General features: G+C 66.0%; 50 protein-coding genes, 4 tRNA genes and 1 pseudogene. 12 read left to right on the top strand and 43 right to left on the bottom strand.

What is annotated here, in order from left to right; translation table 11 throughout:
- Positions 1–3: 3 nt before the first annotated feature.
- The 13 genes from QMZ26_RS17735 to QMZ26_RS17675 form a co-directional block, all read right to left on the bottom strand.
- Positions 4–79 (bottom strand) — tRNA-Gly (locus QMZ26_RS17735).
- A gap of 415 nt (positions 80–494) precedes the next feature.
- On the bottom strand, positions 495–1,121 hold the full coding sequence (pgsA, locus tag QMZ26_RS17730; protein ID WP_079221387.1) for a CDP-diacylglycerol--glycerol-3-phosphate 3-phosphatidyltransferase: 627 nt from the start codon (positions 1,119–1,121) through the stop codon (positions 495–497).
- A gap of 17 nt (positions 1,122–1,138) precedes the next feature.
- Complete coding sequence (gene uvrC, locus QMZ26_RS17725) at positions 1,139–2,983, bottom strand: excinuclease ABC subunit UvrC (RefSeq protein WP_283222216.1); 1,845 nt, start codon at positions 2,981–2,983, stop codon at positions 1,139–1,141.
- Entirely contained in the window at positions 2,980–4,392 is a 1,413-nt protein-coding gene (locus tag QMZ26_RS17720) for a hypothetical protein (RefSeq protein ID WP_283222215.1), read from the bottom strand. The genes uvrC and QMZ26_RS17720 overlap by 4 nt, the downstream gene beginning before the upstream one ends.
- Complete coding sequence (locus QMZ26_RS17715; RefSeq protein WP_283222214.1) at positions 4,389–4,877, bottom strand: low molecular weight protein-tyrosine-phosphatase; 489 nt, start codon at positions 4,875–4,877, stop codon at positions 4,389–4,391. The genes QMZ26_RS17720 and QMZ26_RS17715 overlap by 4 nt, the downstream gene beginning before the upstream one ends.
- A complete protein-coding gene (kdsB, locus tag QMZ26_RS17710) occupies positions 4,874–5,647 on the bottom strand; it encodes a 3-deoxy-manno-octulosonate cytidylyltransferase (RefSeq protein WP_079221383.1) in 774 nt (257 codons plus the stop codon). Before kdsB ends, QMZ26_RS17715 begins: the two co-directional genes overlap by 4 nt.
- A 75-nt stretch (positions 5,648–5,722) precedes the next feature.
- Positions 5,723–6,742, bottom strand: coding sequence for a tetraacyldisaccharide 4'-kinase (lpxK, locus tag QMZ26_RS17705; RefSeq protein ID WP_283222213.1), 1,020 nt, complete (start codon positions 6,740–6,742; stop codon positions 5,723–5,725).
- Complete coding sequence (gene msbA / locus QMZ26_RS17700; protein ID WP_079221381.1) at positions 6,742–8,490, bottom strand: lipid A export permease/ATP-binding protein MsbA; 1,749 nt, start codon at positions 8,488–8,490, stop codon at positions 6,742–6,744. Before msbA ends, lpxK begins: the two co-directional genes overlap by 1 nt.
- Entirely contained in the window at positions 8,487–8,909 is a 423-nt protein-coding gene (locus QMZ26_RS17695; RefSeq protein ID WP_108759598.1) for a biopolymer transporter ExbD, read from the bottom strand. The genes msbA and QMZ26_RS17695 overlap by 4 nt, the downstream gene beginning before the upstream one ends.
- A gap of 3 nt (positions 8,910–8,912) precedes the next feature.
- Positions 8,913–9,575, bottom strand: a complete 663-nt coding sequence (locus tag QMZ26_RS17690) for a MotA/TolQ/ExbB proton channel family protein (protein ID WP_108746355.1) — start codon at positions 9,573–9,575, stop codon at positions 8,913–8,915.
- 3 nt (positions 9,576–9,578) lie between these two features.
- Complete coding sequence (locus tag QMZ26_RS17685) at positions 9,579–11,966, bottom strand: DNA internalization-related competence protein ComEC/Rec2 (protein ID WP_283222212.1); 2,388 nt, start codon at positions 11,964–11,966, stop codon at positions 9,579–9,581.
- Between the two features lie 68 nt (positions 11,967–12,034).
- Positions 12,035–13,378 carry a HAMP domain-containing sensor histidine kinase gene (locus QMZ26_RS17680; protein ID WP_283222211.1) on the bottom strand — a complete coding sequence of 448 codons (1,344 nt, stop codon included), beginning with the start codon at positions 13,376–13,378 and terminating at the stop codon, positions 12,035–12,037.
- A 1-nt stretch (position 13,379) separates the two neighbouring features.
- Positions 13,380–14,051, bottom strand: a complete 672-nt coding sequence (locus tag QMZ26_RS17675; protein ID WP_079221376.1) for a response regulator transcription factor — start codon at positions 14,049–14,051, stop codon at positions 13,380–13,382.
- Between the two features lie 143 nt (positions 14,052–14,194).
- Here QMZ26_RS17675 and QMZ26_RS17670 point away from each other — a divergent pair, with 143 nt between their 5' ends.
- From QMZ26_RS17670 to QMZ26_RS17655, 4 genes are all read left to right on the top strand, one after another.
- Positions 14,195–14,962: a MipA/OmpV family protein gene (locus QMZ26_RS17670; protein ID WP_079221375.1), complete on the top strand. Its 768-nt coding sequence runs from the start codon at positions 14,195–14,197 to the stop codon at positions 14,960–14,962.
- 32 nt (positions 14,963–14,994) lie between these two features.
- Positions 14,995–15,282 carry a hypothetical protein gene (locus tag QMZ26_RS17665; protein ID WP_079221374.1) on the top strand — a complete coding sequence of 96 codons (288 nt, stop codon included), beginning with the start codon at positions 14,995–14,997 and terminating at the stop codon, positions 15,280–15,282.
- Between the two features lie 179 nt (positions 15,283–15,461).
- The gene (locus QMZ26_RS17660; RefSeq protein ID WP_108759604.1) at positions 15,462–15,728 is read left to right on the top strand and encodes a hypothetical protein; all 267 of its coding nucleotides are present in this window, start codon (positions 15,462–15,464) and stop codon (positions 15,726–15,728) included.
- Positions 15,729–15,797: 69 nt separating this feature from the next.
- Positions 15,798–16,277 carry a hypothetical protein gene (locus QMZ26_RS17655; protein ID WP_283222210.1) on the top strand — a complete coding sequence of 160 codons (480 nt, stop codon included), beginning with the start codon at positions 15,798–15,800 and terminating at the stop codon, positions 16,275–16,277.
- A gap of 86 nt (positions 16,278–16,363) precedes the next feature.
- Here QMZ26_RS17655 and QMZ26_RS17650 read toward each other — a convergent pair.
- The 3 genes from QMZ26_RS17650 to uvrB form a co-directional block, all read right to left on the bottom strand.
- Positions 16,364–16,438: transfer RNA gene (locus tag QMZ26_RS17650), tRNA-Val, on the bottom strand.
- Positions 16,439–16,537: 99 nt separating this feature from the next.
- A tRNA-Val gene (locus QMZ26_RS17645) sits at positions 16,538–16,612 on the bottom strand.
- 104 nt (positions 16,613–16,716) lie between these two features.
- Positions 16,717–18,738: an excinuclease ABC subunit UvrB gene (gene uvrB / locus QMZ26_RS17640; protein WP_200732018.1), complete on the bottom strand. Its 2,022-nt coding sequence runs from the start codon at positions 18,736–18,738 to the stop codon at positions 16,717–16,719.
- Between the two features lie 153 nt (positions 18,739–18,891).
- Here uvrB and QMZ26_RS17635 point away from each other — a divergent pair, with 153 nt between their 5' ends.
- A complete protein-coding gene (locus QMZ26_RS17635) occupies positions 18,892–19,440 on the top strand; it encodes a GspH/FimT family pseudopilin (RefSeq protein WP_283222209.1) in 549 nt (182 codons plus the stop codon).
- Between the two features lie 60 nt (positions 19,441–19,500).
- On the opposite strand, the gene QMZ26_RS17630 is transcribed toward QMZ26_RS17635, so the two are convergent.
- The 11 genes from QMZ26_RS17630 to grxD all read right to left on the bottom strand — a co-directional run bounded on the left by QMZ26_RS17630 (position 19,501) and on the right by grxD (position 33,009).
- Positions 19,501–19,577 (bottom strand) — tRNA-Asn (locus tag QMZ26_RS17630).
- A gap of 72 nt (positions 19,578–19,649) precedes the next feature.
- The gene (locus QMZ26_RS17625; protein WP_283222208.1) at positions 19,650–20,072 is read right to left on the bottom strand and encodes a type IV pilin protein; all 423 of its coding nucleotides are present in this window, start codon (positions 20,070–20,072) and stop codon (positions 19,650–19,652) included.
- A gap of 15 nt (positions 20,073–20,087) precedes the next feature.
- Positions 20,088–23,891, bottom strand: coding sequence for a PilC/PilY family type IV pilus protein (locus QMZ26_RS17620; protein ID WP_283222207.1), 3,804 nt, complete (start codon positions 23,889–23,891; stop codon positions 20,088–20,090).
- A gap of 11 nt (positions 23,892–23,902) precedes the next feature.
- On the bottom strand, positions 23,903–24,421 hold the full coding sequence (locus QMZ26_RS17615; RefSeq protein ID WP_283222206.1) for a PilX N-terminal domain-containing pilus assembly protein: 519 nt from the start codon (positions 24,419–24,421) through the stop codon (positions 23,903–23,905).
- Positions 24,422–24,424: 3 nt separating this feature from the next.
- Complete coding sequence (locus tag QMZ26_RS17610) at positions 24,425–25,597, bottom strand: PilW family protein (protein WP_283222205.1); 1,173 nt, start codon at positions 25,595–25,597, stop codon at positions 24,425–24,427.
- Complete coding sequence (gene pilV, locus QMZ26_RS17605) at positions 25,594–26,094, bottom strand: type IV pilus modification protein PilV (RefSeq protein ID WP_283222204.1); 501 nt, start codon at positions 26,092–26,094, stop codon at positions 25,594–25,596. Before pilV ends, QMZ26_RS17610 begins: the two co-directional genes overlap by 4 nt.
- Positions 26,091–26,606 carry a GspH/FimT family pseudopilin gene (locus tag QMZ26_RS17600; RefSeq protein ID WP_283222203.1) on the bottom strand — a complete coding sequence of 172 codons (516 nt, stop codon included), beginning with the start codon at positions 26,604–26,606 and terminating at the stop codon, positions 26,091–26,093. The genes pilV and QMZ26_RS17600 overlap by 4 nt, the downstream gene beginning before the upstream one ends.
- Before the next feature lie 196 nt (positions 26,607–26,802).
- Positions 26,803–28,191 (bottom strand): nucleotide 5'-monophosphate nucleosidase PpnN, encoded by a 1,389-nt coding sequence (gene ppnN, locus QMZ26_RS17595; protein WP_079221363.1) that lies wholly within the window; start codon positions 28,189–28,191, stop codon positions 26,803–26,805.
- Between the two features lie 252 nt (positions 28,192–28,443).
- Positions 28,444–31,686, bottom strand: a complete 3,243-nt coding sequence (locus QMZ26_RS17590; RefSeq protein WP_108746349.1) for a TonB-dependent receptor — start codon at positions 31,684–31,686, stop codon at positions 28,444–28,446.
- A gap of 229 nt (positions 31,687–31,915) precedes the next feature.
- On the bottom strand, positions 31,916–32,692 hold the full coding sequence (locus QMZ26_RS17585; RefSeq protein ID WP_079221361.1) for an SDR family NAD(P)-dependent oxidoreductase: 777 nt from the start codon (positions 32,690–32,692) through the stop codon (positions 31,916–31,918).
- A complete protein-coding gene (gene grxD, locus QMZ26_RS17580; protein WP_079221360.1) occupies positions 32,689–33,009 on the bottom strand; it encodes a Grx4 family monothiol glutaredoxin in 321 nt (106 codons plus the stop codon). The genes QMZ26_RS17585 and grxD overlap by 4 nt, the downstream gene beginning before the upstream one ends.
- A 119-nt stretch (positions 33,010–33,128) precedes the next feature.
- Between grxD and QMZ26_RS17575 the strand changes: the two genes are divergently transcribed.
- Entirely contained in the window at positions 33,129–33,707 is a 579-nt protein-coding gene (locus QMZ26_RS17575) for a superoxide dismutase (protein ID WP_108759613.1), read from the top strand.
- 98 nt (positions 33,708–33,805) lie between these two features.
- Here QMZ26_RS17575 and QMZ26_RS17570 read toward each other — a convergent pair whose 3' ends face one another.
- Together QMZ26_RS17570 and purE are read right to left on the bottom strand one after the other, a co-directional pair.
- Positions 33,806–34,954 (bottom strand): 5-(carboxyamino)imidazole ribonucleotide synthase, encoded by a 1,149-nt coding sequence (locus QMZ26_RS17570; protein ID WP_283222202.1) that lies wholly within the window; start codon positions 34,952–34,954, stop codon positions 33,806–33,808.
- Positions 34,951–35,454 carry a 5-(carboxyamino)imidazole ribonucleotide mutase gene (gene purE / locus QMZ26_RS17565; RefSeq protein WP_079221357.1) on the bottom strand — a complete coding sequence of 168 codons (504 nt, stop codon included), beginning with the start codon at positions 35,452–35,454 and terminating at the stop codon, positions 34,951–34,953. The genes QMZ26_RS17570 and purE overlap by 4 nt, the downstream gene beginning before the upstream one ends.
- A 58-nt stretch (positions 35,455–35,512) precedes the next feature.
- Between purE and QMZ26_RS17560 the strand changes: the two genes are divergently transcribed.
- From QMZ26_RS17560 to QMZ26_RS17545, 4 genes are all read left to right on the top strand, one after another.
- Positions 35,513–35,782: a Trm112 family protein gene (locus QMZ26_RS17560; RefSeq protein ID WP_283222201.1), complete on the top strand. Its 270-nt coding sequence runs from the start codon at positions 35,513–35,515 to the stop codon at positions 35,780–35,782.
- On the top strand, positions 35,779–36,630 hold the full coding sequence (nadC, locus tag QMZ26_RS17555) for a carboxylating nicotinate-nucleotide diphosphorylase (protein WP_283222200.1): 852 nt from the start codon (positions 35,779–35,781) through the stop codon (positions 36,628–36,630). Before QMZ26_RS17560 ends, nadC begins: the two co-directional genes overlap by 4 nt.
- Before the next feature lie 116 nt (positions 36,631–36,746).
- Entirely contained in the window at positions 36,747–37,685 is a 939-nt protein-coding gene (locus tag QMZ26_RS17550) for a DUF2272 domain-containing protein (protein WP_283222199.1), read from the top strand.
- A gap of 68 nt (positions 37,686–37,753) precedes the next feature.
- Positions 37,754–38,104, top strand: coding sequence for a DUF3301 domain-containing protein (locus tag QMZ26_RS17545; RefSeq protein ID WP_283222198.1), 351 nt, complete (start codon positions 37,754–37,756; stop codon positions 38,102–38,104).
- A gap of 148 nt (positions 38,105–38,252) precedes the next feature.
- On the opposite strand, the gene QMZ26_RS17540 is transcribed toward QMZ26_RS17545, so the two are convergent.
- From QMZ26_RS17540 to QMZ26_RS17510, 7 genes are all read right to left on the bottom strand, one after another.
- The gene (locus QMZ26_RS17540; RefSeq protein WP_108759618.1) at positions 38,253–38,720 is read right to left on the bottom strand and encodes a ClpXP protease specificity-enhancing factor; all 468 of its coding nucleotides are present in this window, start codon (positions 38,718–38,720) and stop codon (positions 38,253–38,255) included.
- Between the two features lie 85 nt (positions 38,721–38,805).
- A complete protein-coding gene (locus QMZ26_RS17535) occupies positions 38,806–39,441 on the bottom strand; it encodes a glutathione S-transferase N-terminal domain-containing protein (RefSeq protein WP_108759619.1) in 636 nt (211 codons plus the stop codon).
- Positions 39,442–39,575: 134 nt separating this feature from the next.
- On the bottom strand, positions 39,576–40,325 hold the full coding sequence (locus QMZ26_RS17530) for a cytochrome c1 (RefSeq protein WP_283222197.1): 750 nt from the start codon (positions 40,323–40,325) through the stop codon (positions 39,576–39,578).
- Positions 40,318–41,577 (bottom strand): cytochrome bc complex cytochrome b subunit, encoded by a 1,260-nt coding sequence (locus QMZ26_RS17525; RefSeq protein ID WP_079221349.1) that lies wholly within the window; start codon positions 41,575–41,577, stop codon positions 40,318–40,320. The genes QMZ26_RS17530 and QMZ26_RS17525 overlap by 8 nt, the downstream gene beginning before the upstream one ends.
- The gene (gene petA / locus QMZ26_RS17520) at positions 41,577–42,197 is read right to left on the bottom strand and encodes a ubiquinol-cytochrome c reductase iron-sulfur subunit (RefSeq protein WP_004151998.1); all 621 of its coding nucleotides are present in this window, start codon (positions 42,195–42,197) and stop codon (positions 41,577–41,579) included. The genes QMZ26_RS17525 and petA overlap by 1 nt, the downstream gene beginning before the upstream one ends.
- Positions 42,198–42,388: 191 nt before the next feature.
- The gene (locus tag QMZ26_RS17515; RefSeq protein WP_283222196.1) at positions 42,389–43,333 is read right to left on the bottom strand and encodes a lytic transglycosylase domain-containing protein; all 945 of its coding nucleotides are present in this window, start codon (positions 43,331–43,333) and stop codon (positions 42,389–42,391) included.
- Positions 43,334–43,379: 46 nt separating this feature from the next.
- Positions 43,380–44,348, bottom strand: a complete 969-nt coding sequence (locus tag QMZ26_RS17510) for a WYL domain-containing protein (protein ID WP_108759623.1) — start codon at positions 44,346–44,348, stop codon at positions 43,380–43,382.
- Between the two features lie 81 nt (positions 44,349–44,429).
- Here QMZ26_RS17510 and QMZ26_RS17505 point away from each other — a divergent pair, with 81 nt between their 5' ends.
- Complete coding sequence (locus QMZ26_RS17505; RefSeq protein ID WP_283222195.1) at positions 44,430–45,050, top strand: glutathione S-transferase family protein; 621 nt, start codon at positions 44,430–44,432, stop codon at positions 45,048–45,050.
- Between the two features lie 342 nt (positions 45,051–45,392).
- On the top strand, positions 45,393–46,808 hold the full coding sequence (gene miaB / locus QMZ26_RS17500) for a tRNA (N6-isopentenyl adenosine(37)-C2)-methylthiotransferase MiaB (RefSeq protein ID WP_200732005.1): 1,416 nt from the start codon (positions 45,393–45,395) through the stop codon (positions 46,806–46,808).
- A 183-nt stretch (positions 46,809–46,991) separates the two neighbouring features.
- Here miaB and QMZ26_RS17495 read toward each other — a convergent pair whose 3' ends face one another.
- From QMZ26_RS17495 to QMZ26_RS17465, 7 genes and pseudogenes are all read right to left on the bottom strand, one after another.
- Positions 46,992–48,581 carry a hypothetical protein gene (locus tag QMZ26_RS17495; RefSeq protein WP_283222194.1) on the bottom strand — a complete coding sequence of 530 codons (1,590 nt, stop codon included), beginning with the start codon at positions 48,579–48,581 and terminating at the stop codon, positions 46,992–46,994.
- A gap of 40 nt (positions 48,582–48,621) precedes the next feature.
- On the bottom strand, positions 48,622–50,175 hold the full coding sequence (locus QMZ26_RS17490) for a hypothetical protein (protein WP_283222193.1): 1,554 nt from the start codon (positions 50,173–50,175) through the stop codon (positions 48,622–48,624).
- Between the two features lie 114 nt (positions 50,176–50,289).
- The gene (locus QMZ26_RS17485) at positions 50,290–50,430 is read right to left on the bottom strand and encodes a hypothetical protein (RefSeq protein ID WP_283222192.1); all 141 of its coding nucleotides are present in this window, start codon (positions 50,428–50,430) and stop codon (positions 50,290–50,292) included.
- An 80-nt stretch (positions 50,431–50,510) separates the two neighbouring features.
- A pseudogene (locus QMZ26_RS17480) lies at positions 50,511–50,972 on the bottom strand (hypothetical protein); the annotation flags it as partial.
- Between the two features lie 269 nt (positions 50,973–51,241).
- Entirely contained in the window at positions 51,242–52,795 is a 1,554-nt protein-coding gene (locus QMZ26_RS17475; RefSeq protein ID WP_283222191.1) for a hypothetical protein, read from the bottom strand.
- Positions 52,792–53,382: a hypothetical protein gene (locus QMZ26_RS17470; RefSeq protein ID WP_283222190.1), complete on the bottom strand. Its 591-nt coding sequence runs from the start codon at positions 53,380–53,382 to the stop codon at positions 52,792–52,794. Before QMZ26_RS17470 ends, QMZ26_RS17475 begins: the two co-directional genes overlap by 4 nt.
- The coding region (locus tag QMZ26_RS17465) for a phospholipase D-like domain-containing protein (protein WP_283222189.1) at positions 53,354–54,025 on the bottom strand (672 nt) is incomplete at its 5' end. The genes QMZ26_RS17470 and QMZ26_RS17465, both read right to left, overlap by 29 nt.

The following is a 54,025-nucleotide window of genomic DNA, read 5'->3' as shown; positions in this document are numbered from 1 at the left end:
ATCTGGAGCGGGAAACGAGACTCGAACTCGCGACCTCAACCTTGGCAAGGTTGCGCTCTACCAACTGAGCTATTCCCGCTTGGGAGGCGAAATTCTACCTGTTCTGGGAATGGCGTCAAGCGGTTTTTTTCGGGGGATTTCGCAGCGCTTCGGCATGGCGTATCCACGCATGGCGTGGATCTACTACGGCGCGCGATGTGTCGGTGCATCATCGGTAGATCCACGCCATGCGTGGATGGAGGCATCCCGCCCCGGTAGATCCACGCCATGCGTGGATGGGGGCATCCCACCCCGGTAGATCCACGCCATGCGTGGATGGAGGCATCCCACCCCCGTAGATCCACGCCATGCGTGGATGGAGGGCATCCCACCCCGGTAGATCCACGCCATGCGTGGATGGGGGCATCCCACCCCGGTAGATCCACGCCATGCGTGGATGGGCGCGACCGTGGGGTCAGAGCCCTTTCCTGCGGAAAGGGATCCGACCCCGGAGCTCAGTTGCCCAGCTTCTTCTGCCGCGAACGCTCGCGCGCGGCACGCTCGTCTTCGCGCAGGCTCGGCCAGGCGGCATGCAGGTACTGCAGGCCCGACCACAGGGTCAGCACCGCGGCGATGGCCAGGGTCCAGTCGCCGATATGGAACACCGGCGGGCCCATCCAGATGTCGTTGACCGGCACGTTCGGCGCCACCGAATACAGCAGGCACAGCAGCGCGACCATCTGCGCGGTGGTCTTCACCTTGCCGATCATCGCCACGCGCACCTTGGCGCGCTGGCCCAGCTCGGCCATCCACTCGCGCAGCGCCGACACCGCGATTTCGCGGCCGACGATCACCGCCGCCCAGAACGCCATCCACGGCGTCGGGTGGCCCTGCACGATCAGGAACAGCGCCACGGCCACCATCAGCTTGTCCGCCACCGGATCGAGGAAGGCGCCGAACGCCGATTCCAGCTTGTACCGCCGCGCGATCCAGCCATCGAGCCAGTCGGTGATGGCGGCCAGGCCGAAGATCGCCGCGGATGCGAAATTGGTCCAGGTGTAGGGCAGGTAGAACACCAGCACCAGCACCGGGATCATCACGATCCGCAACAACGTCAGCCAGGTGGGCAGGGTCAACTTCATGCGGCTTGCTTCTCTCTCTACTCGGCCGGGTCAGGCGTGGCCAACCCGTGCAGGTTAGCGTAGATGCGTGCGGCGAGGGCATCATTGATGCCTTCGACCTTGGCGATTTCCGCCTCACCGGCGGCTTTCAGGCCGACCAGACCGCCGAAATGCTTGAGCAGGCTGGCACGCCGGCGCGGGCCGATGCCGGGGATGTCTTCCAGCTTGCTGGTCATGCGGGCCTTCTGCCGGCGGCCGCGGTGGCCGGTGATGGCGAAGCGGTGGGCTTCGTCGCGCACCTGCTGGATGAACTGCAGCGCAGGATTGGCCGCGCCCGGGCGCAGCTCGCAGCCATCGGGCATCACCAGCGCTTCGTGGCCGGCACGGCGCTCCACGCCCTTGGCCACGCCCACCAGCAGCACCCCCTCCACGCCCAGGTCGGCCAGGGCGGCCTGTGCCTGGGCCAGCTGGCCGGCGCCACCGTCGATCAGCAGCACGTCGGGCAGCACGCCCTGCTCTTCCACCGCGCGGCGGAAACGGCGGTCGATGGCTTGGTGCATGGCCGCGTAATCATCGCCGGGCTCGATACCGCTGATGTTGAAGCGGCGGTATTGCGCACGCACCGGGCCGGCGGCATCGAACACCACGCACGAGGCCACGGTGGCTTCGCCCATGGTGTGGCTGATATCGAAGCACTCCACCCGCTTGACCGGCTCGGCCAGGCCCAGCATCTCGCGCAGGGCCTCGCTGCGCGCGTGCTGCGCGTTGCGGCTGTTCAGTTCGGTGGCCAGGGTCAGCTGCGCGTTGCGGCTGGCCAGCTCCAGGTAGCCGGCGCGCTCGCCACGCACGTTCCACTTCAGCTGCACCTTGCGTTCGGCCGAGGCAGAGAGTGCGGCCACCAGCAGGTCGGCGTCGGGAATCTGCCGATCCAGCAGGATCTCGCGCGGCGGCTCGAATTCGATGTAGTACTGCGACACGAACGCGGCCAGCACCTCTTCCGGGCTGTCCTCGCCATTGGTGCGCGGGAAGAACGGGCGGGTGCCGAGGTTGCGTCCATCGCGGAAGGCCAGCAGCAGCACGCAGGCCTGCGTGCCCTGCATGGCCACGGCCAGCACGTCCAGGTCGGCGGCGCGGCCATCCACGTACTGGCGGGTCTGCATGCTGCGCAGCGAAGCGATGAGATCACGCAGGCGCGCGGCCTGCTCGAACTCCAGCGCCTCGCTGGCGCCCTGCATCTGCTCGCCCAGCTCGCGGGTCAGCTCGTCGCTCTTGCCTTCCAGGAACAGCGTGGCGCGGCGCACCGATTCGGCGTATTCCTGTGCCGGTACCAGGTCCACGCAGGGCGCGCTGCAGCGGCCGATCTGGTACTGCAGGCAGGGCCGCGAGCGATTGCGGAAAACGCTGTCCTCGCAGCTGCGCAGCTTGAACAGCTTGTGCATCAGGTTCAGCGTCTCGCGCACCGCGGTAACGCCCGGGTACGGCCCGAAGTAGCGGCCGGGAATGGCGCGCGGGCCGCGGTGCAGGGCGATGCGCGGCCAGTCCTCACGGGTCAGCAGCACATGCGGATAGGTCTTGTCGTCGCGCAGGGACACGTTGTAGCGCGGCGACAGCGATTTGATCAGCTGGTTTTCCAGCAGCAGCGCTTCGCCTTCCGAGCGCGTGACGGTCACGTCCATGCGCGCGATCTGCGAAAGCATCGACATGATGCGCGCGTTCTTCGGGCTGCCGTTGAAGTAGCTGCCGACGCGGTTGCGCAGCGCGCGCGCCTTGCCCACGTACAGCAGGGTGTCGTCAGCCGCATACATGCGGTAGACGCCGGGTGCGGTGCTCAACTGGGCCGCGAAGGCCTTGCCGTCGAAGGCCGGGGCGGTGACGTCGGTCATTCGCTGATCGGCACTTCGCTGAGCACGCCGCTGTCCGGGTCGAAACGCAGCACGGCGTGCGCGTCGGTCTCGGCAATCCACACCGCACCGGCACCCACTGCCAGTCCCGCCGGGCCATGCAGGCGGCGCGGCAGGGGCTGGGTGACCAGATCACCGCCGCCCAGGCGCAGGGTGCGCAGGCGCCCGTTGCCGGTGTCGGCGATCCACAGCACGGGTGCGTCCGGGCTCAACGCGATGGCCTGTGGGTACTGCAGGCTGGCCTGCCCGCGCGGGCCGTCTTCGGCGCCAAAACGCCAGGTGCCCTGCCCGACCAGGGTCTGCACGAGATCGCCACGCAGCTGCACCGCACGGATCGAGGACCCCAGCGCATCGGCCACGTACAGCACCTGCTGCACCACCGCCAGTCCGGTCGGCTGGGCGAAGGCGGCCATGTGCCCGCTGCCGTCGCGCTCGTCGATGGCGCCGCTGCCTGCACGCCATTGCAGGCTGCGCAGGCCCAGGTGGAAGCTCCACAGCCGGTTGTCGCCGGCCATGGCGATATGCAGCTGGTTGTCGGCGATGGCCAGGCCGACCGGATGGTCCAGCGCCACCTGCCGCGGCTGCGCCACCGGGCCCTCGACGGGCGTGCCGGGGCGGCCATTGCCGCACAGCGTATCGACCTGGCCGGTCGCCAGGTTGATCCGCCGCACCGCGTGGTTGCCGGTGTCGGCCACGTACAGCGACTCGCGCTCAAGCACCAGCCCCTGCGGGCGGTGGAACGCGGCTTCGGCCAGGTTGCCGTCCATGAAATCGGCGGTGCCCAGCCCGAACTGGCGCAGCACGCGCCCGCCGTGGCTGCATTCCAGGATGCGATGGCGGCCACTGTCGGCGATGTACAGGCGATCACGGTTGACCGCCAGGCCCGCCGGAAAACGCAACGGATGAGGCAGTTCGGGATGCAGTTCGCTGCCGCCCCGCGACGGCGCCGGCGGCGCGCCTTCGCAGAGATCGTTCAAGGCGCGCTCCAGCTCACCCGGCGCACCCAGGCCGACCAGGCGCTGCTGCTCGCGGCCCTGCGCGTCAAGCAGGATGACGGTCGGCCAGGACGTCACACCGAAGCGGCGCCAGCCGTCCCAGTCGGCATCCAGCAGTGCCGGCATCGACAGGCCCTGCCTGCGCAACAGCTTCAAAGCGGCGCCGGCGTCGCGCTCGAAATCAAAGCGCGGCACGTTCAGTACCAGTGGCTGCAGGCGTCCGGGGTTGCGCGACAGCCATTGGCCGAACTCGGCCAGCCGCTGCATGCTCCACGCCGATGCGGCATTGACGAACAGCAGCGCGACCGGCCGGCCGCGCAGTTCGGTCAGGGTGCAGGGGGCGGCATTGAGCCAGGTGGCAAACTCGGGCAGGTCCTGGACAGGCTGTGCGTTCATGGCCTGATTATGCCGGAGTCGGCGTCATGCAACAGTCGTGCCACGGCACGCTGCGCCGCCTGGTCGACCATCGCCCAGACCTGCTCGAAATGGTCCTTGCCACCGGTATACGGATCAGGGATCGCCTGCGCGCTCTGCCCGCCCGACCATGGCAGGTACAGCGACAGGCGCCCGCGCTGGGCGGCCGTGGCCAGCCGCGCGGCGTCGCGCAGGTTGGCCTCGTCGGCGCAGAGGATCCAGTCGAAGCGCTCAAAATCCCCGGGCTGGAGCTGGCGGGCCTGCAGCCCGGCGATGTCCACGCCATGGCCGGCCGCGCAGGCGATGGCGCGCCGGTCAGGCGGCTCACCCACATGCCAGTCGCCGGTGCCGGCCGAATCGACCTGCACCCGGCCGGCCAGCGGCGAGGCCTGCAGGCGGGCACGCAGCGCGCCCTCGGCCATCGGCGAGCGGCAGATGTTGCCCAGGCAGACGACCAGCAGGTTCATCGCGCAGCCATGGACTGCAGCAGGGCCTCGGCACGGGCGAGGTCTTCGGGCGTGTCGATGCCCGGCGGGAAGGCTTCGGGCGAGATCGCCACGCTGATCGGAAAACCGGCTTCCAGCACGCGCAGCTGTTCCAGCGCCTCGACCTGCTCGAGCTGGCCCGGCGGCATCGCCGCGAACTGCTGCAGGAAGCCGGCGCGATAGCCATAGATGCCGATATGCCGCAGCCAGCGATGACCTTCCGGCAAGGCCTCGCGGCTGCGCGCGAAGCCATCGCGATGCCAGGCGATCGGCGCGCGGCTGAAATACATCGCCTCGTTGCGTACGTTGCGCACCAGCTTGACCACGTTCGGGTCGAACAGAGTGTGGGCATCCTCGACGGTCGTGGCCAGGGTCGACATCGGCGCATCGCCTTCGACCAGCGCCTCGGCCACCGCACGGATGCCGGCCGCCGGGGCGAATGGCTCATCGCCCTGCAGGTTGACCACCACCGTTTCGTCGCACCAGCCAGCGATGCGCGCGCACTCGGCCAGGCGGTCGGTACCGGACGCGTGGCTGACCGCGGTCATCGCCACGTTCACCTCGGCCAGGCCATCCAGCGCATCGGCGATGCGCGTGTCATCGGTAGCCACCCAGACTTCGCGGGCACCGGCCAGCAGCGCGCGGCGCGCCACGTGCAGCACCAGCGGCTCGCCGCCCAGCAGGCGGAGCGGTTTGCCCGGCAGCCGCGAGGCAGCGTAGCGGGCCGGGATGGCGACGACGAATTCAGTCATGCGGGCGGTACTCGGCAGGCGCGATACAGCAGGAATGCGGCCGGCGGCAGGCGATTGCAAGCGCCGCGCGGCCGCTCAGTTCGGGCGCAGCTTGTCCAGGCGGTCGGTCAGCGCCACCCAGAAGGCGGCCGGCAGCTCGGCGCGCAGCGGCACCGCGTAGTGCCAGTCATTGCCGAAGGCGCGGCACTTCACCGCATCCTTTTCGGTCATCAGTACCGGCAACTGGCTGCCGAAGGACAGGTCCTGCGGCTGGTAGACCTGGTGGTCGGCGAAGGCATGCGGCACCACGCCGATGCCGCGCGCGCGCAGCATGTCGAAGAAGCGCTGCGGGTTGGCGATGCCGGCCACGGCATGCACGCGCTGGCCGGCGAAGTACGCCAGCGGTCGCGGCCGGCCACCGGGCAGCGGCTGCGCGCTGTCGATGTGCAGGCCCATCGGCCACTGGCCGAAGCCGCAGGCCTGGGCGGCGGTGGCTTCATCGGCCTGGCCGAGGTTGACCACGCGGAAATCACATTCGTCGGCGCGGCTGACCGGCTCGCGCAGCGGCCCTGCGGGGATCATCCGGCCATTGCCGTAGCGACGCTGCGCATCGATGACTTCGATCTCGATGTCGCGCTGCAGGCGGTAGTGCTGCAGGCCATCATCGCAGACGATGACATCGCAGCCGGCCGCGATCAGCGCCTTGCCGGCAGCCACGCGGTCGCTGTCCACGCGCACCGGTACGCCGGTCTTCCACGCGATCAGCACCGGCTCGTCACCGCCCAGCGCGGTCGGCGTATCGGCCTCGACCCAGCGCGCCTTGTCCGCCTCTTCACGGCCGTAGCCGCGGCTGGCCACGCCCGGCTTCCAGCCGGCCGCGCGCAGGCGCTCGACCAGGGCGATGGTCAGCGGCGTCTTGCCGGTGCCACCGGCGGTGATGTTGCCGACCACGATGACCGGCACCGGCAGCGCATGGCGCTTGAACCAGCCCCGGCGGTACAGGCGCCGGCGCAGGGCGGCCACGCCGGCGTAGACCGGCGCCAGCAGCCGCATCGGCAATGGAACCGGGCTGCCGTCGTACCAGTACGGCGGGGTCTGGGTACCCTTGCCTGCCATCAGTCCTGCCTTTCGCGGAACTGCATGCTGTGCAGGTGCTGGTACAGGCCACCCATTTCCAGCAGTTCCTTGTGGGTGCCACGCTCGACGATGCGGCCATGGTCCATCACCAGCACCTGGTCGGCGTGTTCGATCGTGGACAGGCGGTGGGCGATCACCAGGGTGGTGCGCTCGGGCATCAGGCGCTGCAGGGCGTCCTGCACCAGGCGTTCGGATTCGTTGTCCAGCGCCGCGGTGGCCTCATCCAGGATCAGGATCGGCGCATCGCGCAGGATCGCGCGGGCGATCGCCAGGCGCTGGCGCTGGCCACCGGACAGCAGCGCACCGTTCTCGCCCACCGGGGTCTGCAGCTGCTGCGGCATGCGTGCGATGAACTCCCAGGCATTGGCCGCCTCGGCCGCCGCACGGATCTGCTCCTCGGTCGCTTCCATGCCATAGGCGATGTTGGCGGCGATGGTGTCGTCGAACAGCATGACCTTCTGCCCGACCATGGCCACCTGGCGGCGCAGGTCAGCCAGGGCGTAGTCGTCCAGGGCCACGCCATCCAGGGTGATGAGGCCGCCGCTGGGCTCATAGAAGCGCGGCACCAGGCGGATCAGGCTGGTCTTGCCGCTGCCGGAACGACCGACGATGGCGGTGACCGTACCGGGTTTCGCGACGAAGCTGATGTCATCCAGGGCGATGCCACTGTCGGCGCGGTAGCGCAGCATGACGTGCTCGAAGGCCAGCTCACCGCGGGCGCGCTGCAGCGGCGTGCGGCCGGCGTCGCGCTCGACCGGCATGTCGATGATGCCGAACAGGCGCTCGGCGGCGGCCACGCCACGCGAGATCGAGGTCTGCACGCTGGTCAGGCGGCGCAGCGACGGAATGATGGCCATCATCGAGGTCATCAGGCCCATGAACTGGCCAGCGTTGAGCTTGCCGGCCAGCGCTTCGCGGGTGGACACCCAGACGATGACCGCCAGCGCCAGCGCAGCGAGGAACTGGACCACGCTGGAGGCAGCCGCGCGCGTCACTTCGACCTTCATGTTCAGCGCCAGCATGCGGTTGGCCAGGCGCGAATAGCGGCTGATCTCGTGCTGCTGGGTGCCGTGCACCTTCACTTCCTGCTGCGCGGCCAGCGACTGCTCGGCGGTCTGCGCCATGGTGCCCATGCCATCCTGGATGCCGCGGCTGATGCGCCGGTAGCGCTTCCCCACGTAGGACACGATGGCGCCGATCAGCGGCACCACCAGCAGCATGGCCAGGGTCACCTTGACGCTCATCTGCAGCATCACCACCAGCATGGCGATGATGGTCAGGGTGTCGGCCACCATGGTCTTCAGTGCATCCGCACTGGCCTGGGTGACCTGCTCGGTATCGAAGTTCAGGCGGCTGACCATCACCGGCGTCGCTTCGGTATCGAAGTGCGAGGACGGCAGGTGCAGGTACTTGTCCAGGACCTGCTCGCGCAGGTCACGCACCACGCTGCGGCCGGTCTTGGCCAGCGTGTAGTCGCTGACCCAGGTGGCCAGGCTGCGCATCAGGAACAGGCCGAGGATGGTCAGCGGCAGCACCACGGCGGCGCGCGGCTGCGGGTCGACGAAGCCGTCGTTGACCAGCGGCTCCATCAGCTTGGTGAAGTGGTAGCCGGCCAGGGCCTCGACCACCATCGCGATGACGGCGGCCACCATGAACACCCAGTAGGCCCGGGTGTAGCCAAGCAGGCGTTTGTAGATCGGCCACACCGGCGCGTGATTGGAACTCATGGACGCACCTCTGGCGCTGTTGCGATTGCGATACGGCGGAAGCCGAGCTGGCCCAGCGCATCCTGCGCGGTGACCACGGCCTGGTAGGGAGTGCGCGCGTCGGCGCGCAGCAGCACGGTCTGCTGGCGGTCGCTGCCGGCCACCGACGCGATGGTCTGCTTGACCGATTCCACGTCGGTGCGCAGCACTTCCTGGTCGTTGACGAAGTAGCGGCCATCGGCGTTGATCAGCACGCTGAGCGAACGCGGCGCCTCGCTGGTCTGCTGGTCGCTGGCGGTCGGCAGCTGCACCTGCAGCGTCGAGCGCGCGTCGAACGTGGTGGTGACCACGAAGAAGATGATCAGTACCAGGATGACGTCGATCAGCGGAACCAGATCGATATGCGGCTCATCCTGGGATCGGTCGTTGCCGATGCGCATCGATCAGGCCTTGGCCGTGGCAGGGGCGGCGGCGCGCGGGGCCGGTGCCGGGTTCATCACCCCCGGGCGACCGTCCAGCGTGTCCAGCAATGCGCTGGCTTCCTGCTCCATCTCCACCACGTAGCCGTGGATCCGGCCCTTGAAGAAGCGGTGGAACATCAGCGCCGGGATGGCCACGATCATGCCGGTGGCAGTACACACCAGGGCCTTGCCGATGCCACCGGCCAGCTGGTTCACGTCGCCCACGCCGTGGTCGAGGATGCCCAGGAACATCTGGATCATGCCGATGACCGTGCCCAGCAGGCCGAGCAGCGGGCCCGCCGAGGCAATGGTGCCCAGCGCATTGAGGAAGCGCTCCATGCGGTGGACCAGGTGGCGCCCGGTGTCCTCGATGCGCTCGCGGATCTGGTCACGCGGGCGGTTGCGGGCTTCCAGCGCGGCGGCCAGCAGCGCGCCCAGCGGCGAATTGGCCCGCAGGGTCTGCAGGTGCGCCGGGTCGAGCTTGCCGCGTGCGGCCCAGTTGCGCACTTCCTGGCCGAGGCCAGGCGGCAGCACCTCATTGCGCCGCAGGGACCAGAAACGCTCCAGGACGATCGCCAAAGCCAGTACGCCCAACAGCAGCAGCGGCACCATCGGCCAGCCACCGGCCTTGACCAGTTCCCACACGTTTCAACCCTCCGGCCCAACGGCCGCTTGTTCGATCGGCGATAGGATAGCAGCCGACCGCGCCCGCCCAGCGGCATCCCACCACCGGGCCGCGTGGATACGCTGTTCACGCACCTGCAGCCCTTGTGCGCCAAGCCATGCGCGGATGGCGCCGGACTCGGCCGTGTTCAGCACCTCCGCCCCCACCGCCTGCCAGCGCAGCACTACGTCACGTTTCGGGTGGCCGAAGCGGTTCTGGTGGCCGGCCGAAACCACCGCCAGCCGGGGCTTCACCGCCGCCACCCAGGCCGCCGTCGAGCTGCCGCCACTGCCATGGTGCGGCACCAGCACCACATCGGCGCGCAGTGCCGCAGGTCCGGCCTGCAGCAGCTGCTGCTCGGCCTGGCGGCCGATGTCACCGGGCAGCAGGACCACCCCGTGCGCACTGGCCACCCGCAGCACGCAGCTGGCTTCGTTGTCATGCTCGCTGCCAGCGGGCGGCGGGTGCAGCACCTGGAAGTCCACCCCATCCCACTGCCAGCGCAGGCCCTGGGCACAGGGCCGGGCGCCCTCGACCGGGCTGCCCGGCGGGGCCAGCACCTGCAGGTCCGGCAGCGCGCCGCGCAGGGCCGGCAGAGCGCCAGCGTGATCAAGATGATCGTGGCTGAGCAGCAGCTGCACCGGCGGTGCCTGCCCCAGTGCGCGCACGGCCGGCAGCAGGACGCGCTCCTGGCCCTGGCCGACGGGTGGCCCGGCGTCGTACCAGAGCGCATGCGTGGCCGTGCGCAGCAGGACCGCCGCGCCCTGCCCCACGTCGTGCACCAGCAGTTCCATTTCGCCGTGCCGCGGCCCGGGCACGGCCGGCCACAACAGGGGCAGGCACAGCAGCGCGCCCGCCAGGCCCCCTCCAGCGCCGCGCGGCAGCAACCACCAGAACACCCCCGCCAGGGCCGCCGGCAGCGCCCAGCCGGGGGCCTGCGGCAGCCACCACATCGCCTTCGGGTGCTGCGCCACGGGCTGCAGCAGCCCCCAACTGAGATCGAACAGCCAGGCCGCCGCGCGCCACGGCCACGCGCCCGCCCCGTCATGCAGCGCCTGCAGGCCGGTGCCGAGCAGGGCCAGCGGCACCACCAGCAGGCTCCACCAGGGAATGACCGGCAGGTTCAGCAGTGGCCCCAGCCACGAGGTGCCGCCGAACAGCACCACCGCCAGGGGCAGCAACGCCACGCTGGCCACGCCCTGCCCGGCCAGCGCCGCGCGCAGCATGCCGCCGATGCCAGCCGGCGGGCGCTGCGGCAGGCACCACAACAGCCACAGCACACCGCCGAAACTCAGCCAGAACCCTGCCGAAAGCACCGCCAGCGGTGCCGGCAGCAGCATCACCGCCGCCGCCAATGACAGCGCGGGCGCCGTGCCCAATGGCCGCCGGCTGGCGCGCGCCAGCGCCACGGCAGCGATCATCAGCGCGGTTCGCACGGTGGGCAGCTCGCTGCCCGCCAGCAGCGTATAGCCCGCAGCGGCCAATGCGGCGGCGCAGGCGGCGGCCTGTGGGCGCGGCCAGGCACGTGCCAGCGCCGGGCACAGCCACCACAGGCCCGCGCACAGCAGGGCGGCAAAGCCAGCCACCAGACCGACATGGAAGCCGGAGATCGCGATCAGATGGGTCAGGCCCAGCGCGCGCAGCTGCTCCCAGTCGGTATCGGTCAGGCCACGGGTATCGCCCAGCGCCAGGGCCTGCACGAATCGCGCCGAGGGACTGCCCACCTGCACGGCGATGGCGGCGCTGCAGCGCTCGCGCCATGCGGCCAGGCCGTGCGCGGCACGCAGCTGGCGCGCGCGTCCAGGCGCACGCACGCTGGCGCTGCCGGCCAGGCCCTGCAGCAGCGCGTGGCGCTCGCCATCGAAGCCGCCGGGATTGATCCGCGAGCGCGGCGGCCGCACGCGCAGCGGCAGCTCCCAATGCGCGCCGGCACGCAGCGTGCGGCGCAGCGGATCGACGGCCCCCGTACGGCGCGGATCATGCCAGCTGACCTGCAGGCGCCGCCCCTGCAGCGCTGGCACTCCTTCGGCCTCGGCCACATCGAACAGGAAACGGCTGTGGTCGCTGCGCACCTGCGGCAGCTCGACGATACGGCCACGCACCAGGACATCCTGCGCCGTTGCCGCGGCAGGCACCTGCTGCTGCAGGGCGGCGTGCCCATGGCAGCTGGCCCAGGCCAGGCCGAATACGGCCGCGGCCAGCACCCGTCCGCGCCAACGCCATGCCCAGCCTGGCAGCGCCAGCAGCACCAGGCTGATGCACAGCCAGCGCGGCGGCAGCGCCGGCAGCAGCACGCACACCAGCGCACCCAGCACCAGGGCGGCGGCGCAGGCGGGGCCCAGCAGGGGTGCAACCACGGCAACGGTACGCATCGGCGCAGCGTCGCCGTGCGGCGCCAGGCCTGCCTATCAGGCAAGCCCGCGCATTGCTGTGGGCGACCTCAGCGGCGCACGGTGGCGCGGTGGAAGTTGACCCGGAAGCTGGCGCCGCCGCCGACCGCTTCGGCCACGCTGACAGTGCCCCCGTGGTGCTGCACGATTTCCTTGACCAGGTGCAGGCCCAGGCCACTGCCACTGCCGGCAGCGCGCAGGCGGTGGAAAGGTTCGAAGATCGCCTCGCGGTCACCCACCGGCACGCCCGCGCCCTGGTCACTGATCTCCAGCAGGCCCTGCACGTCCAGGCGCACGCAGATGATGCCGCGGCCGCCACCGTGGACGATGGCGTTGTGCACGAGGTTGGCCATCACCCGGCCCAGCGCCAGGCCATCCCCCTGGATCCACACCGGTTCGTCCGGCGCATCCACTTCGAAGCCGTACCCCGCGCCGACCACCAGCGGCGCCAGCTCGGCCGCCGATTCGCGCACCACGTGAGCCAGGTCCACCCGCTGCAGCGCGCTGACGTTGCGGTCCAGGCGCTGCAGGTCGAGCAGATGCTCGGCAACGTTGCCCAGCCGCGCGACGTCGGTCAGCAGCTGCGATTTCAGTTCGCCCTGCGGCAGCTGCGACAGCCGTGCCTGCACCACCGCGATCGGCACGCGCAGTTCATGCGCGGCATCGGCGAGGAATTTGTCGCGTGCAGCGTAACCCTGCTGCACCTTGTCGATGGCATCGTTGAAGGCCCCCACCAGCGGCGCGACCTCGGTGGACACCAGTTGTTCGTCGAGGCGCGCGCCGGGCTGGCCGATGTCCAGTTCCTTGGCCTGCTGCGCCAGCCTGCGCACACCGCGCATTGCACGATGGATGACCGTCGGCATCACCAGCAGGGTGACCACGATCAGCGGCAGGAAGAACCAGAAGCCGATCAGCCGCAGCACCATCAGCGCGCCATCCACCAGCCCGCCCTTCGGTGCGCCACCGGCCATCACGGTGATGCGGCGGCCGTCCTCGTTGCGCACCATCACCCGCGCGACATCCAGATAGGGCGGCACCAGCGATCCGACTTCAGTGGCACCCAGTGCCGGCAGTCGTGCCAGCAGCGGCGCGTGCAGCGCTGGCACCTTGCCACGCTCCAGCCAGAGGCCACGGTCATCGACAGCCACGAACCACAGGTTGCCACCGGCGCGCTCGTTCAACGCCTGCCAGCGCGGTTCGTCCAGCACCAGGTGCGCGCCCTGGCTGTGCACCGCCTTGGCCACGTCCTCGGCGGTGAACATGTCCATGCCCCAGGATTCCTTGTCACCCCAGGTGAGGATCAGAGCCACCACGGCGAACAACACAGTGAATGCCTGCGCCAGGAACAGGCGCCACGCCAGGCCAAGGGTGATCGAACGGATCTGCCTGGCCATCTCAGGTCTCCGCCAGCAGGTAGCCGACGCCACGGATGACGTGGATCTCCACGCCCGCACCCGCCTGCTGCAGCGCCTTGCGCAGCTTGGAGATGTGCGCATCCAGTGCGTTGGACTGGATCTCATCATCGAAGCCGTACACCGCCGCCTCCAGCGCGCTGCGGGTGACCGTTCGCCCCTGCCGCATCGCCAGCGCCTGCAGCACCAGCACCTGCCGCCTCGGCAGGGCCAGCAGCTGGCCGTCCACCTGCGCCTGCAGCGATTCGAAATCGAACTCGAAGTTTCCCAGCCGCAGGCTCGGGGTCACCATCGCCGACGGCCGCCGCGACACCGCGCGGATCCGCGCCATCAGTTCCTCGATCGCCACCGGCTTGACCAGGTAGTCGTCGGCGCCGACATCGAGTCCTTCGACCTTGTCCGACAGCGTGCCCTTGGCGGTCAGCATGATCACCGCCAGGTTCGGCCGCAGCGCACGCGCGGTGGCGACGAAACCGGCGCCATCGCCGTCGGGCAGCTGGCGGTCAAGCAGCAGCAGCTGGTGCACGGGTTCGCGCAGGGCCAGCGCCGCTTCGGCCAGGCTGCCGACCACATCGGCGACCACGCCCTGGCGCTCCAGCCCGGACTGCAGGGCACGGGAGAGGTCGGGATCGTCTTCCACCAGGAGGATGCGCATCGTTGGCTCGGCTACCGGAAACGCTGCCGATGATAGTGCCTGCGGGCACCTCGGAGGCCTTTGCGCGGACATTGCCGGGGCGCAATGTTCCGACAATGTTGTGCCGTCAGGATGCAACGCGGTTCCCTGCAAAGTGCCCCTCGATGCTCCCGATGTCCCGTACCCTGCTGCGCCCCCTGCTGTGCACCGTCGTTCTCTCCACGCCGCTGCTGGCCAAGGCCCAGGAACAGGCACCGGGCGTGCAGGCCGGCATCACCTTCGGCGCGACCACCGGTGCCTACGCGCACTACGATGACAAGCCGCTGGTGGTGCCGGCACTGGCATGGCAGGGCAAGCGCTTCTACGCCAGCCCCGGTTCGCTGGGCATGTACCTGTACAAGGACGAGGGCCTGCGCGTATCTGCGGTGGTCACGCCGTACACGCTGCGCTTCAAGACCGATGACGTGAACGATGCGCAGCTGCGCCGCCTGCACAGCCGGCAGATGTCGGCGATGGCCGGCGTCAGCGCCGAGTACAGCGCCGGCTGGGGCGCACTGTCGGCCAGCGTCAAGCGCGAGGTCAGCGGCCACGGTGGCGGCCTCGAATCGAGCCTGTACTACAGCTATCCCATCCAGGCCGGCCGCTTCACCTGGGTGCCGCGCGTGGGCGTGGTGCACAGCAGTGCGCGCCTGCTCGACTACTACTACGGCATCAGTGACGAAGAAGCGCTGCGGTCGGGCCTGGCCGCCTATGCGCCGGGCAGCGCCACGTCGCCAGGCCTGCAGATCGCGGTGAGCACACCGCTGGGCACGAAATGGCGCGCCACCGGCGTGGTCGCCAGCCAGTGGTTCGGCGATGCGGTCAAGGACAGCCCGATGGCCCGCCGCGGCGCGCAGAACTCCGCTTTCATCTCCCTGATGCGCTCGTTCTGATCGAGCGCGCTGCAACGGACAAGGACACCCCCATGGCCTCCGTTTCCTTCCCCACCGATGCGCACGCGATCCTGCGTGCGCCTGACCTGGACAGTGCCGAGCGCGCCTATCTCGGCCTGATGCCGGACCAGGCCCACATCGATGCACTGGTGCGCCACGCCCTCGGCCTGTCGCGCGTGGCCGACGCGGCCCGCGGTTATGCGCTGTCGATGACCCTGGTCGGCCTGCGGCTGCAGGAACTGGAGATGGACGAGCCCTGCGCCACGGCCCATCGCCAGTCGACGCTGCGCAACCTGCGCCAGGTCTACGCCGCGGCCTGAGCGTCGCGGCACGACCCGCCCGCGCCGCAAGGCCCCTCCCGCGCGGATCAGGCCGCCAGCGCCCGGATTCATCCGCGCTGCCAGCCCTTGGCACGCGCATTTCCCGGCTTCGTCGCATGCCGGTTCCGGTCCGCCTGCCCCGGTGACACGCTGGGCTCCCCTGTCCGGAGCACCGCGCCATGCCGATGCTTGCCCTGCTGCTGTTGCACGCGGTCCTGTCCAGCGTCGGCACCGGCGGCGTGGAGGCCGGCCAGGCGCCTGCCACCGGACTGGCCCCGGCCAGCAAGGACGACCTCTGCCTTCAGCTGCGCCTGCGCCAGGACAGCGTGCTGCGCTGGGAACGCGCCGAAGGCGGAAGGTCCCACGCACTGGGCATCGCGCACCAGGTCGAGGGCCACTGGCAGCTGCGTCATCGCTTCAGTGTCGGCACACCGGCCGCACACTGATCGCCAGCCGCGATTCATCCTGACCGGCACGCCCGGTGACAGCATGGTGCCCTGTCGAAAGGATGCGCCATGAACACCCGGATCGTTGCCCGTGCACTGCTGTTGCCTGCCGTCGTGCTGCTTGCGGCCTGCTGCCCGTTCGGCAGCGAGATCCGTACCCGCCCGGTCTACGTCAACCCACAGCTGACGCCTGCCGCATCGCGCTCGCTGGTCGCCGACTGCGATCGCCAGGGCGCGCAGCTGCGCCGCCAGCTGGAAGCGGCGTATGTGGGAAGCACCCGGCAGGAATGCGCGCTGCCGCAGCCGTTCGCGGACTATCGCTTCGTCAATGCCATGGGCGAGGCCTTTTCGCCGGAGCGCGCCAGCGAGGCACGCGTCGCCCACGTCGAGCGCGTCTGCACTGCCGCGCAGGGCAAGGACAGCGTGCTGGCCGCGCTGTGCCCGGACTGCCGCAGCAAGGCCGAGGAGCGCGTGCGCCAGTGCCGTGCGGACAAGGGCCTGGTGCGCAGCGAGCGACCGGTGCGGATGTGCAGCATGATCCAGTTCTGAGGGGCGGACGCCATGCAACAAAAAAGCCGACCCATCGGGCCGGCTTTCCTGTTTCCACCGCTTCACCGGCAATGCCGGGAGCCAGGTGGTGGGCGGTACAGGGTTCGAACCTGTGACCCCTACCATGTCAAGGTAGTGCTCTACCGCTGAGCTAACCGCCCATCTTGTTCCTGCCGCCCGAAGGCTGGCCTTGCTACGTAAAAACCCGGCGCCAGGGCCGGGCTTTTCAGGTCACGACAGCCCCTCTGGAAGGGACTTCGTGGTGGGCGGTACAGGGTTCGAACCTGTGACCCCTACCATGTCAAGGTAGTGCTCTACCGCTGAGCTAACCGCCCGTTTTGCTTCTGCATTTGCGCGATTGCGTCGGTGCAGGCCGCGTATATTACGGATGACGACGGGTAAGCGCAACACTTTTGTGAAGATTGCTGCGCTGCCGTGTTCAGCCGAGGCTGGCCTCCTTCAGCTGCCGGATCTGGTCGCGCACGCGAGCGGCATCTTCGAACTCCAGGTCCTTGGCGTGCTGGTACATCTGCTGCTCCAGCGCCTTGAGCCGGGTGGCCAGCTGGGCCGGCGACATCGACCGGTAATCGGCCGCATCCTCGGCCACCGCCCTGCCCTTGCCCTTGCCCTTGCGGGACTCCTTCTCGGCCGCGTCCGAGCGCGCGCCTTCCAGCACGTCCACGATCGGACGCGCCACCGAGCGCGGCACGATGCCGTGCTCCTCGTTGTACTCCACCTGCTTGGCACGGCGGCGGTCGGTCTCATCGATCGCCGCCTGCATCGAGCGGGTGATCTTGTCCGCGTACAGGATGGCCTTGCCGCGCACGTTTCGCGCGGCGCGGCCGATGGTCTGGATCAGCGAGCCGGTGGAGCGCAGGAAGCCCTCCTTGTCCGCATCCAGGATCGCCACCAGCGAGACCTCGGGCATGTCCAGGCCCTCGCGCAGCAGGTTGATGCCCACCAGCACGTCGAACTTGCCCAGGCGCAGGTCGCGGATGATCTCCACGCGCTCGACCGTATCCACGTCCGAATGCAGGTAGCGCACGCGGATGCCATGTTCGGTGAGGTACTCGGTCAGGTTCTCGGCCATGCGCTTGGTCAGCGTAGTGACCAGCACGCGGTCACCTGCCTTGATGCGCTCGTTGGCCTCGCTCATCAGGTCATCGACCTGGGTACCGACCGGGCGGATCTCGACCACCGGGTCGATCAGGCCAGTCGGGCGCACCACCAGTTCGGTGATCTCCTCACCGGCCTCCCGATACTCATACGGGCCGGGTGTGGCAGACACGTAGATCGCACGCGGGCAGCGCGCTTCCCACTCCTCGAAGCGCAGCGGACGATTGTCCAGCGCCGACGGCAGGCGGAAGCCGAACTCGACCAGGGTCTCCTTGCGCGAGCGGTCGCCCTTGAACATCGCGCCGATCTGCGGAATGGTCACGTGCGATTCGTCGATGACCAGCAGCGCGTCCGGCGGCAGGTAATCGAACAGGGTCGGTGGTGGCTCGCCGGCGTTCTTGCCGGTCAGGTGCCGCGAGTAGTTCTCGATGCCGTTGCAGAAGCCAACTTCAGCCATCATCTCGATGTCGAACTGGGTGCGCTGGGCCAGGCGCTGCGCCTCGACCAGCTTGTTTTCCGCGTACAGCTGCTCCAGGCGCTCCTTCAGCTCCACCTTGATGGTCTCCACCGCGGCCAGGACGCGCTCGCGCGTGGTGGCGTAGTGGGTCTTCGGGTAGACGGTGAAGCGCTGCATGTTGCGGATGGTCTCGCCGGTGAGCGGATCGAACATGGTGATCTTCTCGACCTCGCCATCGAACAGTTCGATGCGCAGGGCTTCGCTGTCCGATTCGGCCGGGAACACGTCGATCACCTCGCCACGCACGCGGAACGTACCGCGCTGCAGCTCGTACTCGTTGCGCGTGTACTGCAGCTGGGTCAGGTGGTTGATCAGGTCGCGCTGCTCGATGCGCTCACCCTTGGACAGGATCAGGCGCAGCGACAGGTAGTCCTCCGGCGCACCCAGGCCGTAGATGGCCGACACGGTGGCCACCACGATCGCATCCGGACGCGACAGCAGCGTCTTGGTCGCCGCCAGGCGCATCTGCTCGATGTGCTCGTTGATCGAACTGTCCTTCTCGATGAAGGTGTCCGACGACGGCACGTAGGCTTCGGGCTGGTAGTAGTCGTAATAGCTGACGAAGTACTCCACCGCGTTGTGCGGGAAGAACGCCTTGAACTCACCGTACAGCTGCGCCGCCAGCGTCTTGTTCGGCGCCATGATCAGCGTCGGCTTCTGCACGTTCTGGATGACGTTGGCGATGGTGTAGGTCTTGCCCGAACCGGTCACGCCCAGCAGCGTCTGCTTGGCGATGCCCGCTTCGAAATTATCAGTCAGCTTCGCGATGGCGTTGGGCTGGTCGCCCGCCGGTGAATACGGCGAGACGAGTTGAAAACTGTCGCTCATGGTATTGCCAGGTCCCGGGAATGATGATTATAGCGGCCGGTTTGGTGACGGCCGGTTGAGGGCCCTGCCTACGATGACTCAGGCCGCTCACCGATGCCCTGCTTTGGGACGCGTGCTCAGACTGCAGGCAGTAGCCCCTGAATACACTGCGCAATGATGCCGCTTCTGCCTCACCTGCCAAAGCCCCGCCAAAGCCACCGCGGCCTGACCTCGCTGCAGCTGATGATGGCCCTTGCCGTGCTGGCCATCGCCTTCGCGCTTGCCGCACCGGAATTCAAGGCCCTGCTCGACCGGCAGAGGGCCGACACCACCCGACATCTGTTGAGCAGCCATTTTGCGGCCGCGCGGATGATCGCGATCCAGCGCAATGTGCGGGTTTCGGTCTGCCCCACCCAGAATGGCCTGCGCTGCCTGGAGGGGGCGGACTGGAGCCAGGGCTGGATGTCGTACATCGAGCGGGATGGCAGCGTGACCGCCCTTGAGGTCCTGCGCCATCAACCCTGGAGCCCGCCCGCTGGCTGGGCAGTCCTGAGTACCCACGGCCGCGGCGTACTGCGCTACCAGGGTAATGGCCTGGCCTATGGCAGCAACCTCAGCATGCGGATCTGCCGGGGCAACCATCTGCATGGCCGAGTCATCATCAACAACAGCGGGCGGATACGCTCAGAGCGACACGATGCACCCGGGCGGTGTCTCGACTGAGACCGCACAACGACCATTCGCGCACAAAAAAGCCGCGAATTCTCGCGGCTTTCTTGAATCTGGCGCCCGAAGTTGGACTCGAACCAACGACCCCCTGATTAACAGTCAAGTGCTCTAACCGGCTGAGCTATTCGGGCGGGGAGGCGAAGTATACGGGGCGTTTCCCAGAAGGGCAACACCTTTGCATCTTCGTGTACTGCGTCGTCGCCTTACCAGCAATCAGCCAGTTCGCCGGTGCTGCTGGTCTTCCGATTGGCCTGATCCACGGTCAAGGTTCCACAAGCGTCCTTGGCCTGCTCGCCCTGAGGCGTCGCGGTAACCGTGAAAGTGGAGCCGTCGCCTTCAAAGCCCAGCTGATAGCGGATGACGCCGCCTTCGCGCGGCGACTCCTCGGCGGGGAGGGCAAAGCCGGCGTAAGTGTTGTTCACGGAATGGTAGCGCTCGGCTCGCTGCGCATACTCGACCATGTCCGCTTTCACCACCGCACGGCGAGTCTTGAGCAAGTGCTGCTGGTACGACGGATAGGCAATGGCCGCCAACACCGCGAGGACGATGACCACGATCATCAGCTCGATAAGTGTGAAACCTGACGTGGCGGCCTTGCTGCCAAACACTTTGCTTTTGTTCATCATGTCCAGGATTCCAGCTTACTGAATCTGGCGCCAGGATTGGCGGCCACAGGGATACGGCAAATACAGCGGTTGCGCACCAGCCACATTCACGACCATCCAGCAGGCACGATCGCCCGGGCCACCGCCACCCTCCAGGCGCGGCACCACTGCCACGCTCACGTCCTTGACTGGAGCGGTACCACCAGTATTGAGACTGGTCGCCGCGACGCCCGATCCGTAGGGATCACCCGTTGGCGACCCGATACGCGCCTGCTCCATCGCCGCCGCGCCAGTAATCGGACTCAAGCCGAACAACCAGTTCGAACCTTCGGTGGAGCAGCCTTCTCCACCCGAGTTGGGCAGATAGGTCGGCATGAAAACCACACCTGCCGCGACCGACGGATTACCAACGAATCGCTCACCCAAGCCCGGCAGCCTCACGTTCCAGCCACTGGCCACGCCCGAGAACGCCTCAGCCTCGATCGACCGCACCCCGTTTGTCGTGGTGACGTTGTAGGTCACGAGATCGGAAGGTAACAGCGTCGCGGTGGGCTGCCGCACATTGGTGTCGTTCACGCCGTACAGCGACTGCTCGGCCACATCGAGTGGATCGCTGTTGAAGGAAAAGCTGCCTGTACCAAACAGCAGCATGACCCCGCCGCCTGAGCCGGTTACCGTGGTCATGCCCCCGGTGATCGGCTGGCGGAATACCTGCGAGGAACCAGCGACGGTCTGCCGCGCCGTCGTGAACACCGGCACCGTAACGGAATTGCCAGCGTCTTCCAGGTTGAATTTCCACAGCGCACCGCGCTGATCGGCAGCGTAGACGGTATCGGCAAGTCCATCACGGCCATAGATCGACTCCTGACCACGCGGCGGGTTCGACGCCGGATTCGGACGGAAGCGGTCGATCACCACGATGTTACCCAGACCATTGCTGCCGGACGGCGCCGTGTCGGCCGACTCGGTAGCCGTGATCATCCGCACGCTGCCCGTACCCAGGTCAACGACGAACAACACAGCCTTGCCGCCAGCGCTGCCATAGCCATTGCCGAAGATCGCCTTCCATGCGACCCCCGTGCCAGACTTCACCGGCACGATCACCGGCTTGCCGAGTACATGGCCGATGTTGGTCCGCACGTTTTCAGCGAGATCCAGGTTGACGTCACTGATCTCCCACAAGCGACTGCGCGTGCTGAAGCTGCCAGGCGTGGTGACATCCAAGGCAAACACTGACCGACCGCCTGCACCTGCGGTACCCACCAGCGCGGTTGCCCAATTGTTGTTCAACTGCACGTCGGCAACGGCGACAGGACCATCGACGTAATAACGATGGCGGAACTTCTGGTCGGTCTTGCTGACCGCCTTGTAGGGGTAAAACAGATTGCCCATGTGCCCAAGCGCGGTCCCGGGAATATAGGCGAACGTCTCGGTGCCACCTGCACTATTGGCGGTTCCAGCACCATCCATGCCACCGTCGAAGGCGTGCAGCATGCCATCGTTGGCGCCTACGTAGACCATGTAACGGCCGTTGTCGCGCTTCTCCTGCAGGTACGCGGCGTAGCTCGTTGCGAAGTCGTCGCTTATGCGCTGGTAACCGTAGTCGTCGCGTGGCGAGCTGATCACGGGGCTCGAGTTGACGATATCGCCAAGCACAGTGGTGCGTGTGCGGTAGATGCCATTGGAGTTGCGCACTTCGCGCGACGTATTGCCGCGCAGGTAGTCGATTGCGGTAGCGATGTTGCCCCCCAGCGCCTCGACCTCCGATGCACTGCACAGGACCATGTCGCTGTAGAGCGTGCCCGGCTTGGTGCAGAGGTCAGAGAAGCTGATGTTGGTGCTATTGAAGTTCACCGCACTTGCGCCCTTGGTCGCCACAATGTTGCGCGACGCCTGCGCCCCGAGCTTGGCTGCGGCCTCCCAAACCGACACGTACTCGGCCTCGCGGTCGTCGTTGACCTGTAGGCGCGAGGCCGTCAGGCGGCTGAACCAGTCGGTCTCTCCGTTGGCGATCTCGAAGGTCGGGGTAATCGAAAGAGAGCCGGTTCCGATGCGCGATCCGGTCAGCGCCAGGCTGCCGGAAGGTGCCGCGCCGGCGGTCACGGAGGACAGCACGCGACGCATGGCGGCCGTGATATCGGCCGGGGTCCGCGCGTTGATGTACTCGCCACGGGTGTTGGTGGCGGCGTGCCAGATATCATCGACGGTGCTGGGGTCGTCGTTCGCACGAGCCGGCCAGTTGTTGTATATCGCCGGCGTGGTGTACGGGTTCTGGGTCAGGTTGGGATTGAAGAGATTGCCGCGCGCGCCCAGGGTTATGCCGTAGAAATTGATGTGCAGATCCTTGTTGCAGTCCAACGAAGGATCTCCCCCGGCACTGCACGCCTGAGGCACAGGCACTTGGCCGCGCGGCATCAGGCTGTCGGTACGCAGCGGGTTCAGGTAATACTGCGACACGATATCGGCCATCGTGTCTTCATGACTGTCGTTGAAGGGCGCCCCCATTGATCCATCGATATTGCCAACGGTCGGCCCACCGCCATTGCTGTAGCCGTCGGTGAACAACATCACCGCATTCTTCTGGCATGACAGCTTGACCGGCGCATTGGCGTCGGTGCGCTTGAACTGGATGCCGGCGGAGTTGACCGCCTGCCGGTTCGGCGTTCCACCCGACGCGGTCAATGCGATCATCGAGTTGTACAGCGCAACCTTCTCGGACGGCGTGCCCATCGCACGGATAGCCAGCCGCTTGCTGGCATCCTCGAAGTCGTTGTACTTCTGGTGGTCATTGATCTTGAAATAGCCCACGTTCATGTTGTTGACGTCGAGGGCACGTGTCATCCCGGCGATCATGGCCCGGTTGCGATTGCCATAGTAGGAGTACCAGTTGGCGAAGTTCTGCATTGCCACCGTATCCGTGCTGGCGATGGTGTACTTCCACATGTGGCAGTTGGTGCCACATGCGTTATCAACTTTGGTCCGGCTGACGCTGGCGTACGCACCCGTAGTGCCCGCCAACTGCGGGCGCGCGTCGTTGGTACCCGTCCATGGCATGAAGAACGTAGCTGGGATGTACTGGATGCTGGCGTAACCCGCAGAGTTGTAAGTCGCGCCTCTGGTGTTTGCCTGCACGCCACTGAAGGTGAAACCGGTGAAGTTACCTCGAAAATCGTAGTTGGCCGTGGCGGTGCGGTAGGGCGTATTGGCAGGAATGGTCATTCCGCTCTGCATCCGGGAGACGTCGCCCTCGGTGACACCCAGGCGCGCCGACGCCAGTGCAACCACGTCCGCATTGCGCGGGTCGATCTTGGTGCTGCTCGTAGAGGCGTTCGGGTAGGCGGAAATGCTCTCCACACCGCTGTTGGTGAACACCCCCAACCAGGGCTCATACTTGACGGCTGGATCGTAATAGGTCGGGTTGTAGGCGGCCGAGCGGGCGAACCCGTAGATATCCAACTGCGGCAACCCGTAATAACCCGCACCGATGCGCGGCCCTGGCAATACGTAGAAGTAGCTACATTCGCCCTGGTTGGCGGTATTGGAAGCGTTCCTGATGGAGGCCGGCGTATTCAGCGCCCCGGAAGAAGTGAAGAAGCTCGTCCGGACGGAGCTCCAGCATGCCGTACCGTCCTGTCCGGGGAACTGGGTCTGGAAGGTCATCGAGCCGGAATCATCCACGGCCATGATGAAGGACGGCGTGGCCGACACCTTCACGTTCAGCGGCGCCTGGGCCAGGCTGCCCTGTCCCTGCGCGGCGAACAGCGAATACGCCATCCAGCCGACGCCCGCCATCAGCAGCAGGCCCGAGCCAGCGTAGATCTTGGTCTTACGGGTGAGCATGATGACAGTCCTCAGAGCTTGAATACGGTATCGATGGCAGCAGACGAGGTGCCTTCGTTATTGTTGTCGTCGTCGCGATCAGACGCGTAGGCGGTGATCTGGTACACACGCGTCGGTTCTTCACTCTCCGGCATGCCCATTTCCAGCGATGCCTCGCCCTGGATGCAGGCTTCGATGCGCCGCACGTTCACCACCGGCGCGTTGGCGAGGGTCTGTTCATTCGCCCAGCGGGTGGGATCGTAGCCGTCGTCACACAGCCGCTGGATGTCTTCCGCGGTGAGGCTGCCAGCGTCGCCGGTGTTATTGTCCAGCGCCTCGATCGAACGCTCGGTATCGCGCACGGCCTGCTCGCCGGCTTGGAACGCCACGTTCACCGCGCGGTAATTGGACGACATTTTTTCCTGCATGCTCGCAACCTGCATGCCAACAATACCCAGCAGCGACAGCAGGATCAGCAGCATGAGGGCGATGTAGAGCACCGCGCCGCGCTGGTGACCGGGAGCGTGGAACTGGCGGAAGGAGGGAGTCATGGCTCAGTTCCCGAACAGTCGATTGCGGAGCGCCACCGATACCTCATACGAGGAACGGAAGCGTCGATCATTGGTTGCAGGGGGATTGATGCCAACCCCCAGCACACCCAGCTGGGCGACGTTGGTGTCGGCCTGTTCGGCCGAGGCCGGCTGAGGGCTACGTACCAGGATGCCCAGCTGCACCATGCCCACCCGGCGCCACGCGGCTACAGCAGTTTCATCGGCAGCAGTGCTCACATCTGACGCGGTGCGCTGGATGGTAATGTTCCCGGTCGGCGGATCGACGCTGCTGATGTTCTCCTCGCTGTCCAATCCGTAGAGGAACTGCAGGCTCTCGATACCTTCCACCAGTTCCTCGCCGGTTTCGAACGAACCGTCGCCATTGGCCCGGGCCCGGTACAGCGAAGGCTCGTTTGCAGGATTGGTCGCCACGTAATAGGCCACCGCTTCTGCGCGATAGACCATGGTCACCGCGTTGTTGGCCGCGTAGGTTCCCAGGTTGGTCGCAGTGGCGGTAATGGTGTTCTCCGCCAGGCTGCCGGCAAAAATGTCGACCCGACTGCAGTCGGAAACAGCGAAAAGCGACGGCGTCGTAGCTGTTCCTGCCGAAAGGCGCGCGGCGGCGTCGGAGGCGATAGTCACCTCGGAATCAGTACCATTGGCAATGCTCAGCACCGGCGAACCTTCCGAACTGAGATAACGCATCATCAGGATGTCGCTGCCACCAATCGGTTCCGGCGTCAGGCCGCTGATCGCACCGGGCGTATTCGCTGCCGCCGACCAGTTCTCACCGATGGTGAGCGCATCGCCGGGGGCCGTGCCCTCTGCTTCATAGCCCTGAATCGGAATAGCGAAGTCCAGCGGACTACCGTCGCCCTCGGTGATGCCAGCGACATGCACACGGATGCTCTGACTGTCCTTGATCACATGGGCCTGGTCGTTGACGCAACCCATATGCCCGGCCATGCGGATATCACGCTCGAGGAAATCCAGCGCGAATCGCGCATTTTCCTGCGTACGTGCAGCACCCTCGGACAGCCGCGACGCCGCGTGCGAGGCCATGAATATCTGCACGACCCCGAGCATGAGGATCATGCCGATGACCATCGCAACCATCAGCTCGACTAGCGACATGCCCGCAATTGACCTACGGGCGCTTAGCGCATAAGCATTCATAGACGGGTGACCAGGGTGAAGGTGGTGATGGAATCGGCATTGTCCGGGTCCCAGCGCTCGTCCCCCCAGCCGATGCCGACGGTCACAAGCCCATCGTCGACACTGACATTGGCCGACGCCTTGTCACCTAGAACCTTGACAACCTGGCATTGCCAGCGGGCGATATTCTTGGATTCGGCTGTGGCATCGGCGCCTACCGGCCACGTACAAGGCGAGGCAGTCGCAGCCACATCACCCGCATTGAAGGACGCAGATGTGTAGGCACCTCCGTTGAGTGTCGCCGTGCGCTGCACCCGCATCATCTCTATCAGGTCCGAAGCGAGGTTGGTGGCCTGGGTGCGTTGGCCCGCACTCTGCACGAAGCGCACGTTCATGGTCTGCAGCAAAGCAAACCCCAGCAGGCCGAAAGCCAGCACCAGCAGCGCGATCAGCACTTCCAGGAGGCTGAAGCCTGCACTTTTTCTGCGGCTGGAATAGCCGGAGCAGTTGCGATTCATGAGCAGGTCCCGTTGGTCGAGCGGACCTGACCGGAGAGGTTCACGGTCAGGGTACGACTGGCCTCGCCTGCCTTGCAGTCCGCCGGAGTCAGCGTGATTGATTGGTCAGGTACCGCCCGCCTGCGTCCACGTGCATCGAAGGCGATGACGTCCGGATCCGGCGCTCCCACGGTGACGTTGCGGTTGCCGGCAGTAAAGCGCAGGACCGTATCATCGGCCCCAAACTCGCCGTTACCATCGGCGTCGGTCCAGGCCATCACGCCATCGTTCCAACTTCCATTGCAAGCGGTGCCGTCGCTGCTGCCGCACACCCCGCCACCGCTGTTGTTGCGAATGCCTTCACTGCGCGCGAGCGACAGCAGGCCGATCATTTCGTTGTTACCGGCACTTATCCGGTTGGACCTGATCATGCCAGTGAAGCTCGGATAGGCCATGGCGGCCAGGACGACGAACACGATCAACGTAATCATCAACTCGACCAGCGTGAAGCCCTTGGACCGGCGTAGTGACATGGAACGCTCCCCAGCGTGTTGGTGGCCACGATGGCGCACCCGGCTGCCGCCGGCAAGCGGCGGCAGGATGAACGGTCAGAACGGGGCGACGGGCGTCAAAGCGTTGACACGCCCTGCCCTTCCGGAGGCCCTTGAGAAGGGCCGGAGCCCCGGAGGGGCCCCTTCCCGGGGCGGCGTGGTGAGCCGCCCCGGCCGGTCAGGCCAGCACCTGGTAGCAGGGCTGGTACTCGCCGGAGATCTTCATCCGGCGCTGCTCGACGAAGGCGCGCAGCAGCGCGTCCAGGGCCTGCATCATGTCCGCGTCGCCATGGATCTGGAACGGCCCGAACTCTTCGATGCGGCGCATGCCGTCTTCCTTCACGTTGCCGGCCACGATGCCGGAGAACGCCCGGCGCAGGTCGGCGGCCAGCGCATGCGGCGCCCGGCCGTGGTGCAGGTCCAGCGCGGCCATCGCCTCGTGGGTCGGCACGAACGGCTGCTGGTACTCCCACGGGATCTCGATGGACCAGTTGAAGAAGAACGAATCCTTCTGCGCCAGGCGGTGCTCGCGCACCTGCTTGATGCCGCTGGCCATCTTGCGGGCGACCGCCACCGGGTCACCGATGATGATCTCGTAGCGCTCGGCCGCCGCGTCGCCCAGGGTCAGGCGGATGAACCGGTCGATCTGCTCGAAGTACGGCGCAGCCACGGTCGGGCCGGTCAGGATCAGCGGGAACGGCAGGTCCTTGTTTTCCTCGCGCAGCAGGATGCCGAGCAGGTACAGGATCTCTTCGGCGGTGCCGACGCCACCGGCGAACACGATGATGCCGTGGCCGATGCGGACGAAGGCCTCAAGGCGCTTCTCGATGTCCGGCATGATGACCAGGTGGTTGACGATCGGGTTCGGCGACTCGGCCGCGATGATGCCCGGCTCGGTCAGGCCGATGTAACGGGTGACCGTCTTGCGCTGCTTGGCATGGGCGATGGTTGCGCCCTTCATCGGGCCCTTCATGGCGCCCGGGCCGCAGCCGGTGCAGATGTCCAGGCCACGCAGGCCCAGCTCGTAGCCGACCTGCTTGGTGTACAGGTACTCGTCGCGCCCGATCGAGTGGCCGCCCCAGCAGACCACCAGGTTCGGGTCGCCCGGGTTGAGGATGCGCGCGTTGCGCAGCAGGCCGAACACCGCGTTGGTGATGCCTTCGGAAGACTCCAGCTCGGCCGCATAGGCCGGGCCCATCTCGATGGCCATGTAGGCCAGGTCGCGGACCACGGCGAACAGCAGTTCGGCCACGCCGCGGATGATCTCGCCATCGACGAAGGCCATCGCCGGGGCATTGACCAGGTCGATGCGCACGCCGCGATCCTGCTGCGCCACCTGGATGTCGAAATCAGGGTAGAGATCACGCGCCGCGCGCGGATCGTCCGAAGCACTGCCGCTGGTCAGCACCGCCAGCGCACAGCGGCGCAGCAGTTCGTGCATGCCACCACCGGAGGCATCGCGCAGGCGCGCGACCTCGGCCCGCGACAGCACATCCAGCCCACCGCGCGGGTAGATCCGCGCATCCTGCACCGGCAGCGCGCGGGCTGCTTTTTCGTTCGTCGTCATATCCAACTTTTCGCTTCCTTCAAGGTTTCCGACTGTACTGCCGCCCCCTTAAAAAGCAAAACGGCCGGGAAACCCGACCGTTGGATATGTGCTGCCCGCGTTCGCCTTTCCGGGACCGCCAGGCGGCGTATTCCGCCGCGCACGAGAGCGGATGCTACGCCCCTGCCTGCACCACCGCAAGGACTTTCGCCTGAACGGAAAACGGCCGGGTTTCCCCGGCCGTTTCCTTTTACCGCTTCAAGTGCTGACGGATCAGAACTTGTACTTCAGGGTCAGCTGCATCGACCAGCGCGACACGCCGGTGTTGCCCTTGTCGTTGTTGTTTTCCTGGATCTGCGGGTTGTCCGTCGCACCGGTGAACGAGTACACGTACTTGCCGGTGGCCGGATCGATACCGCCGTAGTTGGCAACGCGGCGGGTCGAGTAGAAGCCGTAGTCGTCGATCAGGCCCCACTTCTTGTTGATCAGGTTGCCGACATTCATGATGTCCAGCGCGATCTCACCCTTGTGCTCCTTCATGAAGCCCGGGAATTCCTGGCTGATGCGGACGTCGAAGGAGTTGATCCACTTGGCGCGGTGCTCGTTCGCCGGGACCACGCTGCCACGATAGGCGTCGAGTTCCGGGGTCTTTGCCAGCCAGTCGAAGAAGCTCTTCTCCATGGCCGCATCCTGCACGAAGCGACCGCCGACCACGCTGCCGAACAGCACGTCACCCGGGCCGCTGGGCACGTAGAACAGGTCGTTGGTGGCTGCACCGTCGCCGTTGGCATCGTTGTAGAAGATGTAGCTGTACGGACGGCCCGAGCGACCTTCGTAGAACAGGCCGACGCGGGTGGCGTTGTCACCGAAGAAGTTGTGCTTCCACTCCAGGGTGCCGGTAATGCGGTCCTTGATCGCGTAGCGAGAGTTGTAATCAACGTTCTCGTTGGCGTTGAAGATCAGCGTGTTGTTCCAGTTCGAGGTGTTCTGCGAGCTGGACAGCGGGCTGACTTCCTTGGACTGGGTGTAGGTGTAACCCAGCGACCAGCCCCAGTTCTCGGTCAGCGGCTTGGCCAGCGAGAAGGTAGCCTGGCTGCCACGACCCTTGTCGGTGTTGCGCAGGACCAGCACATCGCCCATGTCGCTCGGGCGGTTGGCACGATCAACTGCACCGCTGGTGCCGGTGGTGATGCCGAAGTTCTGGCCATTGCTCATGCGGCCATTGTTCGGGTTGCGGCCCGCAGCGTTCCAGTAGATCGCACGGCCATCCGGGCCAACCGCGGTCTGCGTGCCGACGTCCAGGCGGTCGAAGTAGATGCCGTCCTTGACCTTGGTCAGCAGCAGTTCGGCCGAAGCCACGATGCCGTACCACGGCAGCTCGTGGTCAAAGGCCAGGTTGGCCTTCCACACCGACGGCAGGCGGGTGCCCGGCGCGATGATATCCACGTTCTGACGGGCCGAAGCCGGGCCACCGGCCGGGATGTACGGATTGTTGCCATCCGGGGTGAACGAACCGACCGGCGGGTTGCGCTCGTCGTACTCGACGTAGTTCAGGCCGGTGTTCTGGTAGGCACCTGCCAGCCACACGTTCGGGGCAGCGCCGCCGAACAGGCCCACGCCGCCGCGCAGCTGGGTCGGACGCTCGCTGTCGAAGGTGTAGTTGAAGCCGACACGCGGCTGCACCAGTTCCTTGTCGACCAGCTTGGTGTTGTTGAAGCCGTACAGCTGTTCGATGCGCGGGTTGTACAGGCGCTGGGTGCTGAAGTCAGGCATGTCGACGCGGACGCCGAACATCAGGCTCAGGTTGTAGTTGATCGCCCAGGTATCCTGCACGAACACGCCGGTGTTCTTCAGGGTGAAGTCAGCCGGGATGTCAGCGCGGGTGCCATCGGCACGCGGGGTACGCAGCTGGTAGCGCGAGGCGTTGCCGGCCAGGAAATCGTTGACGCTGTTGAATTCGTACACGCCGTTGAGGTTACGGCCGTAGAAGTTCATCAGGTCGTTCTTCGAGTAATCGAAGCCGAACTTGACGGTGTGGTCGCCGACGTACCAGGTACCGGCACCGAACGCGCTCAGTTCCTTCGACTCGACGATGTTGACGTGAGTGTTCTGCTCGGTACCCACGTACAGCGAGTCATTGCCCGAACGGATACGGATCTGCGGCATGTCGACCAGCGGAACGCGGTTGGCCGAGTAATCCTTGTGCGAGACCTTGAATTCGGTCGAGAAGTTGTCCGACCAGTCGCTGAACAGTTCGCCCATCCAGGTTTCGTATTCGGTCGGCTGCTGGTACCAGAAGTTGCTCAGCGAGATGGCGCTGCTGCTGACCTGCGGGAAGCGAACGACGTTCTGCTCCATCTTGTTGTAGCGCAGGGCCGCACGGTGGTTCTCGTTGATGTTCCAGTCCAGCTTGACCGCGTACTCTTCGATCTCGGTCTTGCTGTTCGGCGCCGACAGGGTGCCCGGGTCATAGCCCAGATTGCCCAGATAGTTCTGGACATCGGTGATCTGCTGCTGGGTGATGGTGCCACGGCCGATCGGGGTGTCGCTCAGGCTGATGCCGGCGGCCGAACGCTCGTACTTTTCATAGTTGGTGAAGAAGAACAGCTTGTCCTTGACGATCGGGCCGCCGAAGGTCATGCCGTAGGTCTTCTCGTCTTCGAAGCCGTTGAAGTCCTGCGTGTCACCTTCCAGGCGCGAGCGGACCATGTCCTTGTCGCGGTAGGAACCGTAGACGGTGCCGTGGAATTCATTGGTGCCCGACTTGGTCACGGCATTGATCACCGCACCGGTGCCGCCAGCGATGGTCGTGTCGTAGTTGGCCAGGTCGATGTTGATTTCCTGGATGGCGTCCATCGACACCGGCTGACGCTCGGTCGGCAGGTTGTTGGAGCCCAGGCCGAACGGATCGGAGGCGCTGATGCCGTCGATGCGGATGGCGTTGTAACGGGTGTTCTGGCCACCGGCCGAGATCGCGCCGTCAGCCTTGCTGACCTGCGAGATGCGCGGGTCCAGACGGACGTAGTCCTGGATGTTGCGGTTGGCCGACGGCAGCGCGTCCATCGTTTCGCGGGTGACGTTGGTGCCGGTACCCATCTTGGTGGCGCTGAAGATGTCCAGGCCGCCACCGGTGGCGACGACATTGACGGCGTCCAGGTTGGTGGCAGCCACATCGCCGGCCAGGTTGGCGTTGACGGTGTTGACCTGGTTCAGGTTCAGGAAGACACCTTCTTCGGTCTTGGTGCCTTCACCCGGCTTGTTGATGGTGATGGTGTACGGACCACCCACGCGCAGACCGCGCGCGTTGTAACGACCCGACGCATCGGTGGTGGCACGCGAAACGGTGCCCGACTCGGTGTGGGTGATGGTGACTTCAGCACCGGCCACAGGCTGGCCTGCAGCGGACACGACCTGGCCGCCGACACCGGCGGAGGTGCTCTGGGCGAAGGCGGGAGCGGCAGCAAGTGCAGCCACGAGACCAAGGGTAAGCTTGGACATCCGGAGTGGGTGGGTCATTTTTCGGTAGCCTCGATGCGAGTTGGCGATGGCGGAAAAAAAGCGCATCCAACCAGCCTTGCGGGCGGCTGACTGGACATTTATCTGGGGTTCCCTACCGTGAACGGCAGCTGCCGCAACGGTTAACACTAGATTAACACGCTACGCCTTCATTGTGACGGTTGTGCGACAAACGGCACGGGATCGCAACGAGTTCGTGACGGAACCTTCATTCCGTCTTATCGTCCACTTAACTCGCGTCAGTAGTGTGACTGGCGTCAAGTACCTGCCCGCGCCAAGCGGCACCGCCGGCGGAAAGCAGCGCAACGGCCGCTGCGGCGGCCTTTTCCGGGCCTTGGGCGGCCGGATCCTGGTCAACTGAATAGGCACGGGCGCGCAGCGCGGTACGCAGCGGGCCCGGATACAGGCCGCTGACCCGGACCGGGCTGCGGCCGAGTTCATCATGCAGGCTGGCGATCAGCCCGCGCAGCCCGTGCTGGGCTACGCCGTAGCCGCCCCAGTAGGCCTGCCCCACCCTTTCAGGTGCATCGACGGCGAACACCAGGGCCGCGTCGTCCTGCTGTTTCAGCAACGGCAGGCAGGCCTGGGCCAGCCACGCCGGGGCGGTCAGGGTGACGTGCACGGCGCGGGCGAAACTGGCCGGGTCGGCCAGCTCGAAGGGGGTCAGGCCGGGGAAATGCGCGGCACAGACCAGCAGGCCATCCAGCCGCCCCAGCTCGCGCTGCAGGGCCTGGGCCAGTTCGGCATAGTCATCGGGGCCGGCGCCTTCCAGGTCCAGCGGATACAGCAGGGGCTCGGGGCCCACGGCCTGCACCTGGGCATAGACCCGGTCCAGTCGCCGCGGCTTGCGGCCCATCAGCACCACAGTGGCCCCGGCTTCGGCGGCCGCGACGGCTGCGGCACTGCCCAGCCCGCCACCGGCACCGGCGATGAGCACCACGCGATCCTGCAACGGACGGCCATCGAGCGCCGCATCGGTCGCCGACGTCGATGGCCAGGCACTCATCCCTGGGTGGCCTCTTCGACGATGCGCTTGAGCTCGCCGGCTTCGAACAGCTCCATGACGATGTCGCAGCCGCCGATCAACTCCCCGTTGATGAACAGCTGCGGGAACGTCGGCAGGTTGGAGAAGCGCGGCAGGTTGGCGCGGATCTCCGGTTCCTCAAGCACGTTGACCGTACGCAGGGCGACGGCACCGGCAGCCATCAACGCCTGCACGGCACGGCTGGAAAAGCCGCACATCGGGTATTGCGGGGTGCCCTTCATGAACAGCACGAGCGGGTAACGATCCACCTCGGCCTGGATTTGCTGCATTACCGCCACACCTCACTCCTTGCTTCGCCGGACAAACCGACCGCAGTGGTCGGCTAGACTGCCCACGGTAGCCGCCATTGTAAGCCGATGGAACCGGCTGCCGCCGTCCCCTGGCCACGAACCTGTCCATGCCCGTCGAATTGCCTGCCCTGCCCTACCTTCCCGGCTCCCTGCAGCCGCACCTGTCCGCGCTGACCGTGGAGCTGCACCACGGCCGCCACCATCGCGCCTATGTGGATGCGGTCAATGCCGCCATCGTCGGCACGGAATGGGAAGAAGCGACATTGGAGGACATCGTCCGCCAGGCCCAGGGCAAGCTGTTCGATGCGGCCGCGCAGGCCTGGAACCACAGCTTCTACTGGCAATGCCTGCGCCCGCGTGGCGGCGGCGAGCCGCAGGGCCGGCTGGGCGAACTGGTCAAGCGCCAGTTTGGCGATGGCCAGCGCCTGCGCGAGGAGTTCAACCGCGCTGCGCTGGGCCTGTTCGGTTCCGGCTGGGTCTGGCTGGTGCAGCATCCCGGCGGCCAGCTCGGCATCCAGGCGACCCGCAACGCGGGCACGCCGCTGACCGGCGACAGCACGCCGCTGCTGTGCTGTGACGTGTGGGAACACGCTTACTACACCGACTACCAGAATGAGCGCGCGCGCTATCTGGAAGCGTTCTGGCAACTGGTCAACTGGGAATTCGCGGAGAGCCAGCTGCGCTGAGGCGGACGCCGGCATTGCGGGCCGCCGGGCATGGCCCGGCGCTACCGTAGATGCCCACCTTGGTGGGCATTGCCGGCCAGCGGCCGGCATCACCGGGATCAGCCGTTGCGCAACGCGTGCACGGCCGGGGCCACCTGGTCCTGGCGGTCCAGCTCCAGGCCGACCTGCAGCAGAGCATCGGCCAGCGCGTTGGCATCATCGTCGCGCAGGGTCGCGTGACCGACCTTGCGGCCATCGCGCGGCTGCTTGCCGTAGTCGTGCCAGTGGCCGCTGGCCTGGCCCAGCACCGGTGCCGCATCGGGCATGGCGCCCAGCCAGTTCAGCATGCAGGCATGGCCGAGCATGCGGGTGCTGCCCAGGGGCAGGCCCAGCACGGCCCGCAGATGGTTCTCGAACTGCGAGGTCTCGCTGCCTTCGATGGTCCAGTGGCCGGAGTTGTGCACGCGCGGCGCCATCTCGTTGGCCAGCAGCTCGCCATCGCGGCAGAACAGCTCCAGCGCGAACACACCCACGTACTGCAGGTGCTCGGCCACGCGGCGCGCATAACCAATCGCCGCCTCATGCTCGGCGTCGGACAACACGGCCGGGGCCACGCTGGCCGAGAGCACGCCATCGACATGCCAGTTGCCGGTAACCGGCCAGGCCTGGAAGCTGCCGTCGCGGCCGCGCACGGCGACCACGCTGACTTCGCGCTCGAAGGCGACGAAACCCTCCAGTATCAGGCCGGTGCGCTCGACCTGGGCACCCAGCGCGTCCCATGCCGCGTCGATGTCAGCCTCGCTGCGCAGGCGGAACTGGCCCTTGCCGTCGTAGCCCAGGCGGCGGGTCTTGAGGATGCACGGCAGGCCGAATTCGGCGGCCTTGGCAGCCAGCTCATCGCGGCTGCGGATATCGGCAAAGGCCGGCAGCGGAATCCCCAGCTGCTGGAACAGCGTCTTCTCGCTCAACCGGTCCTGCGCAACGGCCAGCGCCGACGGCGGCGGATAGACCGGCACCTGCCCGGCCAGCCACTGCGCACTGTCGGCAGGCACGTTCTCGAAATCGAAGGTGACCACGTCGACCTTGGCGGCAAACGCCGCCAGTGCCTCGCGGTCATCGAAGGCGGCCACGGTGAGCGGCGCCAGCGGGCCGCTGCAGGCGTCGGCCGCCGGGTCGTACAGCTCGAAGCGCAGCCCCAGCGGTGCACCCGCCAGTACCATCATGCGGGCGAGTTGGCCGCCGCCCAGGATGCCGACGGTCAGGCTCATTGGCGCGGATCGTCGTGGGCCATGACATCTTCGGTCTGGCGCGTGCGGAAGGCTTCCAGCGCCTGGCCGATGGCCGGCTGGTCGCTGGCCAGCATCGCCGCAGCGAACAGCGCTGCATTGGATGCGCCGGCATTGCCGATGGCGAAGGTGGCGACCGGGATGCCGGCCGGCATCTGCACGATCGACAGCAGCGAATCCATGCCGTTGAGGGCCTTGGACTGCACCGGCACGCCCAGCACCGGCACGGCGGTCTTGGCGGCGATCATGCCCGGCAGGTGCGCAGCCCCGCCGGCACCGGCGATGATCGCGCGCAGGCCGCGCGGGCCCGCTTCTTCTGCGTAGCTGAACAACACGTCCGGGGTGCGGTGGGCGGAGACCACCTTCACTTCGAACGGAACACCCAGGGCTTCAAGCTTCTGAGCGGCGTGCTGCATGGTTTCCCAGTCGGAGCGGGAACCCATGACGATGCCGACAAGCGGCGCGATCGGGTTGGGGGTCATTGGCCGTCACCTGCCTTAAAGACGTATTCTAGCCGTCTTCCACGCAAGACGAAGAACCATGGATCGCAAGCTGCTTGACCTGCTGGTGTCGCCGGACACCCGCCAGCCCCTGTCCCTGCTGGATGGCAAGGGCCTGGAAGCCCTCAACAAGGCCATTTCCGCCGGCTCGGTGAACAAGGCCGATGGCAACCCGCTGGCCCAGCCGCTGCGCGAGGCGCTGGTGACCCGCGACCGCAAGCAGGTGTTCCGCGTGGACGACGGCATTCCGGTGCTGCTGGCCGAAGAGGCCATCGCGACCGCGCAGATCGCCGACTTCCCCGCCGCATGACCGCCCTGCCGACGCCGGATGCGGCCCTCGTCGCGGCCGATGTCGCCCGCGCGTTGTCCGAGGACCTGGGCAGCGGTGACGTCACCGCCGCCCTGCTGCCCGACCAGGCCGACAGCGCCTACCTGCTGTGCAAGCAGGATGCGGTGATCGCCGGCCGCCCCTGGTTCGACGCGACGCACCGCGCCCTGGATCCGCAGGTGCGCATCGAATGGCGCGTGGCCGAGGGCGACCGCGTCGCCGCCGGCACCGTGCTGGCCCTGCTGCACGGCCGCAGCCGCAGCCTGGTCAGCGCCGAACGTACCTCGCTCAATTTCCTGCAGACGCTGTCCGGCACTGCCACCACCACCGCCGGCTACGTGGCAGCGGTGGCCGGCACCGGCACGCGCATCCTCGATACCCGCAAGACCCTGCCCGGCCTGCGCCTGGCGCAGAAGTACGCCGTGCGCTGCGGTGGCGGCGACAACCACCGCTTCGGCCTGTACGACACGGTGATGCTGAAGGAAAACCACATCCGCGCGGCCGGCTCGCTGCCCGCCGCCGTGGCCGCCGCGCGCCAGCAGTGGCCGTCGCTGCCGCTGGTGGTGGAAGTGGAAGACCTGGACCAGCTGCGGCAGGCGCTGGACGCGGGGTGCGAGCGCATCCTGCTGGACGACTTCGAGGCATCGCTGCGCCGCGACGCGGTGCGCATCGCCGCCGGCCGCATTCCGCTGGAAGTGTCCGGCAGCGTCGGCCTGGAGGGGCTGCGCGCGATTGCCGAGGACGGCGTGGACTGCATTTCCATCGGTGGACTGACCAAGCACGTGCAGGCCATCGACCTGTCGCTGAAGCTGGGGCCGCCGCCGGGTTGAGGGCGCGCGCGGGCGCTACCGCTTCGCTCGCCGGGCATGGCCCGGCGCTACCGTTCTCACACCCTGCGTTCACGACGTCACTGCGACGCTGCGGCCATCCCCCACAGGAGCCGCGCATGCGCCGGATGCTGTTGCCTGCCTGCCTGCTGCTGGCCGCCGCGCCGCTGTCAGCCGCCGCCGCCGAAGCCTGCGACGTACCTCCGCGCTTCGGCCTGAGCCCGTTGGCCATCTCCATCCGCAACGCCGCCTGCAACGAACACCGGCTGTGGTACCGCCCCTTCATCGATCGCGACGGGCGCGCGGCCAGCCTCAGCGTCACCGAAGCTGAAAGCGAGCACCTGGCCGACAACGGGCTGATCGCCTGGCAACGCGTGGCCAGCTACTGGCGCGACAGCGGCACGCTCAATGCCATGGGCAGCATTCCCGGCGCCAGCAGTTGCCTGGCGCCACTGGGCACGCGCTACACCGACAGCGACTGCCGCGCCTTCCTCGTGGACAATCCGTGGTCGGCCGCCTTCATCTCCTGGGTGATGACCCGCGCTGGCGTGCCCGGCTTCACCACCTCGCCGCGGCATATCGACTACATCCGCGCCGCCTACCAGGCCGGGCCGTCCGGCGTGCCGTACCGGCTGGTGGACCCGGCCACGGCCAAGCCGGCACCGGGCGACCTGCTGTGCTTCCTGCGTGACCGCAGCAGCACGCTGAGCTACAGCGGGCTGGTGCAGGCGCTGGGCAACGGCTCGGTCGGGCACTGGAAATCGCACTGCGAAGTGGTGGTGGCCGCCAACCTCGGCGGCGACCAGACCCTGTACCTGGTAGGTGGCAACGTGATGAACACCGTGGCCATGCGCCTGCTGCAGCTGGACCGCACGGGCCTGATCCAGCTGCCGCCGGCACGCGACCGCAGCAGCACCGGCATCGAGCCCGCCTGCACGCCAGGCCGCGAGGATGAGTGCAGCTTCAACCGCCAGGACTGGGCCGCGCTGCTGCAGTTGACGGCACCCGCGCCGCGGGTGGCACCGCCGCCGGTCCCACCGCCGCCGAATGGACAATGAGCGGGGTGGCTTGATCCGCTGCGTGTTCGCCGCCATCTTTGCGGGATCCAACCTGCACGCGTGACGCCATGCCTACCCTGTTGTTGCTGCTGATCGCCGGCGGCATCGTCTACTTCTTCTGGAACGCCGCGCGTTCGGCGGCCGAACGTGCCATTGAGCTGGGCCGCAATGCGTGCCGCGCCGCCGATGTGCAGTGGCTCGACCAGGCGGTGCACGCCACCGGCATGCGCCTGTCGCGTGGCGAGGATGGCCGGCTCGGCTTCGAGCGCACCTTCAAGTTCGAGTATTCCTACGACGGCATTGATCGCCATGTCGGCCGCATGGTACTGCGCGGCGACCAGCTGATCTCGTTCACCGGCCCGGGCGCGGCGCGGATCAGCCAGATCCGCGCGGATGTCGAGGATGCAGAGGACATTTAAGCGGTAGCGCCGGGCCATGCCCGGCGAGCGCAGCGGTAGAAGTGTGCCGACCAACGGTCGGCACCCACCCTTGTTTCATGGTGTGCCGACCAACGGTCGGCACCCACCGTTGCATGAGGAAGTGCCGACCAACGGTCGGCACCTGCCGTTACTTCACGACGCGCAGGGTCGGGCGACCCTTCGGCGGCGGGCTGGTCGGCGGCCGGTCGTCCGGCGGCGTGTCGCCTGACGGCGTTTCGCCCTCATGCAGCAGCTCGTCGCTGGCCGGTGCCGGCTCGGTGCCCGGAATATCGTCCGGCAGCGCCATGCCCTGCCCGGTCTCGCGCGCGTACACGGCCAGCACCGCGCTGATCGGCACCTGCACCGGATAACTGGTGCCGGAGAAGCGCGCCGAGAAGCTCACCATCTCGTTGTTGATCATCAACTGCACCACCGCGCGCTCGGCGATGTTGAGCACCACCCGGCCATCCTTCACCGCCGAAGGCGGGACCTGGACGCCGGGAACGCCGGCGTCGACCAGGATGTGCGGGGTCAGCTGGTTGTCGTTGATCCATTCCACCAGCGCCCGCAGCAGGTACGGGCGGTGGCTGGTCATGTGGAAGAAGTCGTCGGTCATGCGTGAAGTGTACGCGCCCGACGCCCCTGCCGGGGCGGATCGCCTGCACGCCGGTGGGCATGCAGACGGGATGCGGCCGCCAGGCTCAGCCCGGCAGGTCGCGCAGCTTCTTTTCCTGGTCGGTCAGGCTGCGGACGAAACCGGGGTGGCGGAAGATGCGGTTGCCGTAATCCTCGATGGCCTTGCCATCCTTGGGCAGCGGCACATCCAGCGACTGCAGGCGCCAGATGATCGGCGCCATGGCGCAGTCCGCCAGGCTCATTTCCGGGTTGAGGAAGAACTTGCTGGCCTTGAACAGCGGCAGCGAGGCGGTCAGCAGCTCCTTCAGCCGCTTGCGGCCGGCCTCGGCCTGGGTCTTGTTGCCCAGCTGGATGGCCTGCACCTGCGGCACCCAGTCGTGTTCGATGCGCAGCATGGCCAGGCGGATGCGCGCACGCGAGAGCGGATCGACCGGCATCAGCGGCGGATGCGGGTAGCGCTCGTCGAGGTACTCGCTGACCACCGAGGCGGCGTACAGCACCAGCTCGCGCTCGACCAGGGTCGGCACCGAGTGGTAGGGGTTGAGGTCGATCAGATCTTCAGGCGGATTCTGCGGGTCGACAGGAACGAAGTCATAGCTGACCCCTTTGGCCGCCAGGACCAGGCGTACCCGGTGGCACAGGACATCATCGTTCGAGGAAAACAGCGTCAGTGTATTGCGCATGCGTACGCTCGCCGCCATCAAAGGCTCTCCCACGACAGGAGACCGCCTGCCGCATCGGCGCCGCCAGCACCGTGCCGGCGGTCGACTCCTCCCCGAGTGTGCAACCGACCATCACAAAAGCCAATAGGCTTTGCGCAGGGCCGGCCGCAGAATCAGTGCACGTCCTTCCAGTATTCCTTCTTCAGCAGGTACAGCAGGAAGGTCAGCAGGGCCAGGAACAGGATCACCCACACGCCCAGCTGCTGGCGCTTCAGTGCGGCCGGTTCACCGGCGTATTCAAGGAAGTTGGTGATGTCCCGCACGGCCTGGTCGTACTGCCCGGCATCGACGTTGCCCGGCGATTCCAGGCGCAGGCCGGTGACCGGCGGGTCCATGCCCGGCGCTTCAGGCTTGCCGTGCACCGCGTGCTGCAGGCCCTGCATCTCCCACAGGGGGTTGGGCATGGACGCGTTGGCGAACAGGGCGTTGTTCCAGCCCAGCGGACGGCTGCTGTCCAGGTAGAACGACTTGAGGTAGGTGTAGATCCAGTCGCTGCCGCGTACCCGCGAGATCAGGCTGAGATCCGGCGGCATCTTGCCGAACCATTTCTCGGCCTGTTCCTTGGGCATCGCCACCGGGATCGGGTCACCGATCGCCGAGCCGGTGAAGTTGAGGTTGGCCATCACCTCTTCCTCGCTCAGGCCCAGGTCCTGGGCCATGCGCGAATAGCGCAGGTACTTCAGCGCGTGGCAGCCGGAGCAGTAGTTCATGTACAGCTGCGCGCCGCGCTGCAGCGATGCGCGGTCACCCAGGTCGTTGCCGGCCTGCAGCAGCTTGGTGCCACCCTCGGCGGCGGAGGCCAGGAAACTGCCCAGCATCAGGGTGGCCATCAGGGCCAACCGGACCATCCAGCGATCAGTCATGGGTGGTCACCCTCTCCGGTACCGGCTTGGTCCTGTCCAACCTGGTCCATAGCGGCATGGTGATGAAGAACGCGAAGTACAGGAAGGTCAGCACCCGCCCGACGTAGGTTTCGTGCGCGTCGGTGCCCGGGCCCGAGCCGATCACGCCCAGCCAGACGAAGCACACCGCGAACACCCCCAGCAGCACCTTCGACAGCAGGCCGCGGTAGCGGTAGGACTTGACCCGCGCGCGGTCCAGCCACGGCACCAGGAACAGGATGGCGATGGCCGAGAACATCACCAGCACGCCGCCCAGCTTGTTGGGCACCACGCGCAACATCGCGTAGTACGGCGTGTAGTACCAGACCGGCTTGATGTGCTCGGGCGTCACCAGGCGGTTGGCCTCGGTGAAGTTGTCATGCTCCAGGAACAGGCCACCAAAGGCCGGCGCGAAGAAGATGATGAAGGCCGCGATGATCAGCAGGAAGCCGGCACCGACGCCATCCTTGAGCGTGTAGTACGGGTGGAAGGGAATGCCGTCGGCCGGGGCGTTCGGCGACCAGCGGTTGCCCTTCGGCCCCTTCTTGATCTCCACGCCATCAGGGTTGTTCGACCCCACTTCGTGCAGTGCCCCCAGGTGCAGCACCACCAGCAGCAGCAGCACCAGCGGCAGGGCGATGACGTGCAGGGCGAAGAAGCGGTTGAGCGTGGCGTCACTGGGCAGGTAGTCGCCCATGATCCACTCGGTCAGGCCGTTGCCGATGACCGGTATGGCACCGAACAGCGAGATGATGACCTTCGCGCCCCAGAACGACATCTGGCCCCACGGCAGCACGTAGCCCATGAAGGCTTCGGCCATCAGCACCAGGTAGATCAGCATGCCGAGGATCCACACCAGCTCGCGCGGTTTCTGGTAACTGCCGTACAGCAGCCCGCGGAACATGTGCAGGTAGACCACGATGAAGAACAGCGAGGCCCCGGTGGAGTGCATGTAGCGGATGAGCCAGCCCCACTCCACGTCCCGCATGATGTATTCGATGGAACCGAACGCCTCGGCGGCGTTGGTCTTGTAGTGCATCGTCAGGAAGATGCCGGTGACGATCTGGTTGACCAGCACCAGCAGCGCCAGGGAACCGAAGTAGTACCAGATGTTGAAGTTCTTCGGCGCGTAGTACTCGCTGACATGCTTGCGGTAGACCGGCATCAGCCCCGGCGCGCGGGCGTTGACCCAGTCGGCCACGCCGCTGGCGGTACGGGCGAGGATATTGGCCATCAGGCTGCCCCCTGCGGATCGACACCGATGATGATGGTGTTGTCGTCCTGGTAATGGTGCGCGGGCACCTTCAGGTTGATCGGCGCCGGCACGTCCTTGAAGACGCGGCCGGACATGTCGAAGCGCGATTTGTGGCAGGGGCAGAAGTAGCCGCCCTTCCACTGCGGGTCGTAGGGCTCGGGCCGGATCTCGGCGACCATTTCAGGCGAACAGCCCAGGTGCGTGCACAGGCCGACCAGCACGGAGATGTCCGGCTTGATCGAGCGCAGCTCGGGGTTCTGCTTGAGCACATAGTCCGGCTGCTGGTCCTTCTCGCCGGACTCGGGGTCCTTGAGACGGCCATCCAGCCCATGCAGTGCATCCAGGATCGCCTTGGACCGTTTGACGATCCAGATCGGCTGGCCACGCCATTCCACGATCAGGCGTTGGCCTTCCTGCAGGGCGCTGATGTCGGCCACCACCGGTGCGCCGGCAAGCTTGGCGCGGGCACTGGGGTTCCAGGATTTGATGAAAGGAACTGCGGTGAATCCGACGCCGACGGCGCCCACCACGGCTGTGGTGGCAGAAAGAAAACGCCGACGCCCGGTGTTGACTGGATCGTGTACCCCATCGTTGGCCATCCGGCACTCCGATATTGATTAGGTAGCTTTAAGGCTGCCAGCGGATCCGGTGGGGGCCAGAGCCGCATTGAATCATGGGCGAGTGTAGCGGAACCGTCTCGCGCCACACAACGCATTGCAACAATCTTTTGAACGCGTGCCGACTGACAGTCGGCACCTACCGACAGTCGGCACCTACCGGCAGTCGGCACCTACTGCTTGCTCAATTCGGTGCGGTAGCGATCGGCCAGCTGGCCGACGCGGCGCACGTAGTACTGGGTTTCACTGTAAGGCGGTACGCCACCGTGGCGGTCGACCGCGCCTTCGCCGGCGTTGTAGCCCGCCGCGGCCAGGGTCAGATCGCCATTGAAGCGCTTCAACAACCATGCAAGATACTGCACGCCGCCACGGATGTTCTGGCTGGCGTCGTAGGAATCACTGACCCCGAAGCGTGCGGCGGTCGGCGGCATCAACTGCATCAGGCCCTGCGCGCCGGCGCGGCTGAGCGCGGTCGGGTTGTAGGCCGACTCGGCATGGATGATCGCGCGCACGATTGCTTCTTCCACACCGAACTCGCGCGCAGCCGAGGCGATCTCGGTCTGGAACGCGGTGGTGTTGAGGCGCACGCTGCCGAAGTCCACGCGCGGATTGACCCCGCAGGCATAGCAGCGCTCCATGAAGCTGTAGCGGATGGTGCGCACCGGGCCAAGGTTGGCCACCTGGGTGGGGCGCGCACTGGTGTAGTGGCGCACCCCGTCCTGCATGTACGAATAGACCTGGCCACTGACCATGCGGCCACCGCGCGGCGTGGCGGCAGCCTTGGCTGCGGGTGCAGCGGCGGGCGTGGCAGCGACGACGGGGCTGGCAGCGCTGGCGGCTACCGCGACCGGATTGCGCTCGGCACTGGCCACCTGGGTCGGGGCCGGGGCCGTGCTGGCGGTCTGCACGGGCGCGGCGGCCGGTACCGCGCGCGGCGCAGCCGGGCGGCGGGTGTCGCGGGTGTAGCTGATGCTGCTGCAGCGCGCGCCGGGCACGCGCTTGCTGACATAGCTGGTGACGCCGTCGGCGCCCTGGCACTTGAACAGGGTGCCGGCGCTGGCCGGCGCAGCGGTCAGCGCAGCGATGATGATCGCCGTTGTCCCCAGTATCCCCTTCATGGCGGCGAGTGTCCCAGCTTCGCCCGGGCTTGCCAAGCGGCCCCGCTCAGTCCGTGACCGCCGGCACAGCCAGCAACTGGCCCAACCCGGCCAGGCGCTGGGCCAGTTCATCCCGCAGTTCCGGCGGGGAGGTCCACAGGGCCAGCGGCAGCCGGTCCAGGCTGAGGATCTGGGCCAGCATCATGCCGCGGCTCTCGGCCCCCATCCGCAGCAGGCAATGGTCGGCGCCATCGGGCTCCAGCACCCCGCACCAGGGCGGAATGCGACCCTCCAGCTCGGCCTGGCTGCCCGCCAGGCGAAGGATGGCCTGCAGGGTGAAAGGCGCCTGGCTGACCGCCTGCCGGACCATCACATCCGGCGGGGCCGGGGTGCGCCGATGCAGGCCCGGCTGCGGTTGCGGCTGCACCGCGCCCATCCGGTCCACGCGCAGGGTGCGCCAGTCCTCACGCACCAGATCCCACGCCAGCAGGTACCAGCGCCGGCCGTAATTGACCAGGTGCTGGGCCTCGACCTGGCGCTGGGTCACCACGTCCTGCGCGCTGCGGTATTCAAAGGCCAGCCGAGCCGCCTGCCGGCAGTGCTGGGCCAGCCGACCGAGCAGGCGCGCATCGGTGGCCGGCAGGTCGGACAGGGTGGCGGTGGCCGCGTGCACCTCGCCGGCCTGTTGGCGACGCCGTGCCGGTACCAGCGGGTCGAGCTTGGACAACAGGCCACGCGCGGTGTCGTCGATGCCGGACACGGTGGCCGAGGCGGCCCGCAGGGCGATGGCCAGGGTGGTCGCCTCGTCCTCGTCCAGCAGCATCGGCAGGACCGGCGCACCGGCGCCGAGGCGGTAGCCACCCCCTACCCCGGCCGAGGCCTGCACCGGATAGCCGAGCTCGCGCAGGCGTTCGATGTCGCGGCGGATGCTGCGCCGGTCCACGCCCATGCGCTCGGCCAGCTCGGCCCCGGACCAGTGCCGGCGGGCCTGCAGCAGGGCGATCAGTCGCAGCAGTCGGTGGGCGGTATGGCGCATGCGGTATCGAGGACAGAAGTCGTCCGTGATTGTGCCCCAGCATGGCCTCCCGGTTCACCACCCCTCGCAAGGAGCCCTGCCATGACCGCACGCCAGATCACCCTCTACCACGCCGCCCGTTCACGCTCGAGCGGCGCCGTCGCCCTGCTCGAAGCCCTGGACGCCGACTACCACCTGCAGGTGCTGGACCTGAAGGCTGGCGCCAACCTGGCCCCGGCCTACCTGGCCATCAACCCGATGGGCAAGGTGCCGGCCATCATCCACAACGGCGCGCTGGTGACCGAACAGGTGGCCATCTACCTGTACCTGGCCGACCTGTACCCGGAAGCCGGGCTGGCGCCGCCGATCGGTGACGGGCAGCGCGGGCCCTACCTGCGCTGGATGGCCTTCTACGGTGCCTGCTTCGAGCCGGCCATGACCGACAAGGCCATGCATCGCGAGCCGCCGCCGCGGATGATGTCGCCCTACAACGATGCCGAGACCGTGCTGCAGGTGATCGAGACCCAGCTGGCGCAGGGGCCGTACCTGCTGGGCGAGACCCTGAGCGCGGCCGACATCCTGTGGGGCAATGCGCTGGGCTGGATGCGCGAGTTCGGACTGGTGCAGCCGGCCCCGGCCACCGCGGCCTACATCGACCGGATGAGCACGCTGGCCGCGTTCGACCGGTCCCGCCAGATCGACGCGGAGCTGGTGGCGGCCTAACCGCTGCAGGCAACGACCGCCGGGCGGCGCGGGATGCGGGTAGCGCGGGGCCATGCCCCGCGAGCGCGCAGCGCGGCGCCCCTGACATTCCGCCGGGCGCGGCCCGGCGCTACCGGTCGCCCGGAACAGCCGAAAGGATCCCGCGCGGGTCACGGCGGGCGGCGCGGGATGCGGTAGCGCGGGGCCATGCCCCGCGAGCGCGCAGCGCGGCGCCTTGGGCATTTCGCCGGGCGTGGCCCGGCGCTACCCGCCGCTTGGCATGCGGTCCAAACGGCCACGGCGGGCAGCGCGGGATGCGGGTAGAATTGCCCGCTTTCCCGCCACCCGAATGGATTAAGCGCCATGACCGGGACGCCAGACGTCTTCCCGCCCGCCCCGGGCGGTACCCCGCTCGTTGCCCTGCCCGCCGGTCCGCGCAAGCCCGACCAGGTGAAAGGCAAGCTGTACATCAAGACCCACGGTTGCCAGATGAACGAGTACGACTCGGCCAAGATGGCCGACGTGCTTGCCGCCAGCGATGGCCTGGAACTGACCGATACCCCGGACGACGCCGACGTCATCCTGGTCAACACCTGCTCCATCCGCGAGAAGGCGCAGGAAAAGGTGTTCAGCCAGCTCGGCGTGTGGAAGAGCCTGAAGAACAAGGGCCGTGAAGTCATCATCGGCGTAGGCGGCTGCGTGGCCTCGCAGGAAGGCGAAGCGATCATCAAGCGCGCGCCGTTCGTGGACCTGGTGTTCGGCCCGCAGACCCTGCACCGCCTGCCGGAACTGATCCGCGCCCGCCGCGAGCAGAAGCGCCCGCAGGTGGACATCAGCTTCCCCGAGATCGAGAAGTTCGACCGCCTGCCGGAACCGCGCGCCGATGGCGCCTCGGCGTTCGTCTCGATCATGGAAGGCTGCTCCAAGTACTGCTCGTTCTGCGTGGTGCCCTACACCCGCGGCACCGAGGTCAGCCGCCCATTCGAGGACGTGGTGGTGGAAGTGGCGCAGCTTGCCGCGCAGGGCGTGCGCGAGATCAACCTGCTCGGGCAGAACGTCAACGCTTACCGCGGTCCCTACGGTGATGGCGAGTTCGCCGACCTGGGCCTGCTGATCCGCACCATCGCCGAGATCGACGGCGTGGGCCGCATCCGCTTCACCACCTCGCATCCGCTGGAGTTCAGCGATTCGCTGATCGACGCGTTCCGCGATGTGCCGCAGCTGGCCAACTTCCTGCACCTGCCGGTACAGGCCGGCAGCGACCGCGTGCTGTCGGCGATGAAGCGCGGCTACACCGCGCTGGAATTCAAGTCGAAGATCCGCAAACTGCGTGCGGTGCGCCCGGACATCTCGATCAGCTCGGATTTCATCGTCGGCTTCCCCGGCGAGACCGATGCCGATTTCGAGAAGACCATGAAGCTGATCGAGGACATCGGCTTCGATCACAGCTTCTCCTTCATCTATTCGCGTCGCCCGGGCACCCCGGCGGCCGACCTGGAGGACACGATCAGCGATGCGGAAAAGCATGCGCGCCTGTCGCGCCTGCAGGAACGCATCAACGCGCATGCGGCCGGCATCTCTGAAAAGATGGTCGGCACCGTGCAGACCGTGCTGGTGGAAGGCCCCTCGCGCAAGAACCCGAATGAGCTGACCGGCAAGACCGAGAACATGCGTTCGGTGAACTTCCCGGCGCCGGCGCGCCTGATCGGCCAGTTCGTCGACGTGGTGATCACCGAGGCACTGACCAATTCGCTGCGAGCACGCGTGGTGGCGGAGTAAGGCGTGCCGGTCAATGGCCGGCCCCTGCCGGTCGACCCCCTGCGGGGGCGCCGACCTCGCCAGCACGGCAGACGTGGTGATTTTTTCACCACGCCATGCAGAGCCTTTCGGTACAAGGCTCTGCGCCACCTATCCACAGGTTGATTGGGCTTCGTTCCACAGCGGATGTGGAGAAGCTGGGCGTTAGAGCGGAGAGCCTGCAGCCAGAGGCCGGTCGCGCCATCCATAGGTGTCCGTCAGGAAACCACTGACCCCGTTGTTCTGGTAGACGACAACGCTACGATCACCTTTGCCGCAGTGCATCTCATCGCGTGATTCCGCGCCCCCTACAATTTTTCCGCACACCAGCTCGCGCTTGGGATGGCCCCGCCGGTCAAAGCGAAACACTCTGTAGCCTTGGCCCGACCTCTGGAGCACGCGCGCATCGAATCCATCTGCGGCAATGGCGTCTTCCGGCATGGGTACGTCAGGATTTTCCCAGGCATTGATGACCTGCACCAGGCGCCCAGCCTCATCGTAATCCTCCTGGCGATAGATCGGCCCGGACTCGTTGGCCCAGACCCGCCGGCGCATTTTGTGGGAACCTGCATCAAAGACTTCGTGAACCCGCATCTTCTCCGCAACGCGATGACTACGGATCCGGGGATAGGTCGACAGTTTCGAGAACCCGTTCATTCCCACTTCGGCGGGAATGGTGACGTTGACGAAGTCGTACCGCAGGTCTGCACCCTTCACGCCCAACCGGGTGACGGCATCCTGATAGAGAGGCTGCGCATCGGCCGGTAACAGATCCTCTTCCATGCCGTCGATCACGTAGACCCCCAACCCCTGGTCGAGCCGAGCCATCGCATACGCCTGATATCCCGACCCGCTCCGCCCGGAAGGACGCGCGTACGCAGCGGCGCCGGTCCAACCGTACGTGCCTCTGACGGATGCCATCACGTTCTGCCCCGTCGATGCCGCCGGTGGCTTGGTGGCGATAGAACCATAGAAACGGCCCTCCTGGTCGAGCAGAAGGCGTTGCACCAGCGCATTACCCTGATCCATCTGGTCACAGGACGGGGCATCTGCCCGGCGCAGATAAAGGGGCGATGGTTCTGTTGACCATGTCGGGCGGCCCTGCTGGTCATATCTTATGCAACTCACCGGCTGGCTGAACAACCTGCCATCCGGTCCACGCCCGTGCTTGCGGATCTCGACGAGGCGTTCCTGGTCGTCGTAGAGATAATCACGCGCCTCCGCGAGCACGAATTCGTTTGAAATCGTCCGGAGCAGCTCGGCAACCGCTGTTTTCGCTGAGGGATCAATGTCGACGGCGACTGGAGGGGATAAAGGCACTTCGCGCGGCACCAGACCGGCTGCTGCCGAGTCCCAGCTATCGTACTCGCGGCTCTGCCACAGTTCCTCGCGACAGATACGCTCACCGGCCCCGCCTTCCGACCGGACATAGACAATGCTCCCACCCAACCGCGAGAAGGGAAGCGTGCGTGCCGCCGAACTCGAACTCCTGAGCCTGATCTGCGGAACCGTGAGGCTACCATCGGCCGTGGGCGATGCGCCCCTCAGCTCCGTTGCGTACTGTTCGATCAGCGGGGACGTCAGAACGCTGACGTCCTCCATCTTCCAAGGGGAAACCCAAGGATCGTCTGCCACACCGCCCCCACAGGCCCAGGCCGAGGAGCTGAGCACGGCATACGCCAGCACCACGCCCCCCGCCAGCTTCCCCACTGGGTGCCAGCGCTTCCGGGTATTTCTCGCATCCATCGACTTCATATGACTGCCTCCTTGCATGCAGCGCTGTACGTAGAGAGTCTTACTCGCCAGGCAAACCGAGCTTCGTCGTACCAAAGCCATACTTGGTTTCCATCAGCTTCTTCACCGGGCCCATGCCCTCCACGATCATCTTGCCGTCGGGCGTGCCGCACCGCGTGCCCACCTGCGTCCTGCCGTACTGCAGCTCGGCTTCACGACTGCGCTTGGGGCGGGGGTCGGGCTCCCACCAGGGGAAATGGGCGTAGGGCTTGTTGGTCGAGACTTCGTAGCGCCAGCAGACGAACGAGAGTGACTCTTTGCCGGTGGCGTCATAGTCGTACACGCGGTAGGAGCTGTAGCCGTTGGTGAGCGGCGTGAGCTTCAGCACGCCCTTTTCTGCGTAGGCGCGAAGGTTCTCGGTGTAGCCGTCAGCGGGGACCGGGCCGGACAGGATCACCCGCGTGAGCTTGCCGCTTGCGTCGTAGTTTTCCTGCCGATTCAGATCCAGCGAGCGCCATTGGCGTTCGCGGGGATGCTTGGCACTTGAGGAGAAAATTTCGAAAATCCGGCGGTGCGACCGGTGGCGGTACTCGCGCACGCGGGTGTAATCGGTTATGCCCTCATACAGCCCCGTTGCAACTTCCATTGGCACGCGCTCGCCGGGGAATCTGTAGACCAACATCTGTTGACCGTCCTGACTGCGCTCAGCGAAAAGAGCTGTCGCATCGGCGGGAGCGATAACGAATGAGTAGTCTTCAATTCCACGAATTCCTCCTTTCTCGCTACCATAAAACATGCTGCCGATCCGCGTGCGTTGATTGGCAGCTCCGATATAAATACTTCCGCTCGCGTACCACGCGCCATCGGTCGCCTCTGTTCCAATACCGATGTCCTCGCGATAGGGATCCTCACCCGCCTTACGCGTGGCTTTCTTGGTCAAATCAGTGGCCAGCGACCCGTCCGGCCGATAGGTGAAGTACCAAGCATCACTTTTGGACGCCTTCACGCGAAGCTGGGGACATGTAAAGTCTGCATCATCCGATACACTGACACCTGAACTCTCATTTGCCACCTCTACGCGACCGTATTTGTCATACAGCGCGCAGAATGTCGTGACCCTGCGTCCTGCGGCGTCAATCTGTTGAATCGATGTCAACTTACCTGACACGTCATAATCAAGATCGTACGCCTTGTAAAGCTCGAAGTACGGATAAACATGCCTGACTGCAGGATGCAGCCTTGCAGGAGGCTGTGCGTCAATCAGCTTTTTCTCCCGCTTTTTCCACTCCTCAGCGCGACAGATCCGTTGGCCGTTGGCACCATTTTCCAGGTAGTAGACCGAGCCACCCTCCGAGTCGAATGGCTTGTTTTTCAACTCAGCCACCTCAGGACCGAACCTGATTCTTATGTAAGGCGCCACCTCGTAAGCACGACCCAGGCTGGCGCCTACCGCAGCCGTCTGCCCCCTCGGTCTTGGCTCAAACTTGATCACCAGGCCATTGCCTTGAAAACGATCAACGCCTTCCTTTATTGAATTACAGCCTGCATGCGCAGCCTGCGCGACGCATAGAGAACTCAACGCAACCAGAGCTTTCAGCAGCAAATATTTGCTCACACCTTTCCTCCTTGACTCAAAGCAGCATGTCGATTCGAATGAGCGAGTTGAATGGATCGATTCCCCTGAGCAGGCGCGGCAGCCACAATTTCGCTGGGCATTGTGGCAGCCGGGTCATCCATTCCACTCCCCCCACAGCAGCGGCATGGTGACCCAGAAGCCCTGAACACCGATGCGTTCTTTACTGCCCCGAAGGAAATCCGTCGCCTTGCGCACATCATGCCGACCGATGGCACTGGTCACAGTGTCGTTCACGACACTAGGTTCCTGCATGAAGTCTGGCTGCAGGTCAGGTGGTTGTGCGTACAACATGCGTTTGATGTGTCTCTTGTCACTCAGACCCGCTGCAGGGAACCCATGAAACACAGAATCGTAGCGCGCGAACGAATCGCGAGGGACATTGGTAAAAACACGCTGATAGGCATCCGAACTAGCATCAGCAATCTCCCTGATCCTCCGCCAGGTTCTGGTGCTTGCCGGCTTTTCAATTTGTAGATCAGGACTCGCCGTGCTGAACCAAGGGTAGTAGCCTTTGATTGCACCAGAGAAAACGAATCCCCCCCCTTCTCAGGCTTCGCCTCAAGCGACTGCCCCAGTAACTTCCTCCAAAGCTTCATCCGCAGATCCCGCGCAAACTTCCGGGTTATCACCTGCACGCCATTACCCAGGTCCAGCGACTGGGCCGCACCATCCACGATCACCGCGTCGATCTCGGTATCGCCCGTGCCCAGCAGACTCCGGTCGTTGCAGTTCGCACTTCCAATGATGGCCACGGCGTCGTCCACGATCAGCAGCTTGGAGTGTACGTAACACTATCCAGCTTGAGTCCGAGTTCCTTGCCCCCCCTTCTTCTCCAGGGCGTGCAGTGCCGTACCCGAAGATCGCACGATCTGCACGCTGACTTTCCCGGCGTTGCCCGGACGGGTCAGGTCGCCAAACAGTTCCCGCATGCCGCCCATGGACTGCAGCCACTGATCACTCAAGGGCGTCAGTTCCACCCCGCGCGCCAGCGTGGTCTGCGCCGACAGGCCGGCGCCTGGCACGAGGTCGGGATAGAAGACTCGACCTACTCGCCCGGCAACCCCAGCTTGGTCGTCCCAAAGCCGTACTTGGTTTCCATCAGCTTCTTCACCGGGCCCATGCCCTCCACAATCATCTTGCCGTCAGGCGTGCCGCACCGCGTGCCCACCTGCGTCCTGCCGTACTGCAGCTCGGCTTCACGACTGCGCTTGGGCCGAGGATCAGGCTCCCACCAGGGGAAATGGGCGTAGGGCTTGTTGGTCGAGACCTCGTAGCGCCAGCACACGAACGACAGGGTCTCTTTGCCGGCCGCGTCGTAGTCGTACACGCGGTAGGAGCTGTAGCCGTTGGTGAGCGGCGTGAGCTTCAGCACGCCCTTTTCTGCGTAGGCGCGGAGGTTCTCGGTGTAGCCGTCAGCAGGGACCGGGCCGGACAGGATCACCCGCGTGAGCTTGCCCTTTGCGTCGTAGTTTTCCTGACGATTCAGATCCAGCGTGCGCCACTGGCGTTCGCTCGGATGCTTTGCCTGCGGTCCGAATACTTCGAAAATCCTGCTATCCGAACGGTGCAGATACTCACGCACACGGGTATAGCCTGTGACTCCTTCAAAGTACCCCTTGGCGACCTCTGGAGGAACACGCTCCCCCGGGAACGTGTACCGCACCTCCTGCGACACGCTCCGACTGCGCTCTGCGAAAACTGGGGTAACGTCAGACGGAACCAGGGTAGCGGAAGGGCTTTGCACCCCTACAAGCCCTCGCTTTTCGCTGGCATAGAAGCGAATGCCGACAATCCGCTTCAGTTCAGCATCGTCGACATTGACGAAGCCCCCCACAGTCCAGGCACCATCGGTCGCCTCCGTTCCAAGGCCGGTGTCCTCGCGGTAGGGATCCTCACCTGGCTTACGGGTGGCCTGCTTGACTACATCGGAAGCGCGCAATCCATCCGGCCGATAAGTGAAGTACCGAGTTTTAACGCGGGATGGCATATCGCGGAGCTGCGAACACTGAAACTCTGGCTTATCCGAGACAATCAACCCAGAACTCTCATTTGCCACTTCTATGCGACCATTTTCGTCATAGAGTGCACAGAATGTCGTGACCTTGCGCCCTGCGGCGTCAATCTGTTGAATCGATGTCAATTGACCTGACCCATCATAATCAAGCTCGTGCGTCTTGTAGACCTCGAAGTAGGGATACACATGCCTGACTGCAGGGTGCAGGCTTTCAGGAACCTGTGCGCCAATCAACTTGTGCTCTCGCTTTTTCCATTGCTCGGCGCGACATATCCGTTGTCCTTGAACGCCTTTTTCCAAGTAGTAGACCGAACCACCACTCGAGTCGAACGGCTTATTATTCAACTCACTTACTTGAGGGTTCAGGTCAATTCGCACATAGGGGGCATCAGTGTTCGCACGATCGAGACTGGCGGCTACTGCAGACCCTTCGCCAACTTCCCTCGGCGAGAACTTGAGCACCACTTCACTGCCGTGAAACGGTGCATTCTTCTCGTTTGACGAACCACAATCGGCAAGCGCAGCCTGTACAGCGCACAGGCCACCCAGGACGAAGAATACCCTCAACAATTGATACCCGTTCATACCTGCTCTCCGTGTTCCCAGGGGACCTGCCGACTCGAGTAAGCCAGTTCAGTTGATCTATCCTCCTGAACAGGCACGACTGCAATGATCTCGCTCGGCATCATGGCAGCAGGGTCATCCATGCCGCTGCCCCAGAGCAGCGGCATGCTTACCCAGAAGCCCTGAACTCCCTTGCGCTTATCATCACCTCTCAGCAGCTTTGTCGCCCTTTCTGCATCATGCCGACCGACAGCATTGGTCACGTAGTTGGTCACAATGCTCGGCTCCAGCATGAATTCAGGCTGCAAGTCAGGCGGCTGTGCATACAACATGCGCTTGACATGCCCCTTGTCACTCAAACCTGCTGCGGGGAACCCATGAAACACGGAATCGTAGCGCGGGAACGAATCGCGAGGGACATTCGTGAAGACACGCTGATAAGCTTCCGAATTGGCATCCGCAAGCTCCCTGATTCCCGTCCAAGTTCTGGCACTTGCCGGTTTGTCGACCTCCAGGGTTGGAACTTCTTCGCTGAACCAAGGGTAGTAGTCTTCGGTTGCATTAGAAAAGACGAATTGCTTACCCCCCCTTCTCAGGCTTCGTCTCAAGCGCCTGCCCCAGGAACTTCCTCCAAAGCTTCATCCGCAGATCCCGCGCAAACTTCCGGGTTATCACCTTTACGCCATTACCCAGGTCCAGCGACTGGGCCGCACCATCCACGATCACCGCAGCGATCTCGGTATCGCCCGTGCCCAGCAGGCTGCGGTCGTTGCAGTTCGCACTTCCAATGATGGCCACGGCGTCGTCCACGATCAGCAGCTTGGAGTGTACGTAACACTGCTCGGTCACCACATACAAGGGTGTGGCCTGGTCCGCGCCGATCGTGTGCGGTGCGTAGTGGTTCTTGTGGTTGATGTCGGCAAGCACCCCGTAACTTCTCAGATTCATTACCGACAGGTACTCCTTCCACCGACCTGCCTTCGCCTCCGCCTGCAGGTCGGCCTCTTCCACGCTCACCTCGCGGATGTCCTTGTCGCGTGCGATCAGTGAACGGCAGATGCGGCGGATGAGGCTGTCGTCGCCGCGCAGCAGCGTCTGCTGCACCCAGTACTGCTGCTTCAGCACGGCACCGTCGAACAGGCTGCCTTCCGGATGCACGGGCAACCTGATGTAGACGTGGAACCCCTGCCTGGCCACGATGGCGCGGCGGATGCGCGCGGCGATGGCCGCCACCAAGGGGTTGCTGGCCGC

Source organism: Stenotrophomonas sp. PFBMAA-4, from assembly GCF_030053215.1.
Lineage (GTDB): Bacteria > Pseudomonadota > Gammaproteobacteria > Xanthomonadales > Xanthomonadaceae > Stenotrophomonas.
Note: the sequence above shows the minus strand (reverse complement) of the source record. Positions and strands in the feature narration are given on the sequence as shown.

Coding starts and splice junctions, on each gene's coding strand:
- QMZ26_RS17665 (WP_079221374.1), top strand. CDS start 14,995: ATGGCCTCCGTTTCCTTCCCCACCGATGCGCACGCGATCCTGCGTGCG.
- QMZ26_RS17530 (WP_283222197.1), bottom strand. CDS start 40,325: ATGACTGATCGCTGGATGGTCCGGTTGGCCCTGATGGCCACCCTGATG.
- QMZ26_RS17600 (WP_283222203.1), bottom strand. CDS start 26,606: ATGTCACTACGCCGGTCCAAGGGCTTCACGCTGGTCGAGTTGATGATT.
- QMZ26_RS17610 (WP_283222205.1), bottom strand. CDS start 25,597: ATGAATGCTTATGCGCTAAGCGCCCGTAGGTCAATTGCGGGCATGTCG.
- QMZ26_RS17515 (WP_283222196.1), bottom strand. CDS start 43,333: ATGAAGGGGATACTGGGGACAACGGCGATCATCATCGCTGCGCTGACC.
- QMZ26_RS17695 (WP_108759598.1), bottom strand. CDS start 8,909: ATGCGCATCGGCAACGACCGATCCCAGGATGAGCCGCATATCGATCTG.
- QMZ26_RS17620 (WP_283222207.1), bottom strand. CDS start 23,891: ATGCTCACCCGTAAGACCAAGATCTACGCTGGCTCGGGCCTGCTGCTG.
- QMZ26_RS17715 (WP_283222214.1), bottom strand. CDS start 4,877: ATGAACCTGCTGGTCGTCTGCCTGGGCAACATCTGCCGCTCGCCGATG.
- pilV (WP_283222204.1), bottom strand. CDS start 26,094: ATGAATCGCAACTGCTCCGGCTATTCCAGCCGCAGAAAAAGTGCAGGC.
- QMZ26_RS17540 (WP_108759618.1), bottom strand. CDS start 38,720: ATGACCGACGACTTCTTCCACATGACCAGCCACCGCCCGTACCTGCTG.
- QMZ26_RS17660 (WP_108759604.1), top strand. CDS start 15,462: ATGCCGATGCTTGCCCTGCTGCTGTTGCACGCGGTCCTGTCCAGCGTC.
- ppnN (WP_079221363.1), bottom strand. CDS start 28,191: ATGACGACGAACGAAAAAGCAGCCCGCGCGCTGCCGGTGCAGGATGCG.
- msbA (WP_079221381.1), bottom strand. CDS start 8,490: ATGAGTTCCAATCACGCGCCGGTGTGGCCGATCTACAAACGCCTGCTT.
- QMZ26_RS17685 (WP_283222212.1), bottom strand. CDS start 11,966: ATGCGTACCGTTGCCGTGGTTGCACCCCTGCTGGGCCCCGCCTGCGCC.
- QMZ26_RS17625 (WP_283222208.1), bottom strand. CDS start 20,072: ATGATGAACAAAAGCAAAGTGTTTGGCAGCAAGGCCGCCACGTCAGGT.
- QMZ26_RS17495 (WP_283222194.1), bottom strand. CDS start 48,581: ATGAAGTCGATGGATGCGAGAAATACCCGGAAGCGCTGGCACCCAGTG.
- kdsB (WP_079221383.1), bottom strand. CDS start 5,647: ATGACTGAATTCGTCGTCGCCATCCCGGCCCGCTACGCTGCCTCGCGG.
- QMZ26_RS17560 (WP_283222201.1), top strand. CDS start 35,513: ATGGATCGCAAGCTGCTTGACCTGCTGGTGTCGCCGGACACCCGCCAG.
- QMZ26_RS17510 (WP_108759623.1), bottom strand. CDS start 44,348: ATGCGCCATACCGCCCACCGACTGCTGCGACTGATCGCCCTGCTGCAG.
- QMZ26_RS17675 (WP_079221376.1), bottom strand. CDS start 14,051: ATGCGCATCCTCCTGGTGGAAGACGATCCCGACCTCTCCCGTGCCCTG.
- QMZ26_RS17670 (WP_079221375.1), top strand. CDS start 14,195: ATGCTCCCGATGTCCCGTACCCTGCTGCGCCCCCTGCTGTGCACCGTC.
- QMZ26_RS17505 (WP_283222195.1), top strand. CDS start 44,430: ATGACCGCACGCCAGATCACCCTCTACCACGCCGCCCGTTCACGCTCG.
- purE (WP_079221357.1), bottom strand. CDS start 35,454: ATGACCCCCAACCCGATCGCGCCGCTTGTCGGCATCGTCATGGGTTCC.
- lpxK (WP_283222213.1), bottom strand. CDS start 6,742: ATGGCAGGCAAGGGTACCCAGACCCCGCCGTACTGGTACGACGGCAGC.
- QMZ26_RS17635 (WP_283222209.1), top strand. CDS start 18,892: ATGATGCCGCTTCTGCCTCACCTGCCAAAGCCCCGCCAAAGCCACCGC.
- uvrC (WP_283222216.1), bottom strand. CDS start 2,983: ATGACCGACGTCACCGCCCCGGCCTTCGACGGCAAGGCCTTCGCGGCC.
- nadC (WP_283222200.1), top strand. CDS start 35,779: ATGACCGCCCTGCCGACGCCGGATGCGGCCCTCGTCGCGGCCGATGTC.
- QMZ26_RS17525 (WP_079221349.1), bottom strand. CDS start 41,577: ATGGCCAATATCCTCGCCCGTACCGCCAGCGGCGTGGCCGACTGGGTC.
- QMZ26_RS17570 (WP_283222202.1), bottom strand. CDS start 34,954: ATGAGCCTGACCGTCGGCATCCTGGGCGGCGGCCAACTCGCCCGCATG.
- QMZ26_RS17475 (WP_283222191.1), bottom strand. CDS start 52,795: ATGAACGGGTATCAATTGTTGAGGGTATTCTTCGTCCTGGGTGGCCTG.
- QMZ26_RS17575 (WP_108759613.1), top strand. CDS start 33,129: ATGCCCGTCGAATTGCCTGCCCTGCCCTACCTTCCCGGCTCCCTGCAG.
- QMZ26_RS17545 (WP_283222198.1), top strand. CDS start 37,754: ATGCCTACCCTGTTGTTGCTGCTGATCGCCGGCGGCATCGTCTACTTC.
- miaB (WP_200732005.1), top strand. CDS start 45,393: ATGACCGGGACGCCAGACGTCTTCCCGCCCGCCCCGGGCGGTACCCCG.
- petA (WP_004151998.1), bottom strand. CDS start 42,197: ATGGCCAACGATGGGGTACACGATCCAGTCAACACCGGGCGTCGGCGT.
- QMZ26_RS17720 (WP_283222215.1), bottom strand. CDS start 4,392: ATGAACGCACAGCCTGTCCAGGACCTGCCCGAGTTTGCCACCTGGCTC.
- QMZ26_RS17680 (WP_283222211.1), bottom strand. CDS start 13,378: ATGGCCAGGCAGATCCGTTCGATCACCCTTGGCCTGGCGTGGCGCCTG.
- pgsA (WP_079221387.1), bottom strand. CDS start 1,121: ATGAAGTTGACCCTGCCCACCTGGCTGACGTTGTTGCGGATCGTGATG.
- QMZ26_RS17590 (WP_108746349.1), bottom strand. CDS start 31,686: ATGACCCACCCACTCCGGATGTCCAAGCTTACCCTTGGTCTCGTGGCT.
- QMZ26_RS17615 (WP_283222206.1), bottom strand. CDS start 24,421: ATGACTCCCTCCTTCCGCCAGTTCCACGCTCCCGGTCACCAGCGCGGC.
- QMZ26_RS17585 (WP_079221361.1), bottom strand. CDS start 32,692: ATGAGTGCCTGGCCATCGACGTCGGCGACCGATGCGGCGCTCGATGGC.
- QMZ26_RS17535 (WP_108759619.1), bottom strand. CDS start 39,441: ATGGCGGCGAGCGTACGCATGCGCAATACACTGACGCTGTTTTCCTCG.
- QMZ26_RS17550 (WP_283222199.1), top strand. CDS start 36,747: ATGCGCCGGATGCTGTTGCCTGCCTGCCTGCTGCTGGCCGCCGCGCCG.
- uvrB (WP_200732018.1), bottom strand. CDS start 18,738: ATGAGCGACAGTTTTCAACTCGTCTCGCCGTATTCACCGGCGGGCGAC.
- QMZ26_RS17655 (WP_283222210.1), top strand. CDS start 15,798: ATGAACACCCGGATCGTTGCCCGTGCACTGCTGTTGCCTGCCGTCGTG.